Genomic DNA, 57,671 nt, shown 5'->3' with positions numbered 1-57,671 from the left:
GCGTGGGGCGCGCTGGCCGGTCTGCTCGTCAACGTGGCCGTGGTGATCGCCCGGCAGGTGCTGGCGCTGGCCGACAACGACTCCCTGGTCGGCGAGATCAGGCACCGTGAGCAGCGCCTGACAGCCCTGCTGGAGCACTCCTCGGAGATCATCTCGATCGCCGGGCCGGGCGGCGGGTTCACCTACGCCAGCCCGGCGGTGGAGCGGATCCTGGGTTTCTCGCCGGCCGAGGTGCTGGGCCGGTGTTCGCTGGACATCCTGCACCGCGACGACCGGGCGCGGCTCGGCGCCGAGCTGGACGAGGTGTACGCGACCCCGGGTGCCGAGATGACCTTCCAGGGCCGTTACCGGCACGCCGACGGATCGTGGCGCTGGCTGGAGGTGGTCGCGGTGAACCTGATGGAGGAGCCCGGCATCGGCGGCGTGGTGTGCAACTCGCGGGACGTCACCGAGTCCCGGGAGCTGCACGAGCGGCTGCGCTACCAGGCCGGGCACGACGACCTGACCGGGCTGGCGAACCGGCGCGAGTTCACCGCGGCGATGGACGGCTGCCCGGGCGACGCCACGGTGCTGCTGATCGACCTCAACGGCTTCAAGCACATCAACGACACGTACGGCCACGCGGCCGGCGACGCGGTGCTGCGGCACGTGGCGGACCTGTTGCGTGACTGCACCGGCCCGGACGACGTGCCGGCCCGGCTCGGCGGCGACGAGTTCGCGGTGCTGACCGGCGGCGACCGGCCGGCTGCCGAGCGGATGGCGGACCGGATCCGGGCCGCGATCAGCGAACCGGCCGTGGTCGACGGCCGGGAACTGCGGGTGGGCGCCAGCATCGGCCTGGCGACCGGTCCGGCCGGCGTCGGCGACCATCTGCTGAACAGCGCCGACCTGCTGATGTACGAGGAGAAGCAGCGCAGCCGGACGTTGACGTCATGAGGCGGCACGTCGTCACGACCGCCCTGATCTGCCTGCTCGGCACCCTCTGGTACGGGCTGTGGCTGATCACCGCCCCGGGCACGGTGGCGATCGGCTACCTGTTCATGCCGCTGGCGATGACCGTGGGCGGGCTGTCGGTGCGTGCGCTGCGCCGGACGGCCCGCCCGGCCCTGGCCCCGGCCGGGCGCCGGTTCTGGCTGCTGCTGGAGATCTGCTGTTACCTGTTCGCGGCCGGGTTCACGCTGCTCGTGGTAGACGCGTTCCGGACCGCCCCGGAACTGCCGAACATGCCGCCGGCGGGGGCCGCGCTGATCGGCGCCGGGGTGCTGGTCGCGATGTGGGGCGTGGGTCAGGTGCCGGTCGGGGTCACCAGCTGGTACGAACGCGGCAAGCAGTGGCTGGACCGGACCATCGCGTTCCTCGGCTGCGCGATCGTGTTGTGGCATTTCGGCATCGCCCCGATGTTCTGGTCGCCCGACCCGTGGAGCCCGTCGGCGCTCACCGTGTTGCTCCTGGCGTGCGCGTTCGCGGCCGGGGCGATCACCAAGGTGGCGTATGTCGCCGGTGGCCCGGTGGACCGCCGGGCGATGCGCCTGGTCGCTTCGACCGGTCTGATAGCGGCCGCGGTGGCGCTGCTCGCGGTGCTGCGTGGCGAGAACGGGATCCTGCCCGGCCAGGCGGTGTGCATGCCGGTCTGCGGCCTGCTGATCGCGCTCGGCGTGCGCCGTCAGCTGACCGCGGCCACCGACCCGCGGGTGGTGGGCAAGGGCAACGTGTGGCTGCCGTACCTGGCGGTGCTGGCCGTGGACGTGCCCGTCGCGGACGTGCTGATCCGTCCATGGCACTGGGCGCCCGGTGTCTGGGAGGGCCGGGCCGTGGTGTCCGCCGCGGTCGTGGTGACCGGCCTGGTGGCGCTGCGGCAGTACGTGGTCTACCGGGAGAACGCCCGGCTGCTGCGGGAGAAACAGGAGTCCGAGGCGCGGCTGCGGCACGAGGCCACCCACGATCCGCTGACCGGCCTGGCCAACCGGGCGCTGTTCCGGCAGGCCCTGGACCGGGTCCTGGAGACCGGCCCGGCGACGGTGCTGCTGGCCGACCTGGACGAGTTCAAGACGGTGAACGACTCGCTCGGCCACGACGCGGGCGACGGCCTGCTGGTCGCGTTCGCACAGGTGCTGCGGGAGCTCGCCGGGCCGGGCGCCGAGGTGGCCCGGCTGGCCGGCGACGAGTTCGCGGTGCTGCTGCCACCGGACACCACCGGCGAGGAGCTGGCCGGGCGGATCGCGGCCGCCACCGCGGTGCCGATCAGCGACCAGCGGCTGCTGGTGAAGTTCAGCGCCGGGCTGGCCACCGCCCCGCCCGGTACTCCGGCCAGCGACGTGCTGCGCCAGGCCGACGCCGCCCTCTATGCGGCGAAGGAGCGCGGCCGCGCCAACTGGGTCCGCTACGCCTGGGGCATGGAACGGCCGGCGTCGGCGCACGCCCGGCTCGGCGGCGACCTGCGGCGGGCGCTGGACGCCGGTGAGTTCCGGATCGTCTACCAGCCGATCGTCTCGCTCGACGACGGCCGGATCGTCGGGGTGGAGGCGCTGGTCCGCTGGGAGCACCCGGAACGCGGCATGGTGTCGCCGGCCGACTTCATCCCGGCCGCCGAACGGACCGGCCTGATCGTGCCGCTGGGCCGCTGGGTGCTGCGCGAGACCTGTCGGCAGGCGGCCGCGTGGATCGCCGAGTTCGGCCCGGACGTGCTGGACAAGGCCGCCCCGAACGTGTCGGTCCGGCAGTTGCACGACCCGGACTTCGTGGCCGACGTGGCGGCCGCTCTCGCCGACTCCGGCCTGCCGTCGAACCGGCTGGTCCTGGAGCTGACCGAGTCGGCGGTGCTGCGTGGCCAGCACGTCTCCCAGGTGCTGCACGAGCTGCACGACATGGGGGTGCGGCTGGCCCTGGACGACTTCGGCACCGGCGAGTCGTCGCTGAGCCTGCTGCGGGCCTTCCCGGCGGCGATCGTCAAGCTGGACAAGTCGTTCGTCGACGGCATCGAGCTCGACGAGCCGGACACCCCGGCGGCGCACGCCCGGCAGGCGGTGGCCCGGGCGGTGGCGCAGCTCGCCGACGCGCTCGGCCTGGACACGGTCGCCGAGGGCATCGAGAGCCAGGAGCAGGCCGACCGGCTGCTGCGCCTCGGCTATCACGTCGGCCAGGGTTACCACCTGGGGCGGCCGATGCCGCCCGAGCAGCTGACCGAGCTCCTCGCCGCCCGGCGGGTGAAGGCCGCAGCCTAAAAGCCCGATATCGTACGGCGATGAGCGCCGACGACGGAACCGAGACCGCCCGGTCGCTCACCGAGTGGCTGGGCCAGCTGGCGTTCACCGACCTGCCGGAGGGGGACGCCGCCGCGCGGATCGCCGGCTCGGTGCAGCGGTGGGCGCAGTGGCAGGGCTGGCGGGTGTACCGGCGTGCGCCCAGCGTGTTCCCGCTGCCGCCGCCGCTGCGTGGCAACTCGGTCATCGACGTGGCCTGCGCCCGCCCGGACGGCCCGCCGCTGGCCGTCGAGATCGACCGCACCGACCGCCAGCGGACCGTCGACAAGCTGCTGGCCGAGGCGGCCGCCGGACGGGTCGCGATCTGGGTGCGCTGGGGGACCGGCCCGTTCCCGCCGCCCCCGCTGCCGGTGCACCTGGTGGTCCGTGAGGCGGCCCGCCGGTCCGGCCGGTGGTCTACGGTGTCGGCGGCGCCGCCCGCGCCACGTCACTCCGGCGCCGTCGGTTCCGGAGACCCCGTCCACGCCGAGGAGCTGCCATGGGACCTGTGAACGAGAGCCCGTACCGTCTGGCCTGGCGGGTCACCGAGCCGCTGCACGCGATGATCTACTTCGTGCCGGAGGCGCCGGAGCGCTACGCGGCGTTCGGCATCCGCCCGATGGACGGCTACTTCGCCTCCCGTGGCGCCGCGTTCGGCCCGGTGGGCCCGGAGATCGTGGCCGCCACCTTCTACAACTTCAATCCGGCCCGGGTGGCCCGGGCGCTGCCCGCGGTCTGGTCCAAGGCGTCGCCGGAGCAGCTGCTCGCGGCCCGTCTGGAGGCCGTTGACGCCGCTCTGACCCGAGGGCTGGGCGCGGAGGTGGTGAACGGCCCGGAGGTCGCCGAGGCGGCCGTGCTGGCCCGCCGGGCGGCGGAGAAGGCGGTGACCCTGCCGCACGGGCGGCCACTGTTCGCCGCGCACGCCGCCCTGCCCTGGCCGGACCGCCCGCACCTGGTGCTCTTCCACGCCCAGACGCTGCTGCGCGAGTTCCGTGGCGACGGGCACGTGGCGGCGCTGCTGTCGAACGGGATCAGCGGCCTGGACGCGATCGTCATGCACGAGGCCAGCGGCGATTCGCCGGCCGGCTTCCTGCGGGCCAGCCGGGGCTGGAGTCCCGAGCAGTGGGCCGAGGCTGAGGACGATCTGCGCCGCAGCGGCCTGCTGGACGCCGGTGGCAAGCTGACCGAGGCCGGGGTTGCTCTGCGGGCGCACGTCGAGGACCGCACCGACCAGGTGGCCGAGGTGGCCTGGCGGGAGCTCGGCGAGGACGGCTGCCGGCGGCTCGCCGAGCTGACCCGTCCGCTGAGCCGGGCCGTCGTCAAGGGCGGTCTGCTCAACCCGATGAGTTCTGTCACGCATTCCTCTCGGCCGAAACATTTGCCGGAGGGTGATCGGTAAGTCACGCTGGGTGCGTGACACAACATCTACGGAGACACCCGGCGTCCTGGTGGGCGCAGTTCCAAGAGGCCTCCGAGCGGTTCGACACCGCGTACCTGACCGAGGGGTTGGGTGACCTGATCACTCCGAAGATCGGCTCGCCGCTGCTGCGGCGGGAGGCGGAGATCGCCACCGACGTCGTGGTGCGGCACCTCAACAAACCGCAGGCCGAGGAGCTGGCGGACCGGGCCCGCAAGAGCGCGCAGCGGCTCGTCGAGACGGTGACGCGGCTGGAGGAGCGGTCCGGTGACGGCTTCTCGCTCGTCGAGGCGCACGCGCTGTGCCATCTGCTCGAGGGGCGGTTCGGTGAGGCGGCCAACGCGGCCGAGGAGTTCGTCAAGACCCAGCAGGTCCTGCGGATCTTCGTCGGCGCGATGCGGATGGAGCGGTTCGACGCGGATCTGGCGGTGAAGATGCTCGCGGCCGGGCACCAGCCGGCCGCGGCGATGCAGTCCGGGCTGGTGGTCGGCAAGTACAGCTGGTGGCCGAGCTGGCTCCTCAAGATCGTCACCGAGCGGGCGATGGACGGCCATCTCGACCAGGAGACCGTCGAGGCGCTGGACAAATGCGCGTACGCGGAGCTGAGCCCGGCCCAGTCACGGATCGCCCGCCGCCTGCTGGCCGGTGAGGACGCGCTGATCGACGCCTCGGCCGTCCGGCTGGAGGGCCTGGGCGAGGCCGACGCGGCCGAGAAACTCCGCAAGGGCGACCTGACTGCGGTCGCCCTCGCGGCGCGTCTCATTCCCGTCTAGTTGGGCCGTCTAGTCATGCCCGCCCGGTTCAGGCGCCACCCTCGGTGAGCGTCACCGTGGCCGGCTGGAACGCCGAGCCGGTCACGTCGACCCCCGCGGCCTTGGCCTGCTCGATCGCCTGGTTGATGTAGTCGTTCGTGTAGGCCAGGCCGGCCGGGGCCGCCTTCAGGACCGTGTCGCCGGTCTGGTTCTTGGTGGTCTGCGAGATGTCCACGGTCTGCTTCCAGGCCGCGTCGTCGATCACGCCGATCCCGGCGCCGGCGGCCGGCCAGACCAGCTTGTTGACCTCGTTCATCTGCCACAGCTGGTGGCTCTTGCCGAGCTTGGAGCCCTTGGCGACGACCAGGTCACGGCACTTCTCGGCGTTGTCCCGGCAGAACGCCCAGCCCTTGATCGTGGCGGTCAGGAACTTCACCGTCTGGGCCTGGTAGTTCGGGTCGTTGAGCTTCTCGGTGTTCGCCCACACCGCGTCCTGGAGCATCGACGACCCCTCGGTCTTCCAGTCGATGATCGAGAAGTCGTCGGCGGTGTAGAGCTGCCCGGTGGCCGGGTTCTTCGCCTCCAGCAGCTGGGCGTACTCGTTGTAGCTCATCGCCTGGGCGGCGTCGATCTCCTTCTTCAGCAGCGCCTGCATGTCGAACTGCTGCTGCACCAGGGTGACGTCCTTGCCCGGGTCGAGCCCGGCCTTGGTCATGCCGGCGAACAGCTCGAACTCGTTGCCGAAGCCCCAGTTGCCGACCTTCTTGCCCTTGAGGTCCGCGGCCTTGGTGATGCCGCTGTCCTTCCAGGCCACCTGGTAGGTGCCGGAGCGGGCGAAGATCTGCCCGACGTCGGTGATGCCGGCGCCCTGCTCGCGGGAGGCCAGCGCCTTGGGCACCCAGGCGATCGCGTAGTCGGCCTTGCCGGTGGCCAGGACGGTCTGCGGGACGATGTCGACGCCGCCTTCGATCAGCTCGACGTCGAGGCCCTGCTCCTTGTAGAAGCCCTGGTCCACGGCGGCGATGTAGCCGGCGAACTGGGCCTGGAAGAACCACTGCAACTGGAGCTTGATCGGGGTCAGGGCGCCGCTCGCGCCGGGGGCCGGGGTGCTCGGGGTGTCGGCGGTGCCACAGGCGGTCAGGATCAGCGCGGACGCGGTGACAATAGAGGCAAATATCCGGTTTCGTCGCACAAAAACCTCCGGGAAAACGGGCGGGATTCAGGAGAGAAGCCGTTGCCGCCACGGCATGGCGAGCCGTTCCAGCAGCAGCGTGACCAGGTAGAAGGTGAGTCCGAGGAGGCAGGCGCCGGCCACGAAGGCCCATGCACGGGGGTAGGCGGTGAACGCCGCGGCGGACGTGATCCGCGCGCCGAGCCCGTCCTGCAGCCCGCCGAAGTACTCGGCGACGACCGCGGCGATGACGGCCAGCGACGACGCCTGTCGCAGGCCGGTGAACAGATGGGGGAGCGCGCCGGGCAGCCGCACCTTGCGGGCGAAGGTCCAGCCCGAGGCGGCGTACGTGCGCATCAGCTCCTGATGGACCGGGCTCACCTCGCGCAGCCCGCGCAGCAGGTTGAGGAAGACCGGGAAGAACACCACGATGCCGGTCACCAGGCGGCGCGGGACGCTGCTGGTCGACTCGAACATGTTGTTGAGGATCGGGGCGAGCGCGATGATCGGGAGCGCGTTGACCACCGCCGCGAACGGGATCGACACCTCGCCGAGGAGACGCGACCGGCTCGCGGCCAGCGCGGCCAGGACGGCCAGCAGCGTTCCGCCGATCAGCCCGGCGAGCGCGTTGGCGCCGCTGGCCAGCGCCGCGTCCCAGATGTTCTGCTTCTGCTCGACGATCTGCGCCCAGATGGCCGTCGGGGCGGGCAGGATGAACGGGGCGACCCGCCCGAGCGTGACGAAGAGCTCCCACAATCCGAGGGCGAGAACACCGAAGACCAGGGGCGGGAGCACTCGTCTCATGAGCGCAGCGCCTGTCGTACCTCGGTGATCTTCTCGAAGTAGACCGGAGCCTGCCGTCCTGCCTCGTCCCGGGAGGGAAGTTTGACCTCGATCGACGCGGTGATCCGGCCCGGGCGGGCCGACATGACGACCACCCGGTCGGAGAGGAAGACCGCCTCGGAGATCGAGTGGGTGACGAAGACCGTGCTGGTGCCGGTCGTGGCGCAGATGCCGAGCAGCTCCGACTGGAGACGCTCGCGGGTCATCTCGTCGAGCGCGCCGAACGGCTCGTCCATCAGCAGCAGCGGCGGCTGGACCGCCAGGGCCCGGGCGATCGCGACCCGCTGCTGCATGCCGCCGGAGAGCTGCCCGGGGTAGTGACCGGCGAAGTCGGCCAGCCCGACCAGCTCCAGCATTTCCTCGGCTTTGGCCTTGCGGTCCGCCTTGGACATGCCGCGCAGTTCGAGGGGAAGTTCCACGTTGCGGCGCACGGTCCGCCACTCGAAGAGCCCGGCCTGCTGGAAGGCGATGCCGTACTCCTGCTCGCGGCGGGCCTGCGCGGCCGGCCGGTCCGCCACCGTGACGGTCCCGGTGGTCGGCTCGATCAGGTCGGCGATCAGGCGCAACAGGGTGCTCTTGCCGCAGCCGGACGGGCCGATCAGCGACACGAACTCGCCGTCGCCCACGGTCAGGTCCACCTCGGAGAGCGCGAGCACCTCGTCGCCGCGACCCTGGTTGAAGATCTTGGTCAAACCGGAGACGACCACGGCGGTCACAGGGTCACCACCTCCACGTGGCGTCGGTGCCGCATCAGCGGCAGTTCGAGGAGACTGACGATCCCGGCGACCAGCAGGCCCAGCAGGGCCGCGCCGAGCATCGCCGTGTAGACCTTGGCGGGATCACTGGTGGCCTCCCGCGAGTACTCGATGAGCAGACGGCCGATGCCGCCGCGGGTGCCGGTCGAGATCTCGCCGACCACCGCGCCGACCACCGCCGCCGCCCCGGCCAGGCGCAGGGCCGGGAAGAGGTAGGGCAGCGCCGCCGGGAACCGGAGTTTCACCAGCGTGCGCCACCACCCCGCCGCGTAGCTGCGCATCAGCTCGACACCGCTGGCGGACGGTGACTGGAGCCCGCGCAACATGCCCACGGCGACCGGGAAGAAGGCCAGATAGGCCGCGATCACCGCGACCGTCGCCCAGGGCGGCATCAGCGTGCCGCCCCAGCCGGCGATCAGCGGCGCGAGCGCCACCAGCGGCACGGTCTGGGAGAGGATGACGTACGGCAGCAGCCCGCGCTCGACGATCCGGAACCGCTGCATGGCCGCCGCGAGGACGAGCCCGATCACCGTTCCGGCCAGGAACCCCACGGCCGTGATGCCGAGGGTGAACAGGCACGCGTCGAGCACCACGATCCACACCGGCCGGCCGCCGGTCATCTCCGGGTCGGCCAGCCGGGTGAGGATCGTCCACAGGTGTGGCATGGAGAGGTCGTCGGCGCGCGGGAGCACCCGCACGCCGAACAGCACCGTCCCCTCGGGATCGCCGGCTGCCTTGTACCCCTCCCAGAGCAGTGCGGCCGCGATCAGACCGGCGATCACCGAGAGGACGCGCCTCACGAGAACGCCGGGATGATGTGCTCGCCGTAGGCGGCGAGCGTCGAATCCTTGCCGTCGTGCTGGAGGTAGACGGAGAACTGGTCGACGCCCAGTTCGCGCAGCTCCTTCAGCTTCTTGAGGTGGCTCTCCACGGGACCGAGGACACAGAACCGGTCCACGATCTCGTCCGGCACGAAGGTGGTGTGACTGTTGCCGGCACGACCGTGCTCGCTGTAGTCGTACCCCTGCCGGGCCTTGATGTAATCGGTGAGGGCCTGCGGCACCGCGCCGCCGTCGCCACCGTAACGGGCCACGATGTCGGCGATGTGATTGCCGACCATGCCGCCGAACCACCGGGTCTGCTCCCGCTGGTGCGTCAGGTCGTCGCCGACGTAGGCCGGCGCCGCCACGCAGAACTTGATGGCGTCCGGGTCCCGTCCCGCCTTGGATGCCGCGGCGCGGACCGCTTTGATCATCCACTCGGCGATGTCCGGGTCGGCGAGCTGCAGGATGTACCCGTCGCCCACCTCGCCGGTGATCGCGAGGGCCTTCGGGCCGTAGGCGGCCACCCAGACCTCCAGGCGGCTGTCGGCCGCCCAGGCCAGTTGCAGCTCCTGGCCGCGGACCGTGACCTTCTCGCCGTTGCCGAGGCCCTTGATCGCCAGCACGCTCTCCCGGAGCTGGCCGAGGGTCTGCGGGGTGAGGCCGAGCACGCGCAGCGCCGAGTCGCCGCGGCCGATGCCGCAGACGGTCCGGTTGCCGTACATCTCGTTGAGGGTCGCGAAGGTCGAGGCGGTGACCGTCCAGTCCCGGGTGCCCGGGTTGGTCACCATCGGGCCGACGATGATCCGTTCGGTCGCGGCCAGGATCGCCGAGTAGACGACGAACGGCTCCTGCCACAGCACGTGCGAGTCGAACGTCCAGAAGTGGCTGAAGCCGGCCGCCTCGGCCTTCTTCGCCCACTCGACGATCTCCAGCGCGGGTGGGTCGTTCTGTAGTACAACACCGATGTCCAAGTGGCCCACCCCTTTCTAGATCAGGTAGTCGCTGAGGCCGCGCTTGAGATAGCGGCCGCGGCCGGCCCGGCCGGTGTACTCGCCACCGGACGCGATCACCTCGCCCCGGGAGAGCACAGTGTCGACCCTGCCGTCGATCTCCCAGCCCTCCCACGCGGAGTGGTCCATGTTCATGTGGTGCGTCTCGACGCTGATCCGGGTGCGCCCGTTCGGGTCGTAGAGCACGATGTCGGCGTCCGAGCCGGGGGCGATGATCCCCTTCTTCGGGTAGAGGCCGAACATCCGCGCCGGGGTGGTCGCGAACGTCTCCACCCAGCGGCCCAGCGACAGCTTCCCGTCGACGACACCCTGGTAGAGCAGGTCCACCCGGTGCTCGACGCTGCCGATCCCGTTCGGGATCTTGGAGAAGTCGCCGAGACCCAGCTCCTTCTGGTCCTTGAAACAGAACGGGCAGTGGTCGGTCGACACCACCGACAGGTCGTTGGTGCGCAGGCCCTGCCACAGGTCGGCGCGGTGCGTCTCGTGCTTGCTGCGCAGCGGCGTCGAGCAGACCCACTTGGCGCCCTCGAAACCGGGCGCGCCGAGCTGGTCCTCCAGCGTCAGGTACAGGTACTGCGGGCAGGTCTCGGCGAACACGTTCTTGCCCCGGTTGCGGGCTTCCGCGACCTGTTCGAGGGCCTTCGACGCGCTCAGGTGCACGATGTAGAGCGGGCAGTCGGCGGCGACCGAGGCCAGCCAGATCGCCCGGCTGGTGGCCTCCGCCTCCAGCTCCTGCGGCCGGGTCAGGCCGTGGTGGATCGGGTCCGTCTCGCCGCGTTCCAGGGCCTGCTTGACCAGCACGTCGATGGCCGGGCCGTTCTCCGCGTGCATCATGATCATGGCGCCGTTGTCGCGCGCCTTCTGCATCGCGCGCAGGATCTGGCCGTCGTCGGAGTAGAAGACGCCCGGATACGCCATGAACAGCTTGAAGCTGGTGATGCCCTCGTTGTTGACCAGGTAGTCCATCGCCTTGAGCGACTCGTCGTCGACACCGCCGAGGATCTGGTGGAAGGCGTAGTCGATGTGGCAGTTGCCCTCGGCCTTGCCGTGCCAGGCGGCCAGACCGTCCTGGACCACCTCGCCGTACCGCTGCACCGCGAAGTCGATGATCGTGGTCGTCCCGCCGATCGCCGCCGCCCGGGTGCCGGTGTCGAACGTGTCGCTGGCGTGCGTGCCGCCGAACGGCAGCTCCATGTGGGTGTGCGCGTCGACGGCGCCGGGGATCACGTACTTCCCGGTGGCGTCGATGACGTCGGGTCCCTCGGCGGCCTGGCCGGGGGCGAAGATCGCGGCGATCGTCTCGCCGTCGACCAGCACGTCGGCCTTGATCGGCCCGGTGGGAGCGACGACGGTCCCACCCTTGATCAGCAGGGTCACGGCGCCACCAGCCCGTCGTAGCTGTCCGGCCGGCGGTCGCGGTAGAACTGCCACCGGTCGCGGACCGTGGCGAGCAGGCTCAGGTCCAGGTCACGGATGACCAGCTCGGGGTTGTGGGTGTCGGCGACGTCCCCGACGAACTTGCCCTCCGGGTCGACGAAGTACGTCTGCCCGTAGAAGTCGTTGTCGCCGAGGTCCTCGACGCCGACCCGGTTGATCGCGCCGATGAAGTACTCGTTGGCGACCGCGCTGGCCGGCTGCTCCAGCTGCCACAGGTAGGACGACAGGCCACGGCTGGTGGCCGACGGGTTGAACACGATCTGCGCCCCGTTCAGGCCGAGCGCGCGCCAGCCCTCCGGGAAGTGCCTGTCGTAACAGATGTAAACGCCCACCTTGCCGACCGCGGTGTCGAAAACCGGATAACCCAGGTTTCCCGGGCGGAAGTAGAACTTCTCCCAGAAACCCTTCACCTGGGGGATGTGGTTCTTCCGGTATTTACCGAGGTAACTACCGTCGGCGTCGATCACGGCGGCGGTGTTGTAGAGGACTCCGGGCTGCTCCTGCTCGTACATCGGCAGGACCATGACCATTCCCAGCTCGGCCGCGAGCGCCTGGAAACGCTCGGTCGTCGGGCCCGGGACGGACTCGGCGTACTCGTAGTAGGCGGCGTCCTGCACCTGGCAGAAGTACGGGCCGTAGAACAGCTCCTGGAAGCAGATCACCTTCGCCCCCTGGGCGGCGGCCTCACGAGCGTAATCCTCGTGCGCCTTGATCATCGATTCCTTGTCGCCCGTCCAGGTGGTCTGGACGAGGGCGGCGCGGACGACTCCGGTCGTCATTGCGGCCCCTCTCTTTTTGATCTCTGTACGCACGCGCAGTGCGCCGGGAAGCGCCTGTGATCGTGTGTTTACTCCTCGTTATAGGTCCTGCGCCAGGTCTTGCTTGTCAGCGCCGGATGCCGTAGGACACTAACGACACAGATTGAGGCGAACAATTGCCCGTACGTTACGGAATGTTTCGGAGACGATAATTTGCTGACCCTGATCACCGGGGCGGTTCAGGACAGAAGCGCCCGCGGCATTGCGGCGGCGGTGAGCCGGTTGATCACATCCGGCCACCTGCCCGCCGGCGCACGCCTGCCCACCGTCCGGGTGGTCGCCGGCGGGCTCGGCGTGAGCCCGACGACGGTCAGCGAGGCGTGGCGCAACCTGATCCTGGCCGGGGCGATCCAGACCCGCGGGCGCTCCGGCACCTACGTGTCCGGGCCGCTGCCACCCCGGGCCCGGTTGCGGTACGCGCAGCTCAGCGGCGCCCGGATCGACCTGCCGCAGGACCTGTCGACAGGGGTGCCCGACCCGCTGCTGCTGCCCGACCTGACCGCCGCGCTACGGCGGATCGGGGACGGGCGGTGGGCCGGCAGCTACCTCGACGCCCCGGTGCTGCCGGAGCTCGAAACGCTGCTGCGGGAGCGGTGGCCGTACCCGCCGGAGAAGCTCACCGTCGTCGACGGCGCGATGGACGCCCTCGACCGGGTGGCCGGCGCCGTCCTGCGGTACGGCGACCACGTGCTCGTCGAGAACCCGGCCTTCCCGCCGTTGCTCGACCTGCTCCAGGCCCTCGGCGCCACCGTCGTCGGCGTGCCGATGGACTCGTCCGGCATCGACCCGGACGCCCTGCGGCAGGCCCTGCGGGACTACCGGGCGGTCGCTCTGTTCCTTCAGCCGCGTGCCCACAACCCCACGGGTACCAGCATGGACGCGTCCCGCGCGGCGTTACTGGCGAACGTCCTCCTGGACGCCCCGCACCTGCTGGTGGTCGAGGACGACCATGCCGGCGGCATCGCCACCGCCCCGCCCGTCAGCCTCGGCCGCTACCTGCCGGAACGCACCGTGCACGTGGCCGGCTTCTCCAAGAGCCACGGGCCCGACCTGCGGCTGGCGGCGGTCGGCGGGCCGGCGCACGTGCTCGACGCGCTGGCCGACCGGCGGCTGCTCGGGCCCGGCTGGTCCAGCCGGCTGCTCCAGGGCGTGCTCCTCGACCTGCTGACCGACCCGCAGGCCGTGGCGCGCGTCGGGGCCGCCCGCGACGCCTACGCCGCGCGCCGTACCGCCCTGTTGAAAGCCCTGCACGCCCGCGACGTCAAGGCCACCGCGGCGGACGGCATCAATCTCTGGATGGCCGTCCCCGACCAGCAGAACGCCATGGTCGCGCTGGCCGCCCACGGCGTCGCGGCTGCGCCCGGCGCCCCGTTCTGCGTCACCCCGCTGGACAGCGACCACCTCCGGATCACCGCCGGCCTGGTCGCCGGCGGCTACGACGAGCTGGCCGACGTGCTGGCGGTCGCCACCGTCCCGAACATCCGAAGGAGAAACCCATGAGCGAGCTCCTTGATCGGCATCGCGCCGTCATGCCCAACTGGATGCCGGTCTACTACGGCGACGACGCGCTGGAGATCGTCTCCGGCAGCGGACGCCGGGTGACCGCCGCCGACGGCCGCACCTACCTGGACTTCTTCGGCGGCGTGCTGACCACGATGATCGGTTACGACGTGGCCGAGATCAGCGACGCGGTCCGCCGGCAGATCGGCACCGGCGTCGCCCACACCTCCACGCTCTACCTGATCCGCCAGCAGGTCGAGCTGGCCGAGAAGATCGCCCGGCTCTCCGGCATCCCGGACGCCCGGGTGTTCTTCACCAACTCGGGCACCGAGGCCAACGAATCGGCCCTGCTGATGGCCACCAACGTGCGGCGGTCCAACCAGATCCTGGCGATCAAGAACGGCTATCACGGCCGCTCCTTCGGCACCATGGCGATCACCGGCCACCGGACCTGGTCGTCGAGTTCGCTGAGCCCGATCAACGTCAACTGGCTGGCGTCGGCCGACCGGCTGCGCGGGCGGATGGCCCGGCTCGGTGACGCCGACCTGATCGAGGCGGCCGTCGACGACCTGCGGGAGGTGCTGGCCACCGTCACCGCCGGGGACGTGGCCGCGCTGATCGCCGAGCCCATCCAGGGTGTGGGCGGGTTCGTGGCCGGGCCGGACGGGCTGCTCGGGGCGTACCAGAAGGTCCTCGGTGAACACGGGATCCTGCTCATCGCCGACGAGGTGCAGACCGGCTGGGGGCGTACCGGCGACCACTTCTGGGGCTACCAGGCGCACGGTGTCACCCCGGATCTGATCACGTTCGCCAAGGGGATCGGCAACGGTTTCGCCCTCGGCGGGGTGGTCGGCAGCTCCTCGGTGATGAACGCGGTCCCGGCGATCAGCTTCTCCACCTTCGGCGGCAACCCGATCAGCGCGGCGGCCGGCAACGCGGTCCTCGACTACGTGCTCGACCACGACCTGCAAGGCAACGCGCGGCGGGTCGGCGCGATCCTGCTGGACGGCCTGCGGGCGCTCGACCACGCCGTGATCGGCCAGGTCCGCGGCCGGGGCCTGATGATCGGCATCGAATTCGTCAGGCCTGGCACCACCGAGCCGGACCCGGCCGCCACGCTGCGGGTCTTCGATCTCTGCCGGGCCGGCGGGCTGCTCGTCGGCAAGGGCGGCCTGTACGGCAACGTGCTCCGGATCGGGCCGGCGCTGACGCTCACCGAGGAGGAGGCTCGGGAGGGTTTGACCGTTTTGGCCGACGCCATTGCCACGGCGGATTCGGAGGCCGTTTTCTAGGTGTTTGCTGTTCATCTCCTGTTTGTTGACGGCTACCCGCTGTAGTTTCTTGACTACTAAGCGGTGATGTTTGGGAAACGGAAGGTTAACGCGGGCGGAACCTTGTACATGTCCCGTTCTGCCTATGGCAGTGGACGTCCATCTCGGTCACGATCACGGCGTGACAGAAACATCCGTGATCTTGGCGCTGGTGGTCATCACGGCCCTGGCCTTCGATTTCACCAACGGGTTCCATGACACCGCCAACGCGATGGCGACCTCCATCGCGACCAAGGCGCTACGGCCCAAGACCGCCGTCGCCCTGTCCGGTGTGCTGAACCTCGTCGGCGCGTTCCTCTCGGTTGAGGTCGCGCTGACCGTCACCAACGCCGTTGTCAAGATCCAGGACAAGAGCGGCGCCCCCAAGGCGGAACTCCTCGCCGACGGCGGCAGCACCTTGTTGCTGATCATCCTGGCCGGCCTCGTCGGTGGCATCGTCTGGAACCTGGCGACCTGGCTCTTCGGCCTGCCGTCCAGTTCCTCCCATGCCCTCTTCGGCGGCCTGGTCGGCGCCACCCTGGCCGGCCTGGGCGTGGCCGGCGTCAACTGGAACGGCGACGGCTCGAAACTCGACGGCGTCGTCGGCAAGGTCCTGCTTCCCGCCGTGATCTCCCCGGTCATCGCGGGTGTCGTCGCCGCCGCCGGGACCTGGATCATCTTCAAGATCACCACCGGGGTCGCGGCCCGCTTCACCGAGAACGGCTTCCGCTGGGGCCAGATCGGCAGCGCCTCGCTCGTCTCCCTCGCGCACGGCACCAACGACGCGCAGAAGACGATGGGCGTCATCACGCTCGCCCTGATCGCCAGCGGTCACTGGAGCGACCTGGAGAACATCCCGCTCTGGGTGAAGGTCTCCGCCGCCCTCGCCATCGCGCTCGGCACCTACCTCGGCGGCTGGCGCATCATCCGTACCCTCGGCAAGGGCATCACCGACATCAACCCGCCGCAGGGCACCGCCGCACAGTCCGGCGCCGCGGCCGTCATCCTGGCCTCCAGCCACCTCGGCTTCGCGCTCTCCACCACGCACGTCGCCACCGGCTCGGTCATCGGCTCCGGCCTCGGCCGCCCCGGCGCCACGGTCCGCTGGGCCGTCGCCGGCCGGATGGTCCTCGCCTGGCTGATCACCCTGCCCGCAGCCGGCGTCGTCGGCGCGGTCATGTACTGGATCGGCGACACGGTCGGCGGCATGGCCGGCGCGCTGGTCGTCTTCACCCTCCTGGCCCTCGCCTCCGGCGGCATGTACCTGCGCTCCCGCTCCGGCCGGATCGACCACGAGAACGTCAACGACGACTGGGACGGCGAGACCGCCCCCGCCGCCACCGAACCCGTCCCCGCCGTCGCGGCGAACTGAAAGGGCCGACCATGCACAACCTCGGATTCGCCCTCGACGGCGCCTGGCAGGTCCTCCTCGCCGGCCTCATCCTCGGCGCCGGCCTGCCGATCCTGTTCGCCCTCGGCATCCGCTCCCTGGCCTGGGCCTCCGGCGGCGTCACCACCGGCGGCGTCACCACCGAAGGCCCGCGGCGGCCGATCGGCGCGGTCGTCGGGTACGCCCTCTTCACGGTGGTCGTCGTCGGTGTGCTGCTCGGGCTCACCTTCATCGTGGCCAGCGGGTTCGGCTACAAGCTCGACTTCTCGCACATCTATCCGACGCTCATCGCGAAGTAGGCTCTGCGGAACGGCCCGGCGCCCCACGGTGCCGGGCTTTCCCTTTTCCGGTACGGCTACGCCGCCCCCGAGCGCAGCCACACCTCCCGCGTCACCGCGGCGACGCAGGCGGTGCCTCCCAGGGGTGATACCGGGAGCGGGCTGCCGAGGGCGGGCCCTCCGGCCGGAGCGGTGGTCAGCGCACACGTTGCCTGGGCGCAGCGGTGGTCAGCGCACACGGTCGCCGATCGTGTGCTTCTGCTTCGTTCTGACGGGGACGGGCGCACACGTTGTGCCGTCCGTGTGCGCCGGTCGTCGTTCCGGCAAGGGTGAAATCGCACGTTGCCGCATTGTGTGCGCTGGTCATCGCCCGCCGGCGACCGCGGCGGGCTGGGCGCCGCCGACCGCGTCCAGCAGACGAGTTCTGCCTCCTTGGCCTCCGGCTGGACGTTTCGGGCGTCCGCGTGCTCGGCGTGTCCGTGTTCTCGGCCCGCCCGTCCCTTCTGGGAGCGGGCGGGCCGGTTTCGCTGGTCAGGCGAGCGAGCGGGCCAGCACGCCGATGTCCGGGTTGTCGGTGAACAGGCCGTCGATCCCGGTGTGCAGGAACGTCACCTGCTCGTCGATCGACTTACCGTAGGCGGTGGCGTCGGCGCCGACCCGCAGCTCCGCCGGCAGGAACGAGTTCTCCGCACGGAAGGTGTAGGGGATCACCTTGACCCCGGCCGCGTGCGCGTCGGTGACCAGGCTGGTCGGGGCGCCGAGTGTCCCGTCCGCCTTACGCGGGATGACCTGTCCCTTCTCGGGGCCGATCCCGTCGATGAACTCCGACAGTTCCTTCAGCCCGGCCGGGGTCAGGTAGTCGGCGTACGGCCGCGGGTCGTTGAACGGCGTCCCGGCCGCGCTGCTCAGGAACACGAGCGGCACCTCGACCCGGTGGTCGTCGGCGAGGTCACGCAGGTTCGCGGCCTCGAACGACTGGATGAACACCTTGGCGCCACGCTTGTCGAGGCCGTTCCGCCGCAGGGTCCGGACCAGCGGCTTCTCCAGTTCCAGGCCGATGCCCCGGAAGAAGGTCGGGTGTTTCGTCTCCGGGAACACGCCCAGATCACGGCCGAGCTCCTTGGAGAGCCGTTTACGCAGGTCGAGCATCTCCTGGAAGGTCGGCACCTGGAAGTAGCCGTCGTACACGGTGTTCTGCTGCCGGATCGCCGGGATCCGCTCGATGGCGCGCAGCGTCTTCAGCTCGGCGAGGGTGAAGTCCTGCGTCCACCAGCCGGTGACGCTGACCCCGTCGAGAACCACGGTCCGCTTGCGGGACGCGAACTCCGGGCGGGACGCGACATCCGTGGTGCCGCCGATCTCCGGTTCGTGCCGGCACACCAGGACGCCGTCCTTGGTGATCACCAGGTCCGGCTCCAGGTAGTCGGCGCCCAGGCGGGCGGCCAGTTCGTACGACGCGAGGGTGTGCTCGGGGCGGTAGCCGGAGGCGCCGCGGTGACCCACCACCAGCGACTTGGTCCGGGGCCCGCCGTGCTCGTGCCCGCCGGCCCAGGCGGGTGCGGAAGCGGCCCCGGCCAGCGCCGGAGCGGCGGCGGCGACAGCGCCGAAGCGCAGCACCTGACGGCGATCTGCCACGTCTTCCTCCAGATTGCTCGATCCGGCGACGATCACCGGACATCCGCAAAGAGTCGACGCGACCGAACCGACCCCCAGGCGACGATCCCATGGCGTTTCCGAGAACGGGGGCCCAATGGTCGTTCCCGGCCATCGTCACCAGCTCGTGCCGCCCGCCCCGTCTCCGTCGTGCCGGAGTTCGCTGTCCTCAGTGGGTGAGGGTGGCCTGGAGACGCTTCGCCTCACGCACGACGCGGGTGCCGCCGCCACGACCGGCCATCTCGGGCAGACCTGGGACGGCATCCCGTGCGCCGACGGCGGCGGCCGTGCGGGTGGCCAGTTCGAGCAGGTCGGGCAGACCCCGCGGCACGGCCGGCAACAGCAGCGGCAACGCATGCCGGAGCACCAGCCAGACCGCGCCGGACGCGCCCGCCTGATGGGCGTCCCGCAGGGCGGGCACCACCCGGGCCAGCTTGATCGTGCCGTCCGCAGCCAGATCACCCAGCGCGTCCCCAAGCGCAGCAGCGAACGCCTCACCCCCACCCGCGCCCGGCTTGCTTCTGTCAGCGCCCGGCTCGGCCGGTCCAGGGCCGATGGTCAGGTGATCCGGGCCGAGCTCGGGACCGGCGGCAGCGAGCGACGCCGGACTCGCGATGGCGCTGGGTCCGGGATCGGCCGTGAGACTCAGGAAGGCGTCGACAGCGGCGACGCGGTCGGTCTCGTATCGCGCGGCCAGGCCGTAGAGCAGGGCGAGAACGGTCGCCGGCCCGGCTGGACCGGCCGCGTCGGCGAGCAGCGGCAGCAGGCTCGCGTCGCGGCCGTCCTGATCGGCGAGGGCCGCCAGATCGGTCAGCGCCCACGCCGCCACCACCTCCCGGTGCTGTGGCAGCACCATCGCGAGGACGTCGGGCTGGAAGTTGGTGACCACGTGATACTCCGGGCGCGATCGTGGAGTGAGGTTCACCAGGGCGTCCTCCAGGATGATCCGGTCACCCGAGGCCCGGCCGGATTCCAGAGTGACGACCACCCGGCGGGTGACGACCCGCCCGTCCTGGTCACGGCTGCACTGCTCGAAAGGCGCGCTGACCGGATCGGGCAGCCCGCCGGACCGCAGCCAGCCGGCCACGAGCTTGCCCGACGGTGAGACCAGCGCATCGGCCCGGGCCGGCACACCGGCGTCGGCGCTGCGCGACATCCGGATCATCGCCTGCTGGAGATCGAGCGGCCAGGGGTCCACACCCGCGTCCTCATACCGGGCGAGCCGTTCGACCAGCACCCCGGCGTCGACGGTGCCGGTGACCTCGGTAGGTGTCGCGAGCAGCACCGGAACCGGCGCCCGCCAAACCGCCTCCGGCCCTGGCCCGGCAGTCTCCACCGGGTGTGCGGCGGGATCCGGGAGAGGGCGGGCCGGGTCCTTGAGCTGCACGGCCGCCTCCGCGACCCGAAGAGTCAGGACGCCGGACGGTGTGCTGACCAGTGACCGGTCCATCCCGCCGGTAACGCCGGTGAGGCTCCGCTTCACGGTGTGCCGTAGCCGCTCCCGCATCACATGGCTGCGCTCACGCCCGAGCCGGGCCGCGATCACCTCACCGAGAAAGGGGAGACGCCCCCACCGCTCTCCGAAGACACCCGGATGCCGGTCGAGCACCGGCCCCAGCGACTCCGCGAAGCCCGCCTGCGGCAGCGAGACGAGCGCGGCCAGGACGCGTTCCCACCGCACGGCCGCCGGATCCCGCACCAGCGCGCTCACTTCCTCGGCCAGTTCGGCGGCGCTCCCGATCGGCGGCGGCATCTCAGCCGGCATTGCGCGCTCCGGCGGGATCTCGGCCGCTACTGGGCGTCGCGGCGGGATCTCGGCCGCTGCCGGGCGTCCCGGCGGCATCTCAGCCCTTACCGCGCGTCCCGGCGGGATCTCGGCCGCTACTGGGCGTGCCGGCGGGATCTCGGCCGCTACCGGGCGTCCCGGCGGCATCTCGGCCGCCACGGCGTGCCCCGGCGGCAGCGCAGGTGGCACCGCCGGAGGGTCCCCGGCGGAGGAAGCCGCATGACCGGGTAGAGCGGCGGCCGCGCCGGCAGCCGAGCCGAGAGCTGCCCCGGGCGAACCGGGAGCTGCCCCGGAACGGCCGGCAGCCGAGGCGGGCAGACCGGAGACCGAGGCGGCCAGCCGTGCCGCCACGTCATCGGACGCGTGCGCCCGATGACGACCCGCCACCGCGAACGCCCGCTCCTGAATGTCCAGAGACTGATGATCGAACGCCGTGGCGACCGTCTCCAGGATCTCCCCGGCCCGCTCCGGCGAGCGGCGCGCCGTCTCGTCGAGCCAGATGAGCCCGGCTTTGACCAGCACCTTCTCCTTGCGGGCGAGCACACCGCGGCCGGCGTCGACCACAGTCTCGATCTCCAGGAGGCCATGCTGGCCGAGGGTCCGGAGCGCGCTCAGGGCGATCCGTGCGACAGGCGACGGCGCGTCCCCCGCCAGCCGCGCATAACCGGCCGTGTGCCGGGACAGCTCGTCGGGCGCCGGCGCGAGAGCCTCGTGCAACAGCGCGAACGGCCGCAGCGCCGCCGGCCGGTCACCACGGGCCAGCCGCTCGGCGGTCGCGTCGACGATCATCCGGCGGTCGAGCCGGCCCTCGGCGGCCAGCCGTGCGACCGCCTCCGGAAAGGACAGGTCATGGTCGCCGAAGTCGGCCGACGGCAGCTCACTGCCGAGACCGTCGATCTCGAACACCGACGGCAGCAGCAGGTCGAGCCACGGGCTGCCACGCAGGGCGTCGGCCAGCGAGACCGACCACGCCTGCCGCAGGACGGCCTGCACCCAGCCACGCACCACACCCTCGGTGACCGGTGGCTCGGCGTGACCCTCGATGAGCAGCGCCTCGACGAACCGCCAGTCGTCGCCCCACACATCGCGTGACGACAGCACCCGGGCCAGCCGCACACCGAGGTCACCGGCCCAGGGCAGCCGCCGGGCCCGGACGATCCGCAGGAAGTCGTCGGTCGAGATCTCCCGCCAGTCACGCATGCCCCTGCGGTTGAGCAGGGTGGCGGCCCGGGCCGGGGTGGAGACGCAGGCGATCACGGTGAGCGCGAACAGACCGGCTGGACTGTACGACCTGGTGGACCACTCGGCGGCCGCGCCCCGGATCCGCAGCTCGACCTCGGCGGCGAAGCCCAGACGCTCCTGCTCGGTGGCCTCGAGCAGGAGCGTCGTCAGGGCGGCGCTGTCGACGCGGCGAAACGGCTCGTCGAGCCCGTCCCAGGTGAGAGGCATGCACCCACCCTAGGAGCGGGGTGTGACAGAAACTCACATCCGCAGGTGGTCCCAGTCGAGCAGCCCGGCGCCGAGATCGCGGACCGTCGCGAGCAGACCGAGCCGGGCCGCCCGCAGCACCGGGTCCTCGTCCATCACGAACACCTCGTCGAAGAACCGGCCGACCGGCTCGACGAGCGGCCGTGCCGCGGTGACGAACCCGGTCACGTCGGAGAACCCGGAGACCGCGGCCACCGCCTCGTGCAGGGCCACCTCGGCCGGTTCCTTGAGGACCGCCGGGTCGTACCCCGCGACGGTCCCTTCCGGAACGATCCGGCGGGCCCGCTGGATCGCCGTGGCGACCGCCCGGAAGCCGGGGTCCGTCACGGCCGTGGCCAGCTGTGCCAGCAGCACGTCGACCAGGGCCGGCCGTCCCGCGTGCGGCAGGACCGCGCGGACCCGGTCGACCGGCTGTCCCTCCTCGACGAGCAGTTGCTCCAGCCGCCGCGCCAGGAACTCCCGGCTGCCGGCCAGGACCTCCGCCGGCACCGGCACCGGCTGGGCCGCCAGCGACAGGCCGTCGAAGAGGTCGAACGGGGCCAGCGCGGGTGTGGCCCGGTGCACCGCGAGCAGGCCGAGCACCGCACGCCGTACCGCGAAGGGGTCGCTCGAACCGGTGGGCAGGCCGACCGTCGCGGCCAGGCCGGCGACCAGGTCGAGCCGGTCGGCGAGGGACAGCACCGCACCGGCCGCCGAGGCCGGCAGGGCGTCGCCGGTGTTGCGCGGCAGTTCGGCCTCGTAGACGGCCTGCGCCACCGGGCGGTCCTCGCCGGCGTGCAGCGCGTAGTCGCGTGCCATCACCCCGGCCAGACTGGTCATCTCCGTGACGAGCTGCGAGCCCAGGTCGAATTTGACCAGCTCAGCGGCCCTTTTCAGAACTGGTGAACCGATTCCGAGGTGCTCGGCGATAGAGAGTGCAAGGGCTTCGATGCGGCGGGCCCGGTCAGCCATCGAGCCGAGTCTGTCGGTGAAAGTGAGGCGGTCGAGGTGGGCTTTCATGTCGGCGGGCGACTTCTCCCGGTCCGCGCGGTAGAAGAACGCCGCGTCCTCGTAACGGGCCCGCAGCACCCCCTCGTTGCCGGCCCGCACCAGTTCCACGTCGACCGGCCCGTTCGCCACGGTGACGAACATCGGCAGCAGCGCCCCGTCCGCACCGCGCACCGGCAGATACCGCTGGTGTTTGCGCATCACCGTGGTGAGCACCGCGTCCGGCAGCGACAGGTATCGCTCGTCGAAGGTGCCGAGCAGCGGCAGCGGCTGTTCAACCAGGTCGGTGATCTGGTCGATGAGCGCCGCCTCGCCCTTCACGTCGATCTTCCCGTCCGGGTAGACGAGGTCCTGGGCGCCGATGACGATCAGCTCACGGCGGTCCTCGTGGTCGGCGACGATCCCGTTCACCCCGAGGGTCTCGAGGAAGGTCTCGGCCGACGCGATGTCGGCGACCGGCGGCTCGGCGGTGCGCAGCAGGCGGGTCCGGCGCCCGGCGGCGAGCGTGGAGACGGCGACCGGCACCACGTCGTCGCCCCACAGGGCGGTCAGCCAGCGGACCGGCCGGCTGAAAGCGAGCTTCGGGTCGTTCCACCGCATGTTCTTGGCCGCGCGCAGACCGGTGACGACCTGCGCGAGCACTTCGGCGAGCACGGCGGGCGCCGCGCGTCCGGCTTCGTGCTTTTTCACCACCACATGGGGTACGCCGCCGAGCTCCTCCGTCTCCACGTCGGCGAGCGTGACGCCCTGCCCACGGGCGAAGCCCTCGAGCGCCCTCGTCGGTGCGCCGTCCGGCCCGTACGCCTGCTGGGTCTTGGGGCCTTTGACCGTGCGGACGTGGTCCTCCTCGCGGGCCGCGACCGCCGGGACGACGGCGATGAGCCGGCGCGGTGTGCCGAAGACGCGGACCTCGCCGTGCCCGAGCCGGGTGGCCGCGAGCCCTTCGGTGACCAGCCGGCCGACCTGTTCGCGGGCGGAGCGCAGTTCGGCCGGCGGCAGTTCCTCGGTGCCGATCTCGAAGACCAGGGTGCGCTCGCCGTCGCCGGTCTGGACGGTGGCGGCGGGGCGGGCCGGCGCGAGCGGGGCGGTGGTGCCGAGCGGCAGGCCGATCTCGGTGCGCCGGTCGATCCAGAGCCGGGCGACCTCGCCGGCGAGCCGTCGCATCCGGGCGAACTCGGCGGCCCGTTCGGCGGTGGAGACCGCGCCGCGCGAGTCGAGGACGTTGAAGGTCTGCGAGCATTTCAGCACGTAGGAGTGGGCCGGCACGGGCAGCCCGATGTCGATCATGCGCTGGGCCTCGGCGGCGTAGATCTCCAGGAGCCGCCGGTTGGCCTCGATGTCGGCGTCGTCGAGGTAATAGCGCGACATCTCGTATTCGGACTGGCCGAAGACCTCGCCGTAACTGACGCCCGGGGCGTACTCGATCTCCTTGAAGTGGGTCTTCTCCTGGAGCGCCATGATGATCCGCTCGATGCCGTAGGTGATCTCCACACTGACCGGATCGAGGTTGACGCCGCCCACCTGCTGGAAATAGGTGAACTGGGTGATCTCCAGCCCGTCCAGCCAGACCTCCCAGCCCAGGCCCCATGCGCCGACGGCGGGGGCGGCCCAGTTGTCCTCGACGAACCGCACGTCGTGCGCGGCCACGTCGATGCCGATCGCGGCCAGGCTGCCGAGGTACAGCTCCTGGGGGTTGCCCGGGTCGGGCTTGAGGATCACCTGGAGCTGGGTGTGGGTCTGGAGCCGGTTCGGGTTCTCGCCGTAACGGGAGTCGTCGGGCCGCACCGACGGTTCGGCGTAAACGACCCGCCACGGCTCCGGCCCGAGCACCCGCAGGAGCGTCGCCGGGTTGAGGGTTCCGGCGCCGACCTCGGTGTTCATCGGCTGGACGACCAGGCAGCCCTGATCTGTCCAATACGAGGTCAACCGGGCCAGCGCGTCCTGCATGGTGAGCATGGGTCCGAAGTCTAGGTGCGCCCACACGGGGGTAGGTACGCAAATATGCTCGCCGGAGATCTTTACGCCTTTCAGGACCTCCTATCGGATGAGGAGGCCGCGACCGTCCACCGGGTGCGCGAGTTCCTCTCGGCCGAGGTCTCGCCGATCGCCAACGAATACTGGGCGCGGGCCGAGTTCCCGTCCCACCTGATCAAGCAGTTCGCTGGGCTGGGCCTGGCCGGGGTGGAACGGTCGTCGCTGCTCGACGGCTGGCTCGCCCTGGAGATGGGCCGCGCCGACGCCTCGATGGCCACCTTCTACGGGGTGCACGCCGGCCTCGCGATGGGCAGCATCCAGGAGCTCGGCTCGCCGGAGCAGAAGGAGCGCTGGCTGGGCCCGATGGCGTCGTTCGACCGGATCGGGGCGTTCGCGCTGACCGAGCCGACCGGTGGCTCGGACGTGGCGGCCGGCCTGCGCACCACCGCCCGGCGGGAGGGTGACACCTGGGTGCTCAACGGCCGGAAACGCTGGATCGGCAACGCCACCTTCGCCGACCTGATCGTGGTGTGGGCCCGCGACGAGGCCGACAGCCAGGTGAAGGGGTTCGTGGTGGGGAAGGACGCGCCCGGGTTCACCGCCACCAGGATCGAGCACAAGATCGCGCTGCGGATCGTGCAGAACGCCGACATCGAACTGGCCGGGGTCCGGGTGCCGGAGTCCGACCGGCTCCAGCTCGCCGGCTCGTTCAAGGACACCGCCCGGGTGCTGCGGGCGACCCGGGCCGGAGTGGCGTGGCAGGCGGTCGGCCTGATGATCGCCGCCTACGAGATCGCGCTGCGCTACGCCGGTGAGCGCAAGCAGTTCGGCCGTCCGATCGCCAAGTTCCAGCTGGTCCAGGACCTGCTGGTGCGGATGGCCGGCAATGCGACCGCTTCACTCGGGATGTGTGTGCGGCTGGCCCAGCTCCAGGACGCCGGCGTCTACAAGGACGAGCACTCGGCGCTGGCCAAGGCCTACTGCACCACCCGGATGCGCGAGGTGGTCGGCTGGGCCCGTGAGCTGCTGGCCGGCAACGGCATCGTCCTCGACTACGACATCGGCCGGTTCGTGGCCGACGCCGAGGCGCTGTACTCCTACGAGGGCACCCGGGAGATCAACTCCCTGATCGTGGGCCGGGCCATCACCGGTCACGGAGCCTTCGTGTGACGGACGGCGCGCGGAAGCGGCGACGGCGGCGGCCGCCCGGATCGGGCCGGGCCGCCACCGCCGGCCGGCGTTCAGATGTACTGGCGCTCCACGTGCTGCTGGGTGGCGCTGAAGGACAGGTTGCAGGCGGTGAGTTCCGCGTCGCCGGCCGGCGCGCCGCTGGTCCACTCCAGGTAGAAGTGGCCGTGGGTGATGCCCGGGTTCAGCTCGAACTCGGTCGGCCCCTCGCCGTCCGGGAAGTCGCGCCAGCCGGGAGCGCCGGCCGGGTAGGCGTTCTCCGGGTCGGCGGTGAAACCGATCCGGCCGCCCGACTTGGGGCGCAGGCACTCCCGGGTCAGTTTGACCTTGATCGGGGTGGCGCTGACGAACTGCTCCGGGCCCTCGGCCGTGCAGGTGGGCAGGCACGACAGCGACTCGGCCGTCCACGAGTAGAGGAACCGGTCCACCGGCCGGTCGACGTAGACGTTCAGCGAGTCGGTGCCGTCCGCGGTGATGGCCAGTTTCCGGTGCTTGTAATGGGCGCTGTACTCCCCGCTGACGGTGGCCTTCGCCGTGTAGCGGAATTTGCCCGAGCTGCCGGCCTCGGTCGTGCCGATGGGCACCTTCGGGTCGGTGGGCTTCTTGCGGAAGAAGAACTCCACCCGGCCGGCGTTGCCTGTGGTCCGGCCCTCGATCCCCGCCCAGCCGCTGAGGACGACCTGACCGCCGGGTGTCGTCTCGTCCGGCCCGGCAGTGAACTCCATGCCGGTCTGGATCTCCGTCTTCGCTGGCGGTGGCGCCGCCACGGCCGGCGCCGAACCGGCCAGCGCGACGACCAGCGTGGTGCCGATCGTGAGCAAGCGGGTACTGCCCACTATTTCCTCCCCGTGGGGTCGTTTCGGGTTGTTTCAGCCCGAAAACTACCAGTCCAGGAAGGACCTTTCGCCGCTTCTGACGGGTTGGCGGCGCGTCCGCGCGAAACCCGGCCCCGGCCCGGCCACGAATCCGCGACCGGCCCGGCCGCGGAAGCCGGCATCAGCCCGCTCACCGAATCCGCGACCGGCCCGGCTGCGGAAGCCGGCATCAGCCCGCTCACCGAATCCGGGGCCGGCCCGGCCGCGGAAGCCGGCGCCGGGACCCGGCCCCGGAAACAGGGGCCGGGGACCGCAGGGACGGCCGCGCCTCAGCTGCCGGCCAGCCGGACTCCGCCGCCGCCGCGTTTCGCCTGGTACATGTAGGCGTCCGCCTCGCGCATCAGGACCGCGAACTCGGTGCCGTGATCGGGGAAGAGCGCCACCCCGATGCTGGCCCCGATCCGTACCGGCGCGCCCTCGATGTCGAACGGCTCGCGGAGCCGTTCGCAGATGCGGTCGCCGACGCCGATCGCCGCCTGCTCGTCCGGGTCGCCGGTGAGCAGCACCGAGAACTCGTCGCCACCGAGCCGTGCGACCAGGTCGGGCCGCCTGACGACCCCCTGGAGCCGCTTGGCCACCAGTTGCAGGAGCACGTCGCCGGCGTGGTGACCGACAGTGTCGTTGACCTGCTTGAACCCGTTCAGGTCGAGCAGCAGCAACGCCATCCGGGTGCCGGTCGCGGCGGCTATCTCGACGGCCGTGGTGGCCCGGTCGAGGAGCATCTTGCGGTTGGGCAGCCCGGTCAGCGAGTCGTGGAACGCCTGCTTGGTCAGCTCGTTCATGTGCACCTCGGCGGCCTGCCGCATCCGGGCGCTGTCCATGATCAGGGTGCCTTCGACGCCGAGTTGCTGGGCGAAGATCCGGTCCTGGGCGCTCCATTCGCGGGTGCCGCTGGAGTCGCCGCACATCACCATGCCGACCGGGCCCTGCGCGGACATCAGCGGCATCGCGATGAACGACTGCAACCCGATGGTCTGCGCCATCCCGCCGGCCCGCACCTTGGCCGCGCTGACGTCGCTGACCAGCATCGGCTCACCCTTTTCGGAGGTGTTCCGCCAGACCGGGGAATCAGCCGCGGTCTTGCCGAGCAGGTTGTCGGTGAGCGCCCGGTGGACGTCGTCGGAGAAACCGACCCCGTGCACGTACCGGATCCGCCCCTCGCCGTCGATGAGGTGCATCGCGGCGTGCTCGGTGCGGAACGCGGTGGCACACGACCGGGCCAGCAGCTCGGCGGCGGTCTCCACGTTGCCGGCCGACATGCCCTGCTCGAACAGCTCCCGGATGGTGGCGCTGCTGTGCGCGACGAACTGCCGCTGCTTCTCGGCGGCCAGCCCCTGCAGGGTGGTCGCGAAGTGCAGTGCCATCGTGGAGATGGTGTCGAGCTGGAGCTCGTCCAGGGCGGTGCCGGTCAGCAGGAGCACACCGACGGTCTGCCCGCCGATGCGCAGGCGGATCGCCATCTGCTCGCCGTTGACGACCGGCTTGCCACCGGCCGGCGCCCGGAAGACCTTGCCGGCGACCAGATGGTCCCGCCGGCCCGGTTCACCGACCCGCGCGCTGACGGTCATCATGCCGGTCTCCGAGTCGAGCTCGAAGACGGTGGCCGCGGTCAGCCCGGCGATCTCCGTCAGGTGCGGCGCCGTCAGGTCCAGCACATGCTGCACCGACGGGGTGTCCTTCGTCATGAACGCCACCAGCTCGGCCAAAATCAGCCCCTGCCGGTCTGGCGTCATGTCGTCGCCGGCCCCTTCCAACCCGGGACCGGCTGTGTGCATCTCGCTGCCCACGCTCATGGCACTAGGGTCGGCACCTCAGGGTCCCGGTTGAGCCGCGAACGGCTGATGCGAGGTCGCAAATCGGGTGCGCTCGGGTGCCGTTCATAATCCCCGGATGGTGATCAAGGCGCTGATCTTCGACTTCGACGGGCTCCTGATGGACACCGAGACCACCCTCCTGGACAGCTGGCGCGCCGAATGGAGCCGGCACGGCCTCCGATTGGACGAGGCGACGTTCTTCGCTGATCATGGCGGGGACACCACCGACGACCAGTATGCGCTGCTCGCGGCGGCGGCCGGGCCAGGATTCGACAGGGCTGCCAGCCACGCCAGGCGTACCGCGTACCGCAATGAAAGACATCGCACCCTGGGCCTGACCGCCGGCCTGGCCGACTGGCTGCGGGAGGCCGAAGGCCTCGGGTTGCGGCTCGCGGTGGCGAGCAGCTCGCGGCGCGAATGGGTGGCCGGCCACCTGGCGCGGACCGGTGACCTGGCCCGTTTCGAGGTCCTGGCCTGCGGCGACGAGGTTGCGGCGCACAAACCGGACCCGGCGGTCTACCGGCTGGCGCTGGACCGTCTCGGCCTGCCGCCGGAAGCGGCGATAGCCTTCGAGGACACCCCGCACGGCGTTTCGGCCGCGATGGCTGCCGGGTTGCGGTGCGTCGCCATTCCCAATCCGTACGCCCACCACGCCCGTTTCGGGCACGCCGCCGAGCTGCTCCCGTCCGCAGCCGATGCCACCCTGACCACTCTCCTGACCCGTCTCAGCGCCTCGCCGCCCCGGGTTCCCGGCTGATCGTGCGGGCCGGCCCGGGCATCCCGCACGTCCAGCCGGTCAGGGTTTCCAGGGCTCGGCCGTCAGGCACTCTCCGGGCGGGGCGGTGGTTGATCCCTCCTCGTCCCTTTTCGGAAGAAGTGGAGGATAGACGACGTTCCCGGCCGGATCGCTCCAGCAACGGCCGGTGTCCGGATCGGGCTCGAAGAACGGCCGCCGCCAGATCTCCGCCCCCTGCGGGCCGTAGGCGACCAGGGCTGCGTCCCGGTCCACCTCGGTCCTGCTGACCAGGCCGAACGTGCCGCCCGAGATCCGGGCCGCGGTGGTCCGGCCGTCGCCGTGCTCGAGTTCGATCCGGGAGACACGGGAACTGACCCGCCCGGATGCGTCGACCGCGCCCGAGTCGATCTCGGTGGACGTCCGCATCAGGAGCTGGACCGGTCCGGGCAGCCAGTTCCGGGTGCCGTTCCACTCCTCGATCGAGAGACCGCCTGTCGGTTCGCCGCCGGGCAGCAGGCCCTCGGTGCGCTCACACGCGACATAACCACGTTCGGTGAGGAACACCGCTGTGGTGCGCCGGCCGTGATGAACCGCGACGGCCAGATCGTCCTCGGTCACCGGGAAACGGGCCCCGCGCTCGAACATCGCCGCGTCCGGATAGCCGTTCAGGCAGGCGGCGATCTCCCTGCTCAGCGGCCGGTCCAGCTCGCCCGGCCCCATCGCCACGGTGTCCGGCGCGTCCCCGGTCCGCAGCAGGGGCACAGCGACGGCCGCCGCGGCGGCCAGGGTCGCCACACCGGCGAGAGTGAGCCGTCCGGTCCGGCGCGGGCGGACCGGCGCGGCCATCTCCCGGCGCAGGCGGGCCCGCATCCGGGCGGCGCGAGCAGGCGTCAGCTCCCGCTCCGCGGGCGGCTCCAGCTGGTCGATCATTTCGGCTCCTCAGATGGGGTACGGCCACAGGCGGCAACCTCGACAGCAGGGGTACGGCCGACAGCGCCCGCCGCGCGGGCAGGAGCACCGCTGCCGGTGGTGGTCTGGGCGGGAGGGGTATGGCCGCCGGTAGTGGTCCGGGTGGGAGGGGTGCGGCCGCTGTTAGTGGTCTGGGCGGGAGGGGTGCGGCCGCTGTTAGTGGTCTGGGCGGGAGGGGTATGGCCGCCGGTAGTGGTCCGGTTGAGAGGGGTGCGGCCGCCGGTGTTGGTCTGGGTGGGAGGGTTTCGGCCGGCGTCCGGGGTGTCGGTGCCGGGGCGGACGGGGGAGCCGGGGGTGAGCTGCCGTGACAGGCGGGAGCGGGCCCGGCTCACCCGGCTCCGGACCGACGACTCGGTGACGCCCAGCGCCGCGGCCGCCTCCGGATAGGAGAGGCCGGACCACAGGCAGAGGGCGACCGCCTCGCGTTCGGCGCGGGGGAGGCTGCGGATCGCCGCGAGCACCTCCCGCATCCGGGTCTCGTCGTCGAGGCGGCCCGCCACGTCGTCGGCCGGGTCGGCCACCGTGTCGTCGCCGGGGGCCCGGAACAGCCGGTGCCGCCAGCGGGTGAGGGTCCGCTGTTCGGTGCGGGCGTGATGGCCGGCCGTGACCAGCAGCCAGGGCAGCGGCGAGCCGTCGACCAGGCGTACCTCCGCGCGCCGCCGCCAGGCGGTCAGGAAGGTCGCCGATGTCACGTCCTCGGCCACCGACCACGAGCCGGTCAACCGGAAGGCGTGGTTGTAGACGGCTCGGGAATGGCGGTCGAAGACGGCGGCGAACGCGTCCTCGTCGCCGTCCCGCCACGGGTTCTCGCGCTGGATCGTCACGCCTCACTATGGCCGTGACCGGCCACGATGTTGCGTCATGAACTCTCGATTGCCCTCCTGTTTCGGAATGATTGCGCTGGGAGCGCTCCCATGGAATGCTGTCCATATCGGCCAACGATCCCCACCGATGTGTTGCCGACCGTTCCCCGGCGTGCTCCCACGCCGTCCCCGTCTCGAGGAGCCCTCATGAGACCCATCCCCACCCGCGCACGGGCCCTGGCGGCAGCCGCTGCCGTGGGCGTCGTCGCCGCCGGCGGCGCCATCACCGTCGCGACGAGCGCCAGTGCCGCCGCCGGTTGCAGCGTCACCTACTCGGCCAACTCGTGGAGCACCGGCTTCACCGGCAACGTCACCGTCACCAACCTCGGCGACGCCATCTCCGGCGGCTGGCGAGTCACCTGGACCTGGGCCGGCAACCAGCAGATCACCCAGGGCTGGAGCGCCAACATCACCCAGTCCGGGACGGCCGTCACGGCCACCAACCCGAGCTGGTCCGCGTCGCTGGCCACCAACGGCACGGCGAACTTCGGCTTCAACGCCAACTACTCGGGCACGAACGCCGCTCCGGCGTCGTTCTCGCTCAACGGCACGGTCTGCAACGGCTCGACCGGCTCGCCGTCCACCTCGCCGTCGACCTCCACGTCGCCGTCGACCTCCACCTCCCCGTCGACATCCCCCTCGCCGTCGACCTCGGTGACGCCTGGTATCAAGGTCGACAACCCGTACGCCGGGGCCAAGGGCTACGTGAACCCGGAGTGGAAGGCCAAGGCCGAGTCGGTGTCCGGCGGCAGCCGGGTCTCCAACAACCCGACCGCGGTCTGGATCGACCGGATCGCCGCCATCAACGGCAGCACCGACAGCAGCTCGAACGGCGCGATGGGCGTGCGTGCCCACCTGGACGCGGCTCTGGCCCAGGGCGCCGGCTACATCCAGTTCGTCATCTACAACCTGCCCGGCCGGGACTGCGCGGCGCTCGCCTCCAACGGTGAGCTCGGCCCGACCGAACTTCCGCGTTACAAGACCGAGTACATCGACCCGATCGCGGCGATCCAGGCGGACGCGAAGTACAAGAACCTGCGGATCATCAACGTCGTCGAGATCGACTCGCTGCCGAACCTGGTGACCAACGTCGGTAGCGCCGCCGGCGCGACCGCGGCCTGCGACACGATGAAGGCCAACGGCGGGTACGTGCAGGGCATCGGTTACGCCCTGAACAAGCTCGGCGCGATCGGCAACGTCTACAACTACGTCGACGCCGCCCACCACGGCTGGATCGGCTGGGACTCGAACTTCGGCCCGACCGCCGACATCATGCTGCAGGCGGCCCAGGCCTCCGGCAACGTGAAGAACGTGCACGGCTTCATCACCAATACGGCCAACTACTCGGCGCTGAAGGAGACCTTCTTCACGATCGGCTCCTCGGTCAACGGCACCTCGGTGCGCCAGTCGAAGTGGGTGGACTGGAACCAGTACGTCGACGAGCTGTCCTTCGCGCAGGCCTTCCGGGCCAAGCTGGTCTCGGTCGGTTTCGACTCCGGCATCGGCATGCTGATCGACACCTCCCGCAACGGCTGGGGCGGTTCGGCCCGGCCCACCGCGGCGAGCACCAGCACCAACGTCGACACCTTCGTCAACGAGTCGCGCATCGACCGCCGGATCCACGCCGGCAACTGGTGCAACCAGTCCGGCGCCGGTCTGGGCGAGCGTCCCACCGCGGCCCCGGCCTCCGGTATCGACGCCTACGTCTGGGTGAAGCCGCCGGGCGAGTCGGACGGCTCCAGCAAGCTCATCCCGAACAACGAGGGCAAGGGCTTCGACCAGATGTGCGACCCGGCCTACGCCGGTAACGCCCGTAACGGCAACAGCATGTCCGGCGCGCTGGCCGACGCCCCGATCTCGGGCGCCTGGTTCCCCGCGCAGTTCGCGCAGCTGATGGCGAACGCCTACCCCGCTCTCTGAGCGGACCCGCAGTAGCTGCCGGCCGGTGCTCAGCACCGGCCGGCAGTGCTATTGCAATACAAGTGCATCGTGACCTACCGTGGTGGCCGTGACGAAGGTATGGGCACTCGCGCGATTCGTGGTCGTCTACGAGCTGCGGCTGTGGGCGGCGCTGTTCCGCTGGATCCTGCGGCGGCCGGTCCCGGTCGAGCCGGGCGCCACCCGGTTCGGGTACATCGGCGCGGTCCGGATGATCCTCATCGCCTTCATCGTCGTCTCCGCGATCGAGATCCCGATCCTGGAGCTGATGATTCCGTGGGAGCCCGTCGCGAACGTCCTGCTCTTCGCCGGCGTCTACGGCCTGATCTGGATGTTCGGGCTCTACGCCAGCATTGTCGTGCACCCGCACCTGGTCGGCCCGTCCGGGCTGCGCATCCGTAACAGCCTCACCCTCGACGTCGCCATCGGCTGGGACCGGATCGCGGCGATCGAGGTGCGCCGCCGCTCGATGCCGCCGGGCGGCCAGACCCAGCTCGAGGACGGCGTGCTCGCCCTCGGCATGGCCAGTCAGACGAGCATCGACGTGCGCCTCACCGAACCCCTCGTGCTGCCGGTCCGCAAGGCCAAGGGGCAGCCCGCCGGCACCGTCCGCTTCCACGCCGACGACCCCGAGGGCCTGGTCGAGGCGGCGCGCGAATTCCTCCCGGTCGTGACGGAGAGTCAGGCCGCCACGAAGAACCGGTAGACCGCCCGGTACGGCGCCGCGATCGTCCCGCCCGTGCACGTTCCGGCCGGCGCCAGCCCGCCGACCGTGTCGATCCGCTGCACGTAGGTGACCTTGCCGAACGTACCGCCGCCGCGGTTGGCCTTGGCCTTGATCCGCAGCTGCTGGATGCTGCCGGGGCTCTCCGAGGGAGCCCGCACGACGCCTTCCGGGTCGCCCTCCAGCAGGGAGCCGTCCTGGTCCGACAGCCAGCTCGGGCCGCGGAAGTGCAGGGCGCTGACCTTCTTGACCTGACGCACGGTGACGCCGGTGAGGGAGGCGGCCGGTTCGAGCAGCGTCCAGGCGCCGGACCGGCATTCGTAGACCTGCACACCCCGGGCCTTGAGCACGGCGTGCAGCACATGCCCGGCGGGCGGGGCCAGCTCGGCCGGCACCCGCGGGTCGACGCCGTGCCCGGCCTCGTGCGCGACGGGCGCCGGCGATGCGGGCGGGGCCTGGTCGGTGCCGGCGAAGGACACCCCGGCCGGCACCGCGACGGATACGACGGCGAGGGCGCCGAACGCGGCGGCGGCCCGGGCCGGGCGATGGGCGAGGTTGCGTACGGCAGACGGGCGCTGAGCCACGGGTCCTCCCCTATGGACGGTGACGCTGCGCCATCACGCTAAACGCCGCAGCGCCGTGCGCGTCCCGTCCGGCGGGGATTTCACCCGGAGGAAGTGCTCCTACCGGCGCGGTGGCATCTGGTAGAACCCGGTCGGCAGGGTCTGCTCCTCGACCCGGGCCACCCGGGACCGGGTCCGCAGCCGGAGGAGCAGCAGCACCCCGAGGAACACGCAGATGCCGCCGACGATCAGGCCGGGCCCGAGCAGTGAGGTCTGGTCGGCCACCAGGGCGGCCGGGGTGTCGTCGGTGGGCGGGACGATCGCCGTCCCCTCGTCGTTCCCCTCGTCGCCGGCGTCCCCGGCGGACTCCTCGTCCTCGCCGTCCGGCGACTCGGAGGGCTCGGGCGACGGGCTGACGGCCCGCTCACCACGGATCTCGGCCGACGCGGCCGCCGTGGTCAGCAGGGTCTCCTGCTGGTCGAACGCCCGCGCCTCGAACCGCACGTCACCGCCGTCCGGCCCGTCGAAGGAGATCTGCCAGCGGCCGGTCACCGTGCGGCCCCGGCACAGCGTGCCCGGGTCGAGGTCCTCGTCGATGATCGTGGTGGTGTCGCCCTCGGTGCTGGTGCTGGTGTCGAACTCGCCGGCCTCCTCGACACGGGTCACCCGCAGCTGCTCGGCGTCGACAGGCGTACGCACCACCAGCACCCACCGGACCTTGCGGCACTGGCGGCTCTCCGACGTCACGACCGCGGTCACGGTCTGTGCGGGTCGGGTCACGGTGAACCGGTCGGGTGCGGTCACCCGGACGTCGAACCCCGGCACCTCGGCGGCGGCGGGTGCGGCCGGCGCCAGCGTGTGCAGGACGGCGCCCGCGACGACCGCGCCGGCAAGCGCGGTGATCCGGTGACGCATGACGGTTCCCCTTCCCCCGGGGCGGCTCGATGCATTCGCCCGCACTACTTAGTTCGCCTCGCGCGCGCAAATGGTTCAGAGAGTGGCGTGGGTCACACTCATTTTCCGGCGCCGGATCCGGTGGCCAGAATGGTCGGGGCCGGTCTGGATCCTTCCTGGCAATACCCTTATTTTTTCCTTAACCGAGCAACCGCCGACATGTCTGCGCAGTTCAGCAGGCCTGCGCGGAGGGTGGTCAAACGACTACGCAAAAAGTTCGGTCGGTGTTCATCCGATCCCGGGCCTGGCACGTAATCCCGGGAGGACACGGACCACGGCGCGCAGGGGAAAGCATCGCCGGGGACCGGGTCCAGCGCAGCGCTTGAGCGCGGGGCGTTCCCCACGGACGCCGGCGTCCCACCGCCCACGGGACGTGACCGCACCAAGGAAAACGAGGAGTCCATGGCCCGCTCGAAGAACAGCAACGCCCCCACCCGGGTGCCGGTCGACGTCGGATCCACCGGTACCCGCCCGGTGCCGAAGTCCGCGGTGGCCCTGCTCATCCTGAGCATCCTGGCCGCCCTGTGGGCGGTCGCGATGATGACCACGCCGGGTAAGGTCGCGTACCTGTACCTGTACGAATACCTGAAGTACTACATGGGCGTCGTCGCCCTGGTGTCGCTCTCGATCACGATCATGGTCGGCCTGGTCGCCACCGACCGGCTGGTGCTCAGCATCCGCCAGCGGGTGCTGCTCCAGTCGGCCCACCGGACCACCGGCGTGATCGCGGTCAGCGGCCTCTTCATCCACGTGTGGACGAAGTTCATCGACGGCCAGATCGGTGTCATCGACATCGTCATCCCGTTCCTGGTGGACGGGCGTGAGCTCTGGATCGGCATGGGCACCCTCTCCGGGTGGGTCATGGTCCTGGTGATGTGGTCCGGTCTCGCCCGGGCCCGGTTCATCGGCCGCGGCCGGCCCTGGATGTGGCGTGGCATCCACGCGATCTCCTACCTGATCTGGCCGACCGCCCTGCTCCACGGCCTCGGCGCCGGCCGGGCCGCGGCCACCTGGGTCGTCGTCAGCTACATCGTGTGTGTGCTCGGTGTGCTGATCGGTCTGGCCGTCCGCCTGTCGGTGAGCCTGAACCGCCGCAAGGACTTCGCCTCGCCGGCCGGTGTCGGCGCGGTCCGGACGCAGGAGACCGGCGAGCTGCTGCCCACCGCCTCCGCGCCGATCCGTCGCCCGAACCGCGCGCCCGCCGTCGACCTGCTCGCCCCGGCCGGGTCCGAGCCGCAGACGATGGCCCCGCCGGCCTGGAACCAGCCGACCGGCCCGTCCGCGCCGACCTGGAACCAGCCGTCGGCACCGCAGGCCCGCCAGGTCAGCGCGGCCCCGGCCGCCCGGCCGGTCAGCCCGGCCCCGGCGCCGGCCGAGGAGGACTACCCGCCCCGTGGCCGCCGGCAGCCCGAGCTGGAGGCGCCCGCGCCCCGGCAGCGCCGGGCCGCCGAGGACGACGAGCGTTACGACACCCAGACCCGGATGTCGCGGCGCGACCTCGAGGACGACCGCTACCGGTACGACGACGAGCCCGCCCCGCGCTCCCGTGGCGGCCGCTCGGAGATGTACGACGACGGCCGTGGACGTGGCCGCCGCTACGAGGACGACGAACCGGCCCAGCGCCCCCGCCGCCGCGACGACGCGGAGTCGACCGGCACCCGGATGCGCCGTGACGATCTGGAGGCCACCGGCACCCGGATGCGGCGCGACGACATCGAGGCGACCGGCACCCGGATGCGCCGCTTCGAGGACGACGAGCCCGCGCCCCGGGCCCGGCGCCGCGAGCCGGAGTTCGACGAGCGGCCCCGTGGCCGCCGCCGTGCCGAGGACGAGTACGAGGAAGCCCCGCGCGGTCGTGGCGGCCGCTACGAGGAGGAGCCCGCCCCGCGTTCCCGGAGCGAGCGGTACGACGAGCCCCGCTACGAGGAGCCGGCCCCCCGCCGGCAGAGCCGCAGCGAGTTCGTCGACTTCTCGGACGGCCCGGCCTACCCGGCCGACGACAGCCCCACCCTGGTGGACAGCGGCTCCCGCCGGAACCGCCGCGACGAAGGCGGCCGTGGCGGCCGCCGGGGCCGCGACGACGCCGACGACGGCTACTTCTCCCAGCTCCGCGGTGACTCGAGGGACACGAATTGAGCGAGGCACAGGTTCCACCGGTCACGGCCATCGGCACGCCCCGCATCACCGCGGGGTTCGACGAGTACGGCCGTCTCGACCTCCTGGCCCATCAGGAGGTCCACGGCGGGTTCGCGGCGCTCTCCTCGGGTGAGCTGATCGGCCTCGCCGACCGCATCGAGCTGCGTGGCCGCGGCGGCGCCGGCTTCCCGTTCGCCCGTAAGGTGCGCGCGGTGGTCGACTCCTGCCGCCGCCAGGACCTGCCCCCGGTGATCGTGGTCAACGCCACCGAGGGCGAGCCGCCGTCGTGGAAGGACAAGGCGGTCCTGACCCGTGGCCCGCACCTGATCCTGGACGGCGCGGCGCTGGCCGCCGCCGCCCTGGACGCGGAGGAGATCGTCATCGGCGTCGCCGACGACGGTGTCGGCCAGAACTCGCTCGCCGCCGCCCTGGCCGAGCGGAAGATGCCGTGCCCGACCCGGATCGTCGTGGTGCCGCACCGGTTCATCTCCGGTGAGGGCGGTGCGCTGGTCCGCGGGATCAACGGCGAGGCGCACATCCCGCCCGGTCGTAAGGTCCGGTCCAGCGACAACGGCGTGATGGGCCTGCCCACCCTGCTGTCGAACGCGGAGACGTACTCGCAGCTGGCGATCGCGGCCCGGCTGGGCCCGTGGGAGTACAACTCGGTCGGCATCCCGGAGGAGCCCGGCACGGTCATGCTGACCGTCGGCGGCTCCGCCACCGCCCCGGCCGTGGTCGAGGCGCCCACCGGCACCCCGCTCATGGAGGTGCTCGAGATGTGCGGCGCCGACCTGGGCCCGGGGCTGCTGGTCGGCGGTTACCACGGCAAGTGGGTCACCGCCGAGCAGGCCAGGACCATCAACATCTCCCGGAAGGGGTTCGCGAAGGTCGGCGGCACGCTGGGCGCCGGCATGCTCATCCCGATCGGCTCGAAGACCTGCCCGGTCGGCGAGGTCGCCCAGGTCGTGCAGTACCTGGCCGGCGAGTCGGCCGGCCAGTGCGGCCCGTGCCGGATCGGCCTGCCCGACCTGGCCCGCGCGGTCACCCTGGTGTCGCTTGGCGGCAACGCGGTCGAGCAGGTGCGGCAGGCGGCCGGCATGGTCAAGGGCCGTGGCGCGTGCAGCCACCCGGACGGCTCGTCCCGGTTCGCGCTGTCCGCGCTGGAGGTCTTCAAGGAGGACGTCCTCCTGCACGCCAACGGCGAGGGCTGCGGCAAGCAGGTCCGTGGCATCCTGCCGCTGCCCTACACGGCTGAGAAAGGTGCCCGCAAGCTGGCCCTCGACTGGTCGCGGTGCGACGGGCACGGGCTGTGCTCGGCGGTCGCCCCGGAGATCATCCGGCTCGACAACAACGGCTTCCCGGCGTTCCCGCAGACGCCGCTGCCGCCGTGGCTCGAGGACGGCGCCCGCAAGGCGGTCAACGTGTGCCCGGCGCTCGCGCTGCGGCTCACCGAACCCACCCCGGCCAAGTGATGAGCAGGTCCCGCGTACCCCGGCTGATGTTGTCCCTTGCTCTGGCTGCCGCGCTCGCGGCAGCCGGGTGCGGGACCACGCCGGACGCGTCCCCGGAGGCGCCGGCGGCCGGACCGTCCCCGGCCGCTGCCGCGCCTCCGGCCTCCGGGGCGGCCACCGCGGAAGCGGTGACCGTCCCGAAGACGCTGACCTTCACCGGGACCACGCTGGACGGCAAGAGGTTCGACGCCGCGTCGATGGCCGGCAAGCCGGCCATCCTCTGGTTCTGGGCGCCCTGGTGCGCGACCTGCGCCAGCGAGGCGCAGTCGCTGTCCGACATCCATGACGAGTACGCGGGCCGCCTGAGCATCCTCGGCATCGCGAGCCTCGGCAGCGTGCCGGAGATGGACGACTTCGTCGCCGACTTCGAGCTCGCCAAGATCCCGCACCTCAACGACAAGGCCGGCAAGCTGTGGAAACGGTTCGGCATCGCCCAGCAGAGCTGGTACGTGATGCTGGACCGCACCGGCAAGGTCGCCTACAAGGGGTACCTCGACGATCTCCAGCTGACCGGGAAGGTCAAGGAGCTGACCGCCTAGAACGTGGTCGGCGTGGTGGGCGACTGCCAGGCCGGCTTCTCCGACGGCATCAGGATCCAGGCGATCGGGTAGACGAGGATCTGGCTGCCCGGGATGACGAAGAGGATCAGCACGAACAGCATCCGGGCGATCCACGGGTCGATGCCGAAGCGGCGGCCGAGGCCAGCGCAGACGCCGGCGATCATCCGGCCGTCCTGCGGGCGAACCAGGCCCTGACGGGCGAGCGAGTCGTGCACGGCGTTCATGAGGGGATCCCTGCCTTCACTGGTGGTGAACTGATGACTCCATGGTGTCGCCAGGAGGGGGCCGGCCGCATCGGGCATGGCCCCGATCCTCATCTCGGGGATCTCCATGAGGCCGCCGCCTATTCGGGAAGAGACAGCGCCCTATACAGTGCGAGCGCATACGTAAGGGGGCGCTCCGGGGGGCAGCGGAATGGTCGACGGCTCAGTGCCGGGTGAGCGGACACAACCGCTGCGCACCGGCGATCCACCGACCCTCGGCGAGTATGAGCTGATCGGCCGGCTCGGCGAGGGCGGCATGGGCACGGTCTACCTGGCCCGTACCGGTGGCGGGGTGCTCGTCGCGGTCAAGATGGTGCGCGCCGACCTGGCCCACGACGACGAGTTCCGCCGGCGTTTCCGCAGCGAGGTCAACCGGGCCCGGCAGGTGCCGCCGTTCTGCACCGCCGAGGTGCTCGACGCCGACCCCGACCACGACTCGCCGTATCTGGTCGTCGAGTATGTCGACGGGCCCACCCTGGCCGAGGTGGTCGAGCAGCGCGGGCCGCTGACCAGCGCCAACCTGCACGGCGTGGCGATCGGGGTGGCGACCGCGCTGACCGCGATCCACGGCGCCGGGGTGATCCACCGCGACCTCAAGCCGCGCAACGTGCTGCTGGCGCCGGGCAGCCCCAAGGTGATCGACTTCGGGATCGCCCGGGCCATGGAGGCGACCAGCGCCAACACCCGCACCGACCAGATGGTCGGCACGGTGGCGTACATGGCGCCGGAGCGGTTCTCCTCCGACGAGGACACCCCGCTCACCCCGGCCGCCGACGTGTTCGCCTGGGGGAGCGTGGTGGCCTATGCGGGGACCGGGCAGACCCCGTTCTGGGCCGACTCGCCGCCGGCCATGGCGGCCCGCATCCTCACCCAGCCGCCGAAACTCGACGGGCTGAGCGGCCCGCTGCGCGACCTGGTGGCCCACGCGCTGGAGAAGGACCCGGCCGACCGGCCGAGCTCCCGGGAGCTGCTCGACCTGCTGATCTCCGGCAAGCAGCGGCCGGCCGCCACCGCCGCCGCCTTCGCCGACCAGCCCGACCTGCGGGCCGCCGCGGTCGAGGCGCAGGCCGTCACCGGGGTCGCCGGCGACCCGTCGGTGAGCCTGCCGACCCTGGCCATCCCGCCGGGGCTGGTCGGCTACGACGAGAACTCGATCGTCACCGTGCCGATCTCCGCCCCGCCGGCCGACACCATGACCGGGCCGCCGCCCTCCCCGCCCCGGCAGGGCCGCCGCTGGGCGATGCCGGTGCTGCTCGGGGTCTTCGTGTCGGCCCTGGTCGCCGGCGCCGTCCTGGTGGCCCTGGAGCTGCGCAACGACAACCGCAGCCAGGCTGAGGACGGGCACACCGCGTCGCCCGCCCCGTCGGCCACGGTCTCCGCCCCGGCCGGGCTGCCACGCCTCCAGGACACCCTGCGGCGGCCGTCGCTGTGGAGCGCCAAGGACTATCCGGAGGAGAACGCGACCTGCTACTTCGACGACGCGCTGGTCGCGCGCCGGGAACAGGCCGGGACCTACAAGTGCCGGGGGCCGCTCGACCGGATCCCGGCCGACATGCGCGTCGAGGTCTCGGTCCGCCTGCTCACGCCGGACAGCTGCGCGGCGATCTGGTTCCGCAACAACGATCAGGTCGGCTACCAGGCCCGCATCTGCGAGCGCAACATCTACATCGGCGTGCACAACCGGGACGGTGACGGGAAGATCGCCGTCGACAAGACCATCCCGCTCGGTGACGCGCCGATCGCGCTGAACGGCGAGGGCGCCCGCATCGGCCTGCTCGCCCGCGGCGACCAGGTCGAGGTGTACCGGGACGGCGCCCTGATCGGCAGCGCCCCGCTGACCGCGCCGGAGCTCCAGGCGGGCCGGGTGCTGCTCGGCGTCTACAACGAGCGCGACGCGCCGGAGGACGGGCCGTACGAGGTGGCGTACACCGACATCGAGATCTGGGACGTGAAGTAGCGGGAGGCCTGCCGGGCCTCCCGCCGTCCACTCGTCAGTCGCGGGTCAGGCCGGCCCGGCGCAGCGCGTCGGCCATGGCGCTGTTGCCGAAGCTGTTGCCACCGCCGCCACCACCGCCGCCCTGGCCACCACGCTGGCCGCCGCCCTGCCGGGGCTGACGCTGCCCGCCCTGGCCGCCGCCGCGCTGCTGCCCGCCGCCACGCTGGCCGCCGCCGCCCTGGCCACGGTCCTCCCGCGGCTGACGGCCCTTGTTCGGCTCGTCGCTCAGGCGCATGGTCAGCGAGATCCGCTTGCGGACCGGGTCGACCTCGAGCACCCGGACCTTCACCACGTCACCGGACTTGACCACCTCGCGCGGATCCTGCACGAACTTGTCGGACAGCGCCGACACGTGCACGAGCCCGTCCTGGTGCACGCCGATGTCGACGAACGCGCCGAACGCGGCCACGTTCGTCACCTGGCCCTCCAGGATCATGCCCGGTTTCAGGTCGGCGATCTTCTCGACGCCCTCGGCGAAGGTCGCCGTGGTGAACGCCGGCCGCGGGTCACGGCCCGGCTTCTCCAGCTCCTTGAGGATGTCGGTGATGGTCGGCAGGCCGACCGTGTCGGTGACGAACTTGTCCGGCCGGATGCCCTTCAGCAGCGGGCTGTTGCCGATCATCGTCTTCACGTCCGATCCGGCGTCCGCCGCGATCGTCCGGACCAGGGTGTACGACTCCGGGTGCACGCTGGAGAAGTCGAGCGGGTCCTCGCCGTCCCGGATCCGGAGGAAGCCGGCGCACTGCTCGAATGCCTTCGGGCCCAGCCGGGCCACGTTCTTGATCTCCTTGCGGTTCTTGAACGGGCCGTTCTGGTCGCGGTGCAGCACGATGTTCTCGGCGAGGCCGGCGGTGATCCCGGAGACCCGGGTCAGCAGCGGCGCGGAGGCGGTGTTGATGTCCACCCCGACGCCGTTCACACAGTCCTCGACCACCGCGTCCAGCGAGCGGGCCAGCTTCACCTCGGACAGGTCGTGCTGGTACTGGCCGACCCCGATCGACTTCGGGTCGATCTTCACCAGCTCGGCGAGGGGGTCCTGGAGCCGGCGGGCGATCGACACCGCGCCGCGCAGCGACACGTCCAGGCCCGGGAGCTCCTGCGAGGCGTACGCCGACGCCGAGTAGACCGACGCGCCCGCCTCGGAGACGACCACCTTGGTCAGTTTCGCCTCCGGATGCTTCTTGATCAGCTCGGTGGCCAGTTTGTCGGTCTCCCGCGACGCGGTGCCGTTGCCGATCGCGATCAGCTCGACGTTGTGCTTCGACGCCAGCGCGGCCAGCCGGTGGATCGACTCGTCCCACTTGTTCTGCGGGACGTGCGGGTAGATCGTGTCGGTCGCGACCACCTTGCCGGTCGCGTCCACCACGGCGACCTTCACCCCGGTGCGGAAACCAGGGTCAAGGCCCATGGTGGTACGGGTCCCGGCCGGCGCCGCGAGCAGCAGGTCACGCAGGTTGGCGGCGAACACGCGAACCGCCTCGTCCTCGGCCGCCTCGCGCAGCCGGACCCGCAGGTCGGCGCCGAGGTGGATGAGGACCCGGGTGCGCCACGCCCAGCGGACCGTGTCGACGAGCCACTTGTCGCCGGCCCGGCCGTGGTCGCTGATGCCGTTGCGCCCGGCGATGCGGCCCTCGAAGTAGCCCTCGTCCTCCTCGGGGTGCGGCTCCATGGTGAGGTCGAGGACATCCTCCTTCTCACCGCGCAGCATCGCCAGGATGCGGTGCGAGGGCAGCTTCGAGTACGGCTCGGCGAAGTCGAAGTAGTCGGAGAACTTCGCCCCGTCGGTCTGCTTGCCGTCGCGCACCCTGGCGACCAGCCGGCCGCGTGTCCACATCTGCTCCCGGAGCTCACCGATCAGGTCGGCGTCCTCGGCGAACCGCTCGATCAGGATGGCCCGTGCGCCGTCCAGGGCGGCCTGGGGGTCGGCCACCCCCTTCTCGGCGTCCACGAACGCCGCAGCGGCCGCTTTCGGGTCGACGGTGGGGTCGCCCAGCAGACCGTCGGCCAGCGGCTCCAGGCCGGCCTCACGGGCGATCATCGCCTTGGTCCGCCGTTTCGGCTTGAACGGGAGGTAGATGTCCTCCAGCCGGGCCTTCGTGTCGGCCTCGAGGATCTGCTGCTCCAGGGCGTCGTCGAGCTTGCCCTGGGAGCGGATCGACTCCAGCACCGCGGCCCGCCGGTCCTCCAGCTCCCGCAGGTAGCCCAGGCGCTCCTCCAGGGTGCGCAGCTGGGCGTCGTCGAGGGTGCCGGTCACCTCCTTGCGGTAGCGGGCGATGAACGGCACCGTGGCCCCGCCGTCGAGCAGCTCGACCGCGGCGGTGACCTGCCCTTCCCGTACCCCGAGCTCCGAGGCGATGCGCTGATGGATAGCTGTCGTCACGTCGACGATTGTTACCGAGCCCGCGCCGCCTTGTCGCGCCACCCCGGACTGTCACCCGCGCGCGACCGTCCAGCGGCCGTCCGCCCGCGTGCCCGGGCGCCCGGGGTACCGCTTGCGAGGGACGCCCGGAACCTGCCGTGAATCGTCCGGGTGGCGGCTCGCGTACCCCGATGTCGCGAATGTCACGTCGGTCTTGCGCGGCGTGTCGCGGTGGCGCGAACGCCGCCGATCATGGCCAAGATCGCCGCGAGCCGCCGCCGGATCGCCTCGCGGGACCACCGCAAGGGCTGTGACCTGCGCCATCATCCTTTTCGGGGTGGTCGGTGACGGGGTCGGCCCCGCGGTGGCATACCAGGCATCCGCCGACACTTGGTAGGAGGTACTAGAGACAACGGAATTGGCCTTTGGCACAGTTGTCACATGACGCTTGCTGTCCGGGCGGTCGCCGCCACTGATCAGGGCCTGGTCCGGTCCAACAACGAAGACGCCGTCTTCGTCGGTAATCGACTCTTCGTGGTGGCGGACGGCATGGGCGGGCTTCCCGCCGGCGAGCTGGCGAGCGACATCCTGGTGCAGAGTCTCAGCGTCGTCGACACCGCTCCGGACAACGGCGAGCCGCTCCAGGATCTGATCAACGCGCTGCAGACCGCCAACCAGCGGATCGAGGCGTCCGTCGCCGAGGACGACGCGCGCGACGGCATGGGCACCACGGTGACCGCGCTCCTGCTCTCCGGCGACCGGCTGGCCGCCCTCAACGTCGGCGACTCCCGCTGCTACCTGCTGCGCGACGGCGACTTCCAGCAGCTCACCCGGGACGACACGTATGTGCAGGCGCTCGTCGACCAGGGGGTGCTCACACCCGACGACGCCCGGCGGCACCCGCAGCGGGCGCTGGTCACCCAGGCGGTGCAGGGCGGCCCGTTCCGGCCGGCCGGGCGGATGATCCCGGCCCGGATCGGCGACCGGTACCTGCTGTGCAGCGACGGGCTCTCCGACTACGTCGAGGACACCGTGATCGCCCAGACGCTGCGTGACGTCGCCGACCGCAAGACGTGCGCCGCCGAGCTGGTCAACCGCACCCTGGAGAACGGCGCGCCGGACAACGTCACGGTGATCGTCGCCGACGTCGTCGAAGCCTGACGGCGATGATCAGGACCCGCCGCATCCTCGCCGGTGCGGCGGCGGCCGTCCTGATCCCGGCCCGTCGCCTTTCCGGGGCGGTGTCTGTGGCTACGCTCCTGATCGCGGCCCGTCGTCTTTTCCGGGCTTTGTCGGTGGCTGCGCTCCTGATCGCGGCCCGTCGCCTTTTCCCGGCAGTGTCGGTGGCTGCGCTGTTCATGGGGCTCGCCGCCTGCTCCGGGGGCGGGTCGGGCGAGGGCGCGCCGCTGCCGGAGTTGAAGCTGCGGGCGACCGCCGAGCAGTGGCGGCAGGACGAGGTGGCCCGGCAGCTCGGCATCGCCCTGCACAACGACGGCCCGGCGCCGGTGTGGATCTCCCGGGTCGAGCCGGACCTGCCGTCCTTCGAGGGCGAGACGCCGGTCGACACACCGGCCCTCCTGCCGCCGAACGGGCTCCGGGTGGACGTGACCGTGCCCTACGGCACCGGAGGCTGCGCAGCGGCCGCTGAGGCCTCCTACGTGACGGTTGTGGCGCGGGTCGAGGGCGACACCCGGACCCAGCGGGTGCGGCTCGCCCTGCCGTACCCCAACGAGCTGCTGAACCGGCTGCTCGCCGACGACTGCGCGGCCGAGACCGTCCGCAAGAGCGTGGCCCTGCGTTTCGGCGACTGGACCGACCTGGGCGCCGAGGGCGTGCGCGGGAGCCTCGTCGTCGAACGGACCGCGGCCGCCACCGGCACGGCCCGGCTGCACTCCTTCGACGGCAACGTGATGTACCGCCTCGCCTACCGCACGGCGAACCCGCTGGCCGAGGTGACCGCCGGGGCCCCGGTCGCCACGCTGCCGTTCACCGCGTCACCGCTGCGATGTGACCTGCACGCCTTCGCCGAGGTGAAGAAACCCTTCGAGTTCCCGGTCCGGATCTCGCTGGACGGCGGCAAACAGCTCTACACGACGGTCCCGGTCGACGACGACGACCGAAAGGCCCTCGACACCATGCTGCGCCGCAACTGCGGTGTCCCACCCGCCGGCTCCTGAGCGTCAGGGCAGCTCGAGGAAGTCGCGGATGGCGTCCTCGGTCGCGGTCATCGTGGCGTGGGAGACGAAACCGTGGAGATCTCGCAACGAGGTCCGGTCGAGGATCTGCACCACCCCGTGAATCCGCACCCATGCACCGCTCAGCGGATCGCCGCCGCCGAGCGGAACCGCCAGGTGATTGGGATGCGGTGACTCCCGCACGACGGTGAGCGCCCAGATCGCGAGCTCATCGATCGCGTTGTACTCGTTGTTGCTGATGACCAGCACGCGATGCTGGGAGCCGCCGCGCAGCAGGGTCCAGATCTGACCGCGCTTCACCACTCGGTGCCGCGCAGTGCGATGTCGTTGCTGCTCTCGATCAGGATCCGGTCGGCGTCGGCCTGCTCGGGCGTGCGCTCCCGGAGGAACCTGCCATACGCCTGGGCGGCCTCACGCTGCCTGAGGCGGCGTGCCTCTGGCAGAACCCGGCGGACAGCCTCGGTCACGGCCGCCGAGGCGTTGCCCTGGCTCTGGAGATATTCCGCGACATCGTCAGGGACGCTGATGCTGAGCTTCACGGTCATACTTTTATCCTACCGCTGGTTCAGGCCTCGTCGAGGCGGGTGAGCAGGGCTTTCGGGGCGACCGTGCGGAAGGCGTCGGTGCACAGCTCGGTGATCTCGGACCAGTCGGGGGAGCGGTCGAGCCGGACGCCGAGCCAGCCGCGATGACCCACGTAGGGTGGCCGGAAGAAACGGGCCGGATCGGCGGCGATCAGCTCGGCCTGGGCGCCCGGTGGGGCCGCGCACCACAGATGTGGGAAATCGTGGTCGTGATGGCCGTCGGCCCAGAGCATCACGAACTGCTTGCGGTCGCGGACGAAGAACGCCGGCGAGCCGTGGCTCAGGCGCTCGGTCGCCTCGGGCAGGCGCAGGCAGATGTCGCGGATCCGCTCGGTCGTCGAGTCCATGCCCCGCATTCTGCCCCGCGGGTCTGACATATTCTCGGCCCGTGCTGATGACGACCGAGCGGCTGATCCTGCGGCGTTTCCGGGCGTCCGACGCGCCCGCGCTGGCGGCCTACCGGTCCGATCCGGAGGTGGCCCGTTACCAGTCGTGGGACGCGCCCTTCCCGATCGGGAGCGCGGAGGTCGCGGTCCGTAACTTCGCGGCGAGCTCGCCGGCCGAGCCGGGCCGGTTCCAGTATGCGATCGAGCTCGCCGACGAGCAGCGGCTGATCGGGGATGTGTACGTCCGCCTGCACGACAACCGGATGCAGGGGGAGATCGGGTTCACGCTGGCCACGGCGTACCAGAAGAGGGGTTTTGCGGCCGAGGCGGTCGGCGCGGTGCTGGACCGGCTGTTCCGGGCGCAAGGGCTGCACAAGGTCACCGGGGAGTGCGACGCGCGGAACGCGCGGTCCGCGGCGCTGCTGGAGCGGCTCGGTTTCCAGCGGGAGGGGCTGCTGCGGCAGCAGACCTTCATCAAGGGCGAGTGGACCGACGACCTGCTGTACGGGCTGCTCGCCACCGAATGGCTCGGACGCTGAGAAAATGTCGTACCCCGGTGCTTGGATCCCGGGCATGGACATCGACGAGTTCTGGCAGCTGATCGAGCACAGCGGCGGTGAGCGGCCGGGCGACCAGGACGCCCGCGAGGAGTGGCTGATCGCGGCGCTGACCCGTCTCGACCCGGTCCACATCGAGGATTTCGAGATCAGGTTGCAGGAGCTCCGCGACCGGATCGACAACGCGGCGGTGTGGGGCGCGGCCGAGGTGGTCTACGACGGCGCCTCCGACGACACGTTCTGGTATTTCCAGTGCTGGCTGATCGGGCAGGGCCGGGAGCGTTTCGAGCTGGTCGAGGCCGATCCGGATGCGCTGGCCACCCTGCCGGGGATCCGGCGGCTGGCCGGCCGTCGCTATCGTGACTGGGCCGACGACGAGTGGCCCGACTGGGAGTCGCTCGACTACGTCGCGGGCAAGGCGCATCCCGGTGATCTGGAGGAGGCGCTGGCCGCGCGCGGGTTCACCAGCCGGTGCGATCCACTTCCGCCGGATTGGGAGAGCATGCCGCCCTACCCCCGGCTGCGCGGGTTGTTCCCGCACAGCCGGGAGTGAGAGTCACAGCCTGGAATGAGAGTCACAGCCTGGAGTGAGCGTCACCGCCGGAAGTGAGAGTCACCCCCGGCGGTGCGAGTCACAGCCGGGGGAGAGTCAGCTCTCGTGGCGCAGCCAGACGGCGCCCAGCGGTGGCACCCGCAGCGACACCGAGGCGTCGAAGCCGTGCCAGGGCAGGTGTTCCGCCTCGACCTCGCCCAGGTTCCCGACGCCGGAGCCGCCGTAAAGGGCGCTGTCCGTGTTGATCACCTCGGTCCAGCGGCCGGAGCGAGGCAGGCCGATGCGGTAACCCTCGTGCGGGATGGCGGCGAAGTTGACGATGCACGCCAGGGTGTCGCCGTTCGGCGCGAAGCGGACGAACGAGAAGGTGTTGTGCTGCGAGTCCTCACTGGTGATCCAGCGGAAACCGGACGGGCTGGTGTCCTGCGTCCACAGCGCGGGCGTCTCCCGGTACACCCGGTTGAGGTCCTTGACCAGGCCACGGATGCCGCCGAACTGCGGGTCGTCGAGCAGTGTCCAGTCCAGGCCGCGGCCCTCGTTCCACTCGGCGAGGTCGCCCATCTCGGCGCCCATGAAGAGCAGCTGCTTGCCGGTGAAGGCCCACATGAAACCGAGCAGGGCGCGGGTGTTGGCGAGTTTCTGCCACAGGTCGCCGGGCATCTTGCCGGTCAGCGAGCCCTTGCCGTGCACCACCTCGTCGTGGCTGATCGGCAGGGTGTAGTTCTCGCTCCACGCGTAGACGGTGGCGAAGGTCATCTGGTGGTGGTGCCACTGCCGGTAGATGGGCTCCTTCTCCATGTAGGAGAGGGTGTCGTTCATCCAGCCCATGTTCCATTTGAAGCCGAAACCGAGCCCGCCGAGGTGGGTGGGCCGGGTGACGCCGGGCCACGCGGTGGACTCCTCGGCGATCGTCATGACCCCGGGGTGGTGCTTGTAGACGGTCGCGTTCATCTCCTGGAGGAAGCTGATCGCGTCCAGGTTCTCCCGGCCGCCGTACTGGTTGGGGGTCCACTCGCCGTCCTTGCGCGAGTAGTCGAGGTAGAGCATCGAGGCGACGGCGTCGACCCGCAGGCCGTCGGCGTGGAACTCCTCGCACCAGTAGAGCGCGTTGGCGACCAGGAAGTTGCGGACCTCCGTGCGGCCGAAGTCGAAGACGTAGGTGCCCCAGTCGGGGTGTTCGCCGCGCCGCCAGTCGCCGTGCTCGTAGAGCGGAGTGCCGTCGAAACGGGCCAGCGCCCACTCGTCTTTCGGGAAGTGGGCGGGCACCCAGTCCAGGATCACGCCGACGCCGGCCTGGTGCAGCTTGTCGACCAGGTGCCGGAACTCGTCGGGCGTGCCGAACCGGGAGGTCGGCGCGTAGTAGCCGGTGACCTGGTAACCCCACGAGCCGCCGAACGGGTGCTCCATCACCGGCATCAGCTCGACGTGGGTGAAACCGGTCTCGACCACGTACTCGACGAGCTGGTCGGCCAGTTCGGTGTAGGTCAGGCCGGGCCGCCACGAGCCCAGGTGCACCTCGTAGACGCTGATCGGCTCCTGGTGCCACGACTTGCGGGACCGCTCCCGCATCCACTGCTCGTCGTGCCACTGGTAGGACGACTGGTAGACGACCGACGCGGTGGCCGGCGGCACCTCGGTGTGCTGGGCCAGCGGGTCGGCGTGCTCGCGCCACACCCCGTCCCGGCCGAGGATCTTGAACTTGTACTTCGTGCCGATGTGCGCGCCGGGGATGTACAGCTCCCACACGCCGCTGGAGCCGAGCGACCGCATCGGCCACCCGTCGTAGGGGCCCCAGCCGGCGAAGTCGCCGACCACCTGCACGCCACGGGCGCTGGGGGCCCACACCGCGAAACCGACGCCGGCGCCGCGCGGCTGCGCCCCGAGCACCTTCCACAGCTTCTCGTGCCGGCCCTCGCCGATCAGGTGCAGGTCGAGCTCACCGAGGGTGGGCAGGTGACGGTACGGGTCGTCGCACTGCGTCCCGTCGACGTCGAGACGGTAGTCGAGGACGGTCCCGGGCAGCTCGGCCGCGAAGATCCCGTCCGGGTGGACCTTCGTCGCCTCGTACCGCTCGCCCTCGTGCAGGACGGCCACCTCGGTGGCGCCCTTGCGCAGGGTGCGCACGACGGTCCGGCCGCCGTGCGGGTGGGCGCCGAGGATGCCGTGCGGGTCGTGCGAGTCCCCGGCTATCACGCTGTCCATGGCCCGTTTGTCGGCGGCGAGCCGCGAGGCGCTGGTCTGACCGATCATGGTTTTGGGGTGCCCTCCGGGGTTCATCCGACGAGCCGGGCGATCGACCGCAGGGGGATCCGCAGCCAGCCGGGCCGGTGCCGGGCTTCGTAGGCGGCCTCGTAGACCGCCTTGTCCAGTTCGTACGCCGCCAGCAGCGCCGCCTTGTCACGCGGGTCGGCGCCCGCCACATGCGTGTACCCGTCGCAGAACGCCGCCCGGTTGCGGTCCACCCACTCCCGGGCCCGTGCCGCCAGGGGCTCGTCGTCGTCCTGGTCGACCAGCAGCTGGTAGGCCGCGTACTCGTAGGAGCGCAGCACCCCGGCCACGTCGCGCAGCGGCGAGTCGGGCAGCCGCCGCTCGTCCAGCGGCTGGCCGGGCTCACCCTCGAAGTCGATCAGCAGCCAGCTCTCCGGGGTACGCAGTACCTGCCCGAGGTGCAGGTCGCCGTGGATACGCTGGACCTCGACCTGCTCGCCGGTGAGGGCGCTGAACCGGCCGGTGATCGCCGGGACGTGCTGTTGCAGCTCGGGCACCGCGTTGGCGGCGGTCCGCAGCCGGGCCAGCACCGCGTCCAGCGGGAACGGCGCCGGGCCGCTGCCGAGCTGTTCGGCGAGGGTCAGGTGCACCGACGCCACGGCCTCGCCCAGCCGGTACGACTCGCCCTGGAAGTCGCCGCCCACCTCGTCCGCGGCGAACGCGGCGTCGGCGAACAGATCCCGGGCCGAGGCGGTGGCCATGGCCCAGCCCTCGGCCGAGTTGACCGCGTACTCGGTGACCATGCCCAGCGAGCAGTCGTCGGCGACCTGGAACGACCCGAGCAGCCGCGCCACGTGCGAGTTGCCGGCCCGGCCGAGCACCCGGTTCAGCTCGATGTCCGGGTTGACCCCGCAGGTGACCCGGCGGAACAGCTTGAGGATGGCGTCCTGGTCGAAGATCACGCTGGTGTTGCTCTGCTCCGCGTCGAACACCCGCGGCCAGGCCTCCAGCGGCAGCGTGACGCCCGGCTCCTTCTCGAAGGTGATGTCACCGGCCAGCTCGGACCGGTCGACCAGGCCCAGCAGGTGGCGGGCGGCCGCCGGGTCGTAGAGGGCGTCGTAGCCGACCCGGCCGTCGTCGGCCGGCCCGATGGTCGCGACCTGGCTGTACTCCGGGATCGGCCCGGCGCCCCAGCCGACCAGGATCTGGTACCGCTCGGAGCTGCCGTCGGTGTACTCCACGTCGACGAGGACCAGCTCCAGATCCTCGCCGAGAGTCGTGGCGGACGCCTCCTTGACCGAGGACAGGACTCGGCTGCGCCCGGCGTACCAGCGCTGTTTCGGTAACCACTCGGCGAAAGGCAGCGTCATTGCTTCTCCTCCGACCCGCACAACTGGAACCAGTAGAACCCGTGCCCCGGGAGCGTCAACAGGTACGGAAGCTGGCCGATCCGGGGGAAGTTGACGTGCCCGGTGAGCTCCACCGGGGTGTATCCGTTCCAGTGCTGGAGGTTCAGTTCGATCGGTTGCGGGAAGCGTGACAGGTTGTTGACGCACAGCACCACGTCGTCGCCGAGCTCGCGCAGATAGGCGAGCACCGACGGGTTGGAGCCGCCCAGCTCACGGAACGTGCCGACGGCGAACGCCTCGTGTCTGCGCCGGACCGCCAGCATGGTGCGCGTCCAGTTCAGCAGGGAGGTGGCGCTGTCCCGCTGGGCCTCCACGTTCACCGCCTGGTACCCGTACACCGGATCCTGATTGACCGGAAGGTAGAGGCGCCCGGGCGTGGCCGTGGAGAAGCCGGCGTTGCGGTCCGGGGTCCACTGCATCGGGGTGCGCACGCCGTCCCGGTCGCCGAGCCAGATGTTGTCGCCCATCCCGATCTCGTCGCCGTAGTAGAGCACCGGCGAGCCGGGCAGCGACAGCAGCATGGCGGTGAACAACTCGATCTGGTTGCGGTCGTTCTCCAGCAGGGGAGCGAGCCGCCGGCGGATGCCGACGTTCGCCTTCATCCGTGGGTCCTTGGCGTACTCCGAGTACATGTAGTCGCGTTCCTCGTCGGTCACCATCTCGAGCGTCAGCTCGTCGTGGTTCCGCAGGAAGATGCCCCACTGGGTGTTCTCCGGGATCGGCGGCGTCTGCGCCAGGATCTCCGAGATCGGGAAACGCGACTCCCGGCGTACGGCCATGAAGATGCGCGGCATCAGCGGGAAGTGGAACGCCATGTGGCACTCGTCGCCGCCACTGCGGGGATCGCCGAAGTACTCCACCACGTCGGCCGGCCACTGGTTCGCCTCGGCCAGCAGCACCCGGCCCGGGAACTCGTCGTCGATCACCTTGCGGCAGTGCTTCAGGAACGCGTGGGTGGCCGGCAGGTTCTCGCAGTTGGTGCCCTCCTCTTCGAAGAGGTACGGCACCGCGTCCAGCCGGAACCCGTCGATGCCGAGGTCCAGCCAGAACCGCAGCACGTCCAGCATGGCCTCCTGCACCTTCGGGTTCTCGTAGTTGAGATCCGGCTGGTGCGAGAAGAACCGGTGCCAGTAGAACTGCCGGCGCACCGGGTCGAACGTCCAGTTCGACTCCTCGGTGTCGACGAAGATGATCCGCGCGTCCTGGTACTTCTCGCTGGTGTCGTTCCAGACGTAGAAGTCGCCGTACGGCCCGTCCGGCTCGTGCCGGGACGCCTGGAACCACGGGTGCGAGTCGGACGTGTGGTTCATCACCAGGTCGGTGATCACCCGGATGCCGCGCTTGTGCGCCGCGTCCAGCAGGGCCACGAAGTCCTCGACCGTGCCGAACTCGGGCAGCACCTTGTAGAAGTCGCGGATGTCGTACCCGCCGTCGCGCAGCGGCGAGTCGTAGAACGGCGGCAGCCAGAGGCAGTCGACGCCGAGCCACTGGAGGTAGTCGAGCCGCTCGATCAGCCCCCGCAGGTCGCCGCCGCCGTCGGAGCCCGAGTCGTAGAACGCCCGGACCAGCACCTCGTAGAACACGGCCCGCTGGAACCAGGTCCGGTCCGCCGGAAGCGCCCGGGCGTGCCCGAAGTCGTCGGAGGTCGGATGTTCGACCACCCCGCCCTCGTTGTGGCTACCCTCGGCCGGGTCGTGCTCGCTCGACAGCTCCATCTGCTCCCCCTACCCCGCCTGACGGCGACGATGCCTCGAGGCGTCTATCCCGCCTTGACGACGAAGATGTGTGCCGGCTCGACGAACGGGTCGATCCGGACGGCGTTGTACTGCCCCCACTCGTAGGTCGCCCCGGTGATCTGGTCGACCACCGTGAACCGGTCGTGCCAGTCCAGGCCGAGCGCCGGCATGTCCAGAGTGGTGTTGCCCCACTGCACGTTGCTGCTGTCGAACGTGCAGATGACCAGGACGGTGTTGCCGGTGTCCGGGTCACGCTTGGAGAAGCAGAGCAGCGCGCCGTTGTCGACCTCGTGGAAGCGCAGGTTGCGCAGCCAGTGCAGCGCCGGGTTCTCCGCCCGGGTGCGGTTCAGCCTGGTCAGGTACGGCGCCAGGGACCGGCCGGCCCGTTCGGCGGCCGCCCAGTCCCGCGGCTTCAGCTCGAACTTCTCGTTGTCGATGTACTCCTCGGCGCCCGGCCGCGGTACGTGCTCGAACAGCTCGTACCCGGAGTAGAGGCCCCAGGACGGCGTGAGCATCGACGCCAGCACCGCGCGGATCTTGAACATCGGCGGGCCGCCGACCTGGAGCGACTCGTGCAGGATGTCCGGCGTGTTGGGCCAGAAGTTCGGCCGCATCCAGTCGATCGAGGTCAGCAGTTCCTGCATGTACTCGCGCATCTCGTGGGCCGAGGTGCGCCAGGTGAAGTACGTGTACGACTGGGTGAACCCGATCCGGCCGAGCCCGTTCATCATGGCCGGCCTGGTGAACGCCTCGGCCAGGAACAGCACGTCCGGGTCGGACTCCTTGACCTTGGGGATCAGCCACTGCCAGAAGTTGACCGCCTTGGTGTGCGGGTTGTCCACCCGGAAGATCTTGATGCCGGCGTTCACCCAGTGCATCACCACGCGGTAGACCTCGTCGCGCAGTGTGCGGTAGTCGTTGTCCCAGTTGATCGGGTAGATGTCCTGGTATTTCTTGGGCGGGTTCTCGGCGTACGCGATGGTGCCGTCCGCCTTGGTCGTGAAGAACTGCGGGAAGTCCTTGACCCACGGGTGGTCCGGGGCGGCCTGCAGCGCGAGGTCCATGGCGACCTCCATGCCCAGTTCCTCGGTCCGCGCGATGAAGGCCTTGAAGTCCGCCATGGTGCCGAGCTGCGGGTGGATGGCGTCGTGGCCGCCCTCGTCGGAGCCGATCGCCCACGGCGAGCCGACGTCCTCCGGCCGGGCCGTCAGCGTGTTGTTGCGGCCCTTGCGGTTGATCTTGCCGATCGGGTGGATCGGCGGCAGGTAGACGACGTCGAAGCCCATCGCGGCGACGGCCGGCAGGCGCTCGGCGGCGGTGGCGAACGTGCCGTGCCTGATCGGCGTCGCGTCCGGCCCGACCTCGGCGCCCTCCGAACGCGGGAAGAACTCATACCACGCCGAGTAGAGGGCGCGGACCCGGTCGACCCAGATCACGAACGACCGGGTCGTCGTGACCAGGGCGCGCACCGGGTTGTGCCAGAGCAGCTCCTCCAGGTCCAGCGCCGGGGTCACCCGGGCGAACAGCGACCGCTGCTCGTCACGCAGCGCCGCCGCGGCGTCGCGGACCCGGTCCTCCTGCTCGGCCGGGACGATCTTGGTGGCCAGGTCGAGCACGTCGGCGCCCTCGGCCAGATCGTTCGCCAGATCCTCGGCCCCCTGCCCGGCGCCGATCTTCTTCACCACCGCGTCGCGCCACGTCCGGTACGGATCGTCGAACGCCTCCACGGTGAACGTCCACCGGCCCACCGCATCCGGCCGGATCGCCGCGTGCCACTGGTCGAGGCCCGGCTCGCCGGGCGTCATCCGGGTGAACGGCTTGGTCTCCCCGTCCGGTCCACGCCATACCACATTCACGCCGAGCGCGTGGTGACCTTCGCGATAGGACACCGCCGAGACCGGGACCAGCTCGCCGACCACCGCCTTCGCGGGGTAGCGGCCACCGGAAACAGCCGGCGTCACGTCTTCGATCGGGAAGCGTCCGGTCATGATCTCCACCGTAGTCAGAGGGGCGCAGGAGGACTCGGCGACCGGGAAAACCACCGCCGGCGTCTCTATGACTTCTCCGCAGTGGAGTTTTTGAAACGGCCGATCGCCGCTGCGTCCCAACCTACCGGAGGGCCAGCCCTACAGCGCATCCGGACGTGGCCGTGCGCCGCCGGAAAACACGACAATTTCACCTGTTCGCAACAGGCGTTCACGTTGCCGGGCCCGCGACGCCCGGCGCCCTCGGCCGCCGTCGCGCGCGGCACGGCCCGCGCACCCGCACCGAGAGACGACCCCCGCTGCGGTACGGCCACCGCGCGCCGCCGTGACCCGGCGGGCCGGTGGCGACCGCCGGGCCGACGGGAGTGTGACGGTTGCGCTGCGTTGCCATCGAGGAACCCTGCTCAAGAGCGCCCCCGAGCCACCGAGTTAACCCTCGACGCGAGCCGACGACCCGGCAAGCGCACGAAGGGAGGAGATCGAACGTGGCCGGACCGTCCACCGCATTGTCCCCGGTGATCGCCGCCAGCACCCACTGGCTGGCGCGGGCCTACCCGGGCGGCGAATCCAACACGGTGGCGCACACGCTCGCGGAGCTCCAGGCCCGGCAGGCCATCACGGTCGCCGCCTGGCTGCGCTATCCGACCGAGATCGACGCCGCGCTCGTCGCCATCGCCGGCCCCGGCGGCTCCGCCATCCTCGACTGGAAGGCCGGCAGCGAGCCCGACGACGAATTCGCCGACGGCGAGGGCTGGCGCACCTGGGTCGACGAGGTCGTCGTCAGCTGGGCCGCCTGCCTGCTCGCCGACCCGCTCCTGGCCCGCCGCGGAGTCGACGCCGTCATCGCCGCCATGCCGGTCCCCGACCAGCGGCCCCGGCCGCACTCCCGGCGCACCGCCACCACCGGCATGCCCGCCGAGTTCCGCCGCCTGCTCCAGCCCGACGCCCGTGACCGTGAGGCCGCCGTCCTGCTGCGTCACCCCGACCTGCTCGAGCCGATCGCGGGCATGCACCGCGACGCCCTGCTCTATCTCCTCGACGCCGAGCCGGACCGCACTCCTCTCGCGGCCTGACCTCAGCATCCCCTCCCGAGGGGGCCGGGTGAAACACGCGACCGCCCGGTCCCGCCGGAATCGGGAGGGCCCGAAGGCCGCAAGGCCGGCGCCGCCTTGTCCTCCTGGGCGCCGGCCTTGCGGCCTCTTTTGCCGTATCCCGCAGACCGCGCAGCCTCGCGTGGTGACGCGTGGCGCGTTTCGCGCCGCAGTTGTCCACGCGAGTTGGCGCCGGCGGTGCGTTCTGCGCCGCAGTTGTCGACGCGGGGTTGCTCTAGTCGGCGAGGCGGGCCGGGAAACCGCCGGTGGCGATCGGGCCCCAGGACTCGATCGTCACCCGGATCAGGCATTTGCCCTGGTCTTGCATCGCCTGGCGGTACTCGTCCCAGTTCGGGTGCTCGCCGGAGATGCAGCGGAAGTACTCCACCAGCGGCTCGACGGCGTCGGGCAGGTCGATCACCTCGGCCACGCCGTCGAGCTGGACCCACGGGCCGTTCCACTCGTCGGACAGGATCGTGAGGGTCACCCGGGGGTCGCGGCGGATGTTGGCCACCTTGGCCCGCTCCGGGTAGCTGGAGATCACCACCCGGCCCTCGGTGTCGACGCCGCACGTGTTCGGCGAGGACTGGGGACGGCCGTCCTTACGGGTGGTCAGCAGGATCGCGCGGTGCCTCGGGCGCAGGAACCCGACCAGCTCCTCCCGGCTGACCCGGTTGTTGGTCGCAATGCTCCGTGCCATGTCGTGTGTTCCTTCCAGTCTTGGCGGCTGAGGCCGGTCGAACCTCGACCACGGCGCATCGCGCCCGTCGACGTCGAGGGCTCCGAAATCGGCTAGGCGAAGCCCGGGGGGCTTTTGGGGCCCCCCCCCGCGGGGCAAAAAGGGCCGGTCCCCCCCCGCGGGGGGCGGCCCACCCCAAAACCCCAG

48 protein-coding genes (1 of these 48 running past the window's edge) are annotated in these 57,671 nt (G+C 71.1%); 22 read left to right on the top strand and 26 right to left on the bottom strand.

Annotated features, from left to right (window positions below; all coding sequences use genetic code 11):
• The 5 genes in view from AB0E94_RS43260 to AB0E94_RS43240 are tightly spaced (at most 20 nt apart) and all read left to right on the top strand, a layout consistent with a single transcriptional unit that may run on beyond the window.
• A protein-coding gene (locus tag AB0E94_RS43260) for a diguanylate cyclase (RefSeq protein ID WP_360339151.1) crosses the window boundary here: on the top strand, positions 1–936 show its 3' portion. Its footprint begins 900 nt before the window's first position; the window shows 936 of its 1,836 coding nt (coding positions 901–1,836); the start codon falls outside the window, past its left edge; it ends in the stop codon at positions 934–936.
• Positions 933–3,221, top strand: a complete 2,289-nt coding sequence (locus tag AB0E94_RS43255) for a bifunctional diguanylate cyclase/phosphodiesterase (RefSeq protein ID WP_360339148.1) — start codon at positions 933–935, stop codon at positions 3,219–3,221. The genes AB0E94_RS43260 and AB0E94_RS43255 overlap by 4 nt, the downstream gene beginning before the upstream one ends.
• Positions 3,222–3,241: 20 nt before the next feature.
• Positions 3,242–3,751, top strand: coding sequence for a hypothetical protein (locus AB0E94_RS43250; protein WP_360339145.1), 510 nt, complete (start codon positions 3,242–3,244; stop codon positions 3,749–3,751).
• Positions 3,739–4,638: a hypothetical protein gene (locus AB0E94_RS43245; RefSeq protein WP_360339142.1), complete on the top strand. Its 900-nt coding sequence runs from the start codon at positions 3,739–3,741 to the stop codon at positions 4,636–4,638. The genes AB0E94_RS43250 and AB0E94_RS43245 overlap by 13 nt, the downstream gene beginning before the upstream one ends.
• 14 nt (positions 4,639–4,652) lie before the next feature.
• Entirely contained in the window at positions 4,653–5,429 is a 777-nt protein-coding gene (locus AB0E94_RS43240; RefSeq protein ID WP_360339139.1) for a hypothetical protein, read from the top strand.
• A 28-nt stretch (positions 5,430–5,457) separates the two neighbouring features.
• Here AB0E94_RS43240 and AB0E94_RS43235 read toward each other — a convergent pair whose 3' ends face one another.
• Genes AB0E94_RS43235 through AB0E94_RS43205 form a run of 7 tightly spaced genes read right to left on the bottom strand, consistent with a single transcriptional unit; the run spans position 5,458 to position 12,227 of the window.
• Entirely contained in the window at positions 5,458–6,600 is a 1,143-nt protein-coding gene (locus tag AB0E94_RS43235) for an ABC transporter substrate-binding protein (RefSeq protein WP_360339137.1), read from the bottom strand.
• A 27-nt stretch (positions 6,601–6,627) separates the two neighbouring features.
• On the bottom strand, positions 6,628–7,383 hold the full coding sequence (locus tag AB0E94_RS43230) for an ABC transporter permease (protein WP_360339134.1): 756 nt from the start codon (positions 7,381–7,383) through the stop codon (positions 6,628–6,630).
• Entirely contained in the window at positions 7,380–8,138 is a 759-nt protein-coding gene (locus AB0E94_RS43225) for an ABC transporter ATP-binding protein (RefSeq protein WP_360339132.1), read from the bottom strand. Before AB0E94_RS43225 ends, AB0E94_RS43230 begins: the two co-directional genes overlap by 4 nt.
• Entirely contained in the window at positions 8,135–8,977 is an 843-nt protein-coding gene (locus AB0E94_RS43220) for an ABC transporter permease subunit (RefSeq protein ID WP_360339129.1), read from the bottom strand. The genes AB0E94_RS43225 and AB0E94_RS43220 overlap by 4 nt, the downstream gene beginning before the upstream one ends.
• Positions 8,974–9,972 (bottom strand): TIGR03842 family LLM class F420-dependent oxidoreductase, encoded by a 999-nt coding sequence (locus tag AB0E94_RS43215; protein WP_360339126.1) that lies wholly within the window; start codon positions 9,970–9,972, stop codon positions 8,974–8,976. Before AB0E94_RS43215 ends, AB0E94_RS43220 begins: the two co-directional genes overlap by 4 nt.
• A 15-nt stretch (positions 9,973–9,987) precedes the next feature.
• Complete coding sequence (hydA, locus tag AB0E94_RS43210; RefSeq protein WP_360339123.1) at positions 9,988–11,388, bottom strand: dihydropyrimidinase; 1,401 nt, start codon at positions 11,386–11,388, stop codon at positions 9,988–9,990.
• Positions 11,385–12,227, bottom strand: coding sequence for a nitrilase-related carbon-nitrogen hydrolase (locus tag AB0E94_RS43205; protein WP_360339120.1), 843 nt, complete (start codon positions 12,225–12,227; stop codon positions 11,385–11,387). The genes hydA and AB0E94_RS43205 overlap by 4 nt, the downstream gene beginning before the upstream one ends.
• Before the next feature lie 192 nt (positions 12,228–12,419).
• On the opposite strand from AB0E94_RS43205, the gene AB0E94_RS43200 reads away from it, so the two are divergent.
• The 4 genes from AB0E94_RS43200 to AB0E94_RS43185 all read left to right on the top strand — a co-directional run bounded on the left by AB0E94_RS43200 (position 12,420) and on the right by AB0E94_RS43185 (position 16,765).
• Positions 12,420–13,766 carry an aminotransferase class I/II-fold pyridoxal phosphate-dependent enzyme gene (locus AB0E94_RS43200; RefSeq protein WP_360339117.1) on the top strand — a complete coding sequence of 449 codons (1,347 nt, stop codon included), beginning with the start codon at positions 12,420–12,422 and terminating at the stop codon, positions 13,764–13,766.
• Entirely contained in the window at positions 13,763–15,058 is a 1,296-nt protein-coding gene (locus AB0E94_RS43195; RefSeq protein ID WP_360339114.1) for an aspartate aminotransferase family protein, read from the top strand. The genes AB0E94_RS43200 and AB0E94_RS43195 overlap by 4 nt, the downstream gene beginning before the upstream one ends.
• Before the next feature lie 160 nt (positions 15,059–15,218).
• Complete coding sequence (locus tag AB0E94_RS43190) at positions 15,219–16,448, top strand: inorganic phosphate transporter (RefSeq protein WP_360339111.1); 1,230 nt, start codon at positions 15,219–15,221, stop codon at positions 16,446–16,448.
• An 11-nt stretch (positions 16,449–16,459) separates the two neighbouring features.
• A complete protein-coding gene (locus AB0E94_RS43185) occupies positions 16,460–16,765 on the top strand; it encodes a hypothetical protein (protein ID WP_360339108.1) in 306 nt (101 codons plus the stop codon).
• A gap of 510 nt (positions 16,766–17,275) precedes the next feature.
• Here the strand turns inward: AB0E94_RS43185 and AB0E94_RS43180 are convergent.
• The 3 genes from AB0E94_RS43180 to AB0E94_RS43170 all read right to left on the bottom strand — a co-directional run bounded on the left by AB0E94_RS43180 (position 17,276) and on the right by AB0E94_RS43170 (position 24,614).
• Complete coding sequence (locus tag AB0E94_RS43180; RefSeq protein WP_360339105.1) at positions 17,276–18,379, bottom strand: glycerophosphodiester phosphodiesterase; 1,104 nt, start codon at positions 18,377–18,379, stop codon at positions 17,276–17,278.
• Between the two features lie 187 nt (positions 18,380–18,566).
• Positions 18,567–21,632, bottom strand: coding sequence for a DUF6493 family protein (locus tag AB0E94_RS43175; protein WP_360339102.1), 3,066 nt, complete (start codon positions 21,630–21,632; stop codon positions 18,567–18,569).
• A gap of 33 nt (positions 21,633–21,665) precedes the next feature.
• Complete coding sequence (locus AB0E94_RS43170) at positions 21,666–24,614, bottom strand: glycine--tRNA ligase (RefSeq protein WP_360339099.1); 2,949 nt, start codon at positions 24,612–24,614, stop codon at positions 21,666–21,668.
• A gap of 45 nt (positions 24,615–24,659) precedes the next feature.
• Between AB0E94_RS43170 and AB0E94_RS43165 the strand changes: the two genes are divergently transcribed.
• Complete coding sequence (locus tag AB0E94_RS43165) at positions 24,660–25,802, top strand: acyl-CoA dehydrogenase family protein (RefSeq protein WP_360339096.1); 1,143 nt, start codon at positions 24,660–24,662, stop codon at positions 25,800–25,802.
• A 71-nt stretch (positions 25,803–25,873) separates the two neighbouring features.
• Here the strand turns inward: AB0E94_RS43165 and AB0E94_RS43160 are convergent, their stop codons facing one another.
• Both AB0E94_RS43160 and AB0E94_RS43155 read right to left on the bottom strand, forming a co-directional pair.
• Positions 25,874–26,656, bottom strand: a complete 783-nt coding sequence (locus AB0E94_RS43160; RefSeq protein WP_360339093.1) for a hypothetical protein — start codon at positions 26,654–26,656, stop codon at positions 25,874–25,876.
• 308 nt (positions 26,657–26,964) lie between these two features.
• Positions 26,965–28,488, bottom strand: coding sequence for a diguanylate cyclase (locus tag AB0E94_RS43155; protein WP_360339090.1), 1,524 nt, complete (start codon positions 28,486–28,488; stop codon positions 26,965–26,967).
• A 97-nt stretch (positions 28,489–28,585) separates the two neighbouring features.
• Here AB0E94_RS43155 and AB0E94_RS43150 point away from each other — a divergent pair, with 97 nt between their 5' ends.
• Positions 28,586–29,266 carry an HAD-IA family hydrolase gene (locus AB0E94_RS43150; protein ID WP_360339087.1) on the top strand — a complete coding sequence of 227 codons (681 nt, stop codon included), beginning with the start codon at positions 28,586–28,588 and terminating at the stop codon, positions 29,264–29,266.
• 39 nt (positions 29,267–29,305) lie between these two features.
• Here AB0E94_RS43150 and AB0E94_RS43145 read toward each other — a convergent pair whose 3' ends face one another.
• Both AB0E94_RS43145 and AB0E94_RS43140 read right to left on the bottom strand, forming a co-directional pair.
• The gene (locus tag AB0E94_RS43145) at positions 29,306–30,175 is read right to left on the bottom strand and encodes a hypothetical protein (RefSeq protein ID WP_360339084.1); all 870 of its coding nucleotides are present in this window, start codon (positions 30,173–30,175) and stop codon (positions 29,306–29,308) included.
• Positions 30,172–31,038, bottom strand: coding sequence for an RNA polymerase sigma factor (locus AB0E94_RS43140; RefSeq protein WP_360339081.1), 867 nt, complete (start codon positions 31,036–31,038; stop codon positions 30,172–30,174). The genes AB0E94_RS43145 and AB0E94_RS43140 overlap by 4 nt, the downstream gene beginning before the upstream one ends.
• A 186-nt stretch (positions 31,039–31,224) precedes the next feature.
• Between AB0E94_RS43140 and AB0E94_RS43135 the strand changes: the two genes are divergently transcribed.
• Both AB0E94_RS43135 and AB0E94_RS43130 read left to right on the top strand, forming a co-directional pair.
• Positions 31,225–32,997 carry a glycoside hydrolase family 6 protein gene (locus tag AB0E94_RS43135; protein ID WP_360339078.1) on the top strand — a complete coding sequence of 591 codons (1,773 nt, stop codon included), beginning with the start codon at positions 31,225–31,227 and terminating at the stop codon, positions 32,995–32,997.
• An 88-nt stretch (positions 32,998–33,085) separates the two neighbouring features.
• Positions 33,086–33,721, top strand: a complete 636-nt coding sequence (locus AB0E94_RS43130) for a hypothetical protein (protein ID WP_360339075.1) — start codon at positions 33,086–33,088, stop codon at positions 33,719–33,721.
• Here the strand turns inward: AB0E94_RS43130 and AB0E94_RS43125 are convergent.
• Positions 33,697–34,323 (bottom strand): DUF3455 domain-containing protein, encoded by a 627-nt coding sequence (locus AB0E94_RS43125; protein WP_360339072.1) that lies wholly within the window; start codon positions 34,321–34,323, stop codon positions 33,697–33,699. The genes AB0E94_RS43130 and AB0E94_RS43125 overlap by 25 nt on opposite strands.
• Before the next feature lie 99 nt (positions 34,324–34,422).
• Positions 34,423–35,217 (bottom strand): hypothetical protein, encoded by a 795-nt coding sequence (locus AB0E94_RS43120; protein ID WP_360339069.1) that lies wholly within the window; start codon positions 35,215–35,217, stop codon positions 34,423–34,425.
• Positions 35,218–35,658: 441 nt separating this feature from the next.
• Here AB0E94_RS43120 and AB0E94_RS43115 point away from each other — a divergent pair, with 441 nt between their 5' ends.
• From AB0E94_RS43115 to AB0E94_RS43105, 3 genes are read left to right on the top strand one after another with little or no spacing between them, the layout of a single operon-like run.
• Complete coding sequence (locus tag AB0E94_RS43115; protein WP_360339066.1) at positions 35,659–37,392, top strand: translation initiation factor III; 1,734 nt, start codon at positions 35,659–35,661, stop codon at positions 37,390–37,392.
• Positions 37,389–38,864 (top strand): NADH-quinone oxidoreductase subunit NuoF family protein, encoded by a 1,476-nt coding sequence (locus AB0E94_RS43110; protein ID WP_317792094.1) that lies wholly within the window; start codon positions 37,389–37,391, stop codon positions 38,862–38,864. Before AB0E94_RS43115 ends, AB0E94_RS43110 begins: the two co-directional genes overlap by 4 nt.
• On the top strand, positions 38,864–39,442 hold the full coding sequence (locus AB0E94_RS43105; RefSeq protein WP_360339063.1) for a redoxin domain-containing protein: 579 nt from the start codon (positions 38,864–38,866) through the stop codon (positions 39,440–39,442). The genes AB0E94_RS43110 and AB0E94_RS43105 overlap by 1 nt, the downstream gene beginning before the upstream one ends.
• Here AB0E94_RS43105 and AB0E94_RS43100 read toward each other — a convergent pair.
• Entirely contained in the window at positions 39,439–39,687 is a 249-nt protein-coding gene (locus AB0E94_RS43100; RefSeq protein ID WP_360339061.1) for a PspC domain-containing protein, read from the bottom strand. The two genes, AB0E94_RS43105 and AB0E94_RS43100, sit on opposite strands and share 4 nt — an antisense overlap.
• A gap of 190 nt (positions 39,688–39,877) precedes the next feature.
• On the opposite strand from AB0E94_RS43100, the gene AB0E94_RS43095 reads away from it, so the two are divergent.
• A complete protein-coding gene (locus tag AB0E94_RS43095; RefSeq protein ID WP_360339058.1) occupies positions 39,878–41,683 on the top strand; it encodes a serine/threonine-protein kinase in 1,806 nt (601 codons plus the stop codon).
• A 34-nt stretch (positions 41,684–41,717) separates the two neighbouring features.
• Here AB0E94_RS43095 and AB0E94_RS43090 read toward each other — a convergent pair whose 3' ends face one another.
• Positions 41,718–44,102 carry a Tex family protein gene (locus AB0E94_RS43090; RefSeq protein WP_360339055.1) on the bottom strand — a complete coding sequence of 795 codons (2,385 nt, stop codon included), beginning with the start codon at positions 44,100–44,102 and terminating at the stop codon, positions 41,718–41,720.
• A gap of 420 nt (positions 44,103–44,522) precedes the next feature.
• Here AB0E94_RS43090 and AB0E94_RS43085 point away from each other — a divergent pair, with 420 nt between their 5' ends.
• Complete coding sequence (locus AB0E94_RS43085) at positions 44,523–45,242, top strand: protein phosphatase 2C domain-containing protein (protein WP_360339052.1); 720 nt, start codon at positions 44,523–44,525, stop codon at positions 45,240–45,242.
• Between the two features lie 5 nt (positions 45,243–45,247).
• Positions 45,248–46,258: a hypothetical protein gene (locus AB0E94_RS43080; RefSeq protein WP_360339049.1), complete on the top strand. Its 1,011-nt coding sequence runs from the start codon at positions 45,248–45,250 to the stop codon at positions 46,256–46,258.
• Positions 46,259–46,261: 3 nt separating this feature from the next.
• Here the strand turns inward: AB0E94_RS43080 and AB0E94_RS43075 are convergent, their stop codons facing one another.
• Genes AB0E94_RS43075 through AB0E94_RS43065 form a run of 3 tightly spaced genes read right to left on the bottom strand, consistent with a single transcriptional unit; the run spans position 46,262 to position 47,207 of the window.
• A complete protein-coding gene (locus tag AB0E94_RS43075; protein ID WP_360339046.1) occupies positions 46,262–46,576 on the bottom strand; it encodes a type II toxin-antitoxin system PemK/MazF family toxin in 315 nt (104 codons plus the stop codon).
• Complete coding sequence (locus tag AB0E94_RS43070; RefSeq protein WP_360339043.1) at positions 46,573–46,821, bottom strand: hypothetical protein; 249 nt, start codon at positions 46,819–46,821, stop codon at positions 46,573–46,575. The genes AB0E94_RS43075 and AB0E94_RS43070 overlap by 4 nt, the downstream gene beginning before the upstream one ends.
• Before the next feature lie 20 nt (positions 46,822–46,841).
• Positions 46,842–47,207: an MmcQ/YjbR family DNA-binding protein gene (locus tag AB0E94_RS43065; RefSeq protein ID WP_360339040.1), complete on the bottom strand. Its 366-nt coding sequence runs from the start codon at positions 47,205–47,207 to the stop codon at positions 46,842–46,844.
• Between the two features lie 47 nt (positions 47,208–47,254).
• Between AB0E94_RS43065 and AB0E94_RS43060 the strand changes: the two genes are divergently transcribed.
• Both AB0E94_RS43060 and AB0E94_RS43055 read left to right on the top strand, forming a co-directional pair.
• On the top strand, positions 47,255–47,785 hold the full coding sequence (locus AB0E94_RS43060; RefSeq protein WP_360339163.1) for a GNAT family protein: 531 nt from the start codon (positions 47,255–47,257) through the stop codon (positions 47,783–47,785).
• A gap of 34 nt (positions 47,786–47,819) precedes the next feature.
• The gene (locus AB0E94_RS43055; RefSeq protein WP_360339037.1) at positions 47,820–48,356 is read left to right on the top strand and encodes a DUF4240 domain-containing protein; all 537 of its coding nucleotides are present in this window, start codon (positions 47,820–47,822) and stop codon (positions 48,354–48,356) included.
• 96 nt (positions 48,357–48,452) lie between these two features.
• Here AB0E94_RS43055 and glgB read toward each other — a convergent pair whose 3' ends face one another.
• From glgB to AB0E94_RS43035, 4 genes are read right to left on the bottom strand one after another with little or no spacing between them, the layout of a single operon-like run.
• A complete protein-coding gene (gene glgB, locus AB0E94_RS43050) occupies positions 48,453–50,606 on the bottom strand; it encodes a 1,4-alpha-glucan branching protein GlgB (RefSeq protein ID WP_360339034.1) in 2,154 nt (717 codons plus the stop codon).
• 23 nt (positions 50,607–50,629) lie between these two features.
• Positions 50,630–51,934, bottom strand: coding sequence for a maltokinase (locus tag AB0E94_RS43045; RefSeq protein ID WP_360339031.1), 1,305 nt, complete (start codon positions 51,932–51,934; stop codon positions 50,630–50,632).
• The gene (gene treS / locus AB0E94_RS43040; RefSeq protein ID WP_317792104.1) at positions 51,931–53,688 is read right to left on the bottom strand and encodes a maltose alpha-D-glucosyltransferase; all 1,758 of its coding nucleotides are present in this window, start codon (positions 53,686–53,688) and stop codon (positions 51,931–51,933) included. The genes AB0E94_RS43045 and treS overlap by 4 nt, the downstream gene beginning before the upstream one ends.
• A 44-nt stretch (positions 53,689–53,732) precedes the next feature.
• The gene (locus AB0E94_RS43035; RefSeq protein WP_360339028.1) at positions 53,733–55,697 is read right to left on the bottom strand and encodes an alpha-1,4-glucan--maltose-1-phosphate maltosyltransferase; all 1,965 of its coding nucleotides are present in this window, start codon (positions 55,695–55,697) and stop codon (positions 53,733–53,735) included.
• 482 nt (positions 55,698–56,179) lie between these two features.
• Between AB0E94_RS43035 and AB0E94_RS43030 the strand changes: the two genes are divergently transcribed.
• Positions 56,180–56,767 carry a hypothetical protein gene (locus AB0E94_RS43030; protein ID WP_360339025.1) on the top strand — a complete coding sequence of 196 codons (588 nt, stop codon included), beginning with the start codon at positions 56,180–56,182 and terminating at the stop codon, positions 56,765–56,767.
• 253 nt (positions 56,768–57,020) lie between these two features.
• Here the strand turns inward: AB0E94_RS43030 and AB0E94_RS43025 are convergent, their stop codons facing one another.
• Positions 57,021–57,485, bottom strand: coding sequence for a PPOX class F420-dependent oxidoreductase (locus tag AB0E94_RS43025; protein WP_360339022.1), 465 nt, complete (start codon positions 57,483–57,485; stop codon positions 57,021–57,023).
• Positions 57,486–57,671 lie beyond the last annotated feature (186 nt).

This window comes from Actinoplanes sp. NPDC026670, assembly GCF_040638175.1.
GTDB lineage: Bacteria > Actinomycetota > Actinomycetes > Mycobacteriales > Micromonosporaceae > Actinoplanes.
This window is presented reverse-complemented; position numbering and strand designations above follow the sequence as displayed.

Coding starts and splice junctions, on each gene's coding strand:
- AB0E94_RS43255 (WP_360339148.1), top strand. CDS start 933: ATGAGGCGGCACGTCGTCACGACCGCCCTGATCTGCCTGCTCGGCACC.
- AB0E94_RS43070 (WP_360339043.1), bottom strand. CDS start 46,821: ATGACCGTGAAGCTCAGCATCAGCGTCCCTGACGATGTCGCGGAATAT.
- AB0E94_RS43060 (WP_360339163.1), top strand. CDS start 47,255: ATGACGACCGAGCGGCTGATCCTGCGGCGTTTCCGGGCGTCCGACGCG.
- treS (WP_317792104.1), bottom strand. CDS start 53,688: ATGGAGCTGTCGAGCGAGCACGACCCGGCCGAGGGTAGCCACAACGAG.
- AB0E94_RS43115 (WP_360339066.1), top strand. CDS start 35,659: ATGGCCCGCTCGAAGAACAGCAACGCCCCCACCCGGGTGCCGGTCGAC.
- AB0E94_RS43165 (WP_360339096.1), top strand. CDS start 24,660: ATGCTCGCCGGAGATCTTTACGCCTTTCAGGACCTCCTATCGGATGAG.
- AB0E94_RS43080 (WP_360339049.1), top strand. CDS start 45,248: ATGATCAGGACCCGCCGCATCCTCGCCGGTGCGGCGGCGGCCGTCCTG.
- AB0E94_RS43245 (WP_360339142.1), top strand. CDS start 3,739: ATGGGACCTGTGAACGAGAGCCCGTACCGTCTGGCCTGGCGGGTCACC.
- AB0E94_RS43055 (WP_360339037.1), top strand. CDS start 47,820: ATGGACATCGACGAGTTCTGGCAGCTGATCGAGCACAGCGGCGGTGAG.
- AB0E94_RS43195 (WP_360339114.1), top strand. CDS start 13,763: ATGAGCGAGCTCCTTGATCGGCATCGCGCCGTCATGCCCAACTGGATG.
- AB0E94_RS43105 (WP_360339063.1), top strand. CDS start 38,864: ATGAGCAGGTCCCGCGTACCCCGGCTGATGTTGTCCCTTGCTCTGGCT.
- AB0E94_RS43065 (WP_360339040.1), bottom strand. CDS start 47,207: ATGGACTCGACGACCGAGCGGATCCGCGACATCTGCCTGCGCCTGCCC.
- AB0E94_RS43045 (WP_360339031.1), bottom strand. CDS start 51,934: ATGACGCTGCCTTTCGCCGAGTGGTTACCGAAACAGCGCTGGTACGCC.
- AB0E94_RS43145 (WP_360339084.1), bottom strand. CDS start 30,175: ATGATCGACCAGCTGGAGCCGCCCGCGGAGCGGGAGCTGACGCCTGCT.
- AB0E94_RS43100 (WP_360339061.1), bottom strand. CDS start 39,687: ATGAACGCCGTGCACGACTCGCTCGCCCGTCAGGGCCTGGTTCGCCCG.
- AB0E94_RS43250 (WP_360339145.1), top strand. CDS start 3,242: ATGAGCGCCGACGACGGAACCGAGACCGCCCGGTCGCTCACCGAGTGG.
- AB0E94_RS43175 (WP_360339102.1), bottom strand. CDS start 21,632: ATGCCTCTCACCTGGGACGGGCTCGACGAGCCGTTTCGCCGCGTCGAC.
- AB0E94_RS43085 (WP_360339052.1), top strand. CDS start 44,523: ATGACGCTTGCTGTCCGGGCGGTCGCCGCCACTGATCAGGGCCTGGTC.
- AB0E94_RS43205 (WP_360339120.1), bottom strand. CDS start 12,227: ATGACGACCGGAGTCGTCCGCGCCGCCCTCGTCCAGACCACCTGGACG.
- AB0E94_RS43025 (WP_360339022.1), bottom strand. CDS start 57,485: ATGGCACGGAGCATTGCGACCAACAACCGGGTCAGCCGGGAGGAGCTG.
- AB0E94_RS43155 (WP_360339090.1), bottom strand. CDS start 28,488: ATGAGCGTGGGCAGCGAGATGCACACAGCCGGTCCCGGGTTGGAAGGG.
- AB0E94_RS43150 (WP_360339087.1), top strand. CDS start 28,586: ATGGTGATCAAGGCGCTGATCTTCGACTTCGACGGGCTCCTGATGGAC.
- AB0E94_RS43095 (WP_360339058.1), top strand. CDS start 39,878: ATGGTCGACGGCTCAGTGCCGGGTGAGCGGACACAACCGCTGCGCACC.
- AB0E94_RS43035 (WP_360339028.1), bottom strand. CDS start 55,697: ATGACCGGACGCTTCCCGATCGAAGACGTGACGCCGGCTGTTTCCGGT.
- AB0E94_RS43185 (WP_360339108.1), top strand. CDS start 16,460: ATGCACAACCTCGGATTCGCCCTCGACGGCGCCTGGCAGGTCCTCCTC.
- AB0E94_RS43170 (WP_360339099.1), bottom strand. CDS start 24,614: ATGCTCACCATGCAGGACGCGCTGGCCCGGTTGACCTCGTATTGGACA.
- AB0E94_RS43135 (WP_360339078.1), top strand. CDS start 31,225: ATGAGACCCATCCCCACCCGCGCACGGGCCCTGGCGGCAGCCGCTGCC.
- glgB (WP_360339034.1), bottom strand. CDS start 50,606: ATGATCGGTCAGACCAGCGCCTCGCGGCTCGCCGCCGACAAACGGGCC.
- AB0E94_RS43230 (WP_360339134.1), bottom strand. CDS start 7,383: ATGAGACGAGTGCTCCCGCCCCTGGTCTTCGGTGTTCTCGCCCTCGGA.
- AB0E94_RS43120 (WP_360339069.1), bottom strand. CDS start 35,217: ATGCGTCACCGGATCACCGCGCTTGCCGGCGCGGTCGTCGCGGGCGCC.